This window comes from Agromyces sp. NPDC055661 (assembly GCF_053618135.1).
The window spans coordinates 938,299-995,391 of the sequence record NZ_JBSHHC010000002.1; the positions used below are offsets into that span (position 1 = coordinate 938,299).

The following is a 57,093-nucleotide window of genomic DNA, read 5'->3' on the forward strand; positions in this document are numbered from 1 at the left end:
GGCTGCGGTCTCGAAGTTGAGCACGTCGCCCGTGTAGTTCTTCACGATGTGCAGCACGCCCGCACCGCCGTCGACCGCCTTGGTGGCGGCGAGGATCGGGTCGGGGGTGGGCGAGGTGAAGACCGCACCGGGCACCGCGGCATCCAGCATGCCGAAGCCCACGTAGCCGGCGTGCAGCGGCTCGTGTCCGCTGCCGCCGCCGCTGACGATGCCGACCTTGCCGGCGATCGGGGCGTCCGCCCGCACGACATGGATCGGATCCATCTCGACGCGGACGATGTCGGCGTGGGCCAGGCCGAATCCGGCGACCGATTCGTCGACGACGCGCTTCGGATCGTTGATGATCTTCTTCACGGGCATCCCTTCACCATGGCTGCCGGACACCGCGCGACCATGCATCGGCGCCGTCGCAGCACTCCCCCATGAACCTACGCCCGAAGCGGCGCGCGAGGTAAGGGCATCGGGCAAATCGGAGGGGACTCTCCCCGAAATCCGAATCGCCCATTCCCCGCACCGAACGGCCTGAGTATGGTGGGCAGTGTTCCGCCCCTGGGCGAAGCCCTGCGGGCCAAGCGAAAAGGATGGATGGTCGACGTGGACAATCTCGGAATATTGTTCCTCTCGGAACTCGTGGGGACCGCGATGCTGGTACTCCTCGGTTGCGGTGTCGTCGCCAACGTCGCCCTTGCGAAGACGAAGGGCTTCAACGGCGGATTCCTCATGGTGACCTTCGGCTGGGGCTTCGCGGTCTTCGCCGGTGTCATCGTCGCCTATGCATCGGGCGCGCACATCAATCCCGCCGTCACGCTGGGCCTCGTCGCGAACGGTGCCACCGAGTTCGGCAACGCCGGCCTCGGCCTCACCGTGCCGGTCAACTTCGTCTCCGTGATCGCGTACATCGGCGCGCAGCTGCTGGGCGCGATCCTCGGCGCGATCATCGTCTGGCTCGCCTACAAGCAGCACTTCGACGAGGAGCCCGACCCGGCGCCGAAGCTCGGCACCTTCTCGACCGGCCCCGGCATCCGCAACTACGCCTGGAACCTCATCACCGAGATCATCGGCACCTTCGTGCTGGTGTTCGTGGTCATCGGCTTCGGGCGTCAGGGCGACGCCTCCGGCCTCGCCTCCCTCGGCGCGCTGCCCGTCGCCCTCCTCGTGGTCGGCATCGGCGTGTCGCTCGGTGGTCCCACCGGCTATGCGATCAACCCGGCCCGTGACCTCGGTCCGCGCATCGCACATGCCTTCCTCCCCATCAAGGGCAAGGGCGGCAGCGACTGGTCCTACTCGTGGGTCCCGGTCGTCGGTCCGATCATCGGCGGCGTCCTCGCCGGATGGGCCGCGCTCCTGCTCCTCCCGGTCATCACCTGACCATCCCGCGGGACCGGCCCTGAAGGGTCGGTCCCGCTTCCGTTTCCCCCGGCACGCGCCGACGCGCGTGCACCCCCGCCGACGCGGACGCCGGTGGGACATCCGCAACATTGAGAGGAAGTCATGGCTGACTACGTCCTGGCCATCGACCAGGGAACAACGAGCACACGCGCGATCGTCTTCGACAAGAAGGGCTCGATCGTGTCGACGGGGCAGCTCGAGCACGAGCAGATCTTCCCGAGGCCGGGCTGGGTCGAGCACGACCCCATGGAGATCTGGCGCAACACCGGCGAGGTGATCGGCCAGGCCCTCGGCAAGAAGCAGCTCACCCGACACGACATCGCCGCGATCGGCATCACGAACCAGCGCGAGACCGCGGTGGTGTGGGACAAGAACACGGGCCAGCCCGTCTACAACGCCATCGTCTGGCAGGACACCCGAACGCAGCCCATCGTCGACCGCCTCGCGGCCGACGGCGGCGTCGAACGGTTCAAGGAACAGGTCGGCCTCCCGCTGGCGACCTACTTCTCGGGCACGAAGATCGTCTGGATCCTCGAGAACGTCGAGGGCGCTCGCGCGAAGGCCGAGGCCGGTGACCTGCTCTTCGGCAACACCGACACGTGGGTGATCTGGAACCTGACGGGCGGCGTCGACGGCGGCGTGCACGCCACGGATGTCACCAACGCGAGCCGCACGATGTTCATGGACCTCGAGACCCTGCAGTGGGACGACGACATCCTGGCCGCGTTCGGCGTGCCGAAGTCGATGCTCCCCGAGATCAAGCCCTCGTCGGGCGTCTTCGGCATGGCCCACGGGTCGAGCCTGCTCCGCGAGGTGCCGATCGCCGGCGACCTCGGCGACCAGCAGGCCGCGACCTTCGGCCAGGCGGCCTTCGATCCCGGCGAGTCCAAGAACACCTACGGCACGGGCAACTTCCTGATCTTCAACACGGGCACGGAGATCGTGCACTCGAAGAACGGGCTGCTCACGACCCTCGGGTACAAGATCGGCGACGAGCCCGCGCACTACGCACTGGAGGGGTCGATCGCCGTGACGGGCTCGCTCATCCAGTGGCTGCGCGACAACCTCGGACTCATCTCGTCGGCCCCCGAGGTCGAGGAGCTCGCGAAGTCCGTGGACGACAACGGCGGCGCGTACTTCGTGCCGGCGTTCTCGGGCCTGTTCGCGCCGTACTGGCGGTCGGATGCACGCGGCGCGCTCGTGGGTCTCACCCGCTACGTGAACAAGGGACACATCGCGCGGGCGGCCCTCGAGGCGACGGCGTTCCAGACCCGCGAGGTGCTCGACGCGGTCAACGCCGACTCCGGCGTGGACCTGACCGAGCTGAAGGTCGACGGCGGCATGATCGCGAACAACACCCTGATGCAGTTCCAGGCCGACATCCTCGGCGTACCGGTGGTTCGCCCTGTGGTCGCGGAGACCACCGCGCTCGGCGCCGCATATGCGGCTGGACTCGCGGTCGGCTTCTGGTCGGGCCTCGACGACCTCCGCGCGAACTGGCAGGAGGACTCCCGGTGGGAGCCCAAGATGGAGGACGCGGAGCGCGACCGCCAGCTGCGCCTCTGGAAGAAGGCCGTCAGCAAGACCTTCGACTGGGTCGACGAGGACGTCTCGCACGAGTGATCCGAACGGCGAACGGCCCCGCGGCATCCGCGGGGCCGTTCGTGTGCGCGGGAGCGGATCAGGCCTTCGTGGCGGCGATCCACTCCTCGAGCTTGCGGGCGGCCGCGCCGCTGTCGATGGCCTCCTCGGCGACCGCCATCTTGTCGCGGAACCGGTCGAGGATGGCGCGCTGGAACTGGCTCGGGTCCTTCGCGAGCTCGAACGACACCAGGCCGGCGGCCGCGTTGAGCACCACGATGTCACGCACCGGGCCGCGATCGCCGGCGAGGACGCGGTGGACGATCTCGGCGTTGTGGGCGGCGTCGCCGCCGACCAGGTCGTCGATCCTCGCTCGCGGGATGCCGAGCTCGCGCGGGTCGAGGTCGTGCTCCTTGACGGTGCCGCGGGACACCTCCCAGACGTGGCTGTGACCGGTCGTCGTGAGCTCGTCGAGCCCGTCGTCGCCGCGGAACACCAGCGCCGTCGCGCCGCGCGTCTGGAACACGCCGACGATGAGGGGCACGCGGTCGAGGTGGGCGACGCCGACCGCCGACGCCTCGGGTCGGGCCGGGTTGCAGAGGGGTCCGAGGAAGTTGAAGACCGTCGGCACGCCGAGCTGCGAGCGGACGGGCCCCGCGTGCTTGAAGCCGGGGTGGAACGCACCGGCGAACGCGAACGTGATGCCCGCCTCGTCGAGCACCTGCGCCACGCGGTCGGCGGGCAGGCCGAGGTCGAGCCCCAGCGCGGCCAGCACGTCGGACGACCCCGACGACGAGCTCGCCGCCCGGTTGCCGTGCTTGATGACGGGCACGCCGGATGCCGCGGCGATCACCGAGGCCATGGTCGACACGTTCACCGTGCCGAAGCGGTCGCCCCCGGTGCCCACGATGTCGAGCGCCATCGGGTCGACGTCCAGCGGCACCGCGTGCTCGAGGACCGCGTCGCGGAAGCCCACGATCTCGTCGACGGTCTCCCCCTTCACCCGCAGCGCGATGAGGAATCCGGCCAGCTGCGCGTCGGTCGCGGTGCCCGTCATGACCTGCTCCATGCACCACGCAGCATCCGAGACGCTGAGGTCCTCACCGTCCAGGAGCGTGGAGATGACGGCGGGCCAATTCTGTCGCTCGGGCATGCACCGATCCTAGCGACGGGGATTCAGGGCGGATTCGCGGCGGACACACACCGCAACTGAGGGTCGCCTAACCCGAAAGCACCGACACGACTCCCCCGGATGACGAAAACTCAGCCCCGATTTCAGCCATAATGGGGAGCGTGACGAGCACCTCAATCACTTATCAGGCGAGCGCGCCCGTGATCAAGCGACCGAACACCGTTGCGGTGGGCACGATCGTCTGGCTCGGCAGCGAGGTCATGTTCTTCGCGGGCCTCTTCGCGATCTACTTCACGCTGCGGTCGACGTCGCCCGAGCTGTGGGAGTTCGAGGCGAATCGACTGAACTTCCCGTTCTCGCTGACGAACACCATCATCCTCGTGCTCTCGTCGTTCACCTGCCAGTTCGGCGTGTTCGCGGCCGAGCGGCTGCAGCCCTACGCCACCGGGTGGAAGCCGTCGCAGTGGGGCATGGTCGAGTGGTTCTTCCTCACCTACGCCATGGGTGCGATCTTCGTCGCGGGCCAGATCTGGGAGTACGCCACGCTCGTCTCCGAGGGCATCGCCCTCGACTCCAACGCGTACGGCTCGGCCTTCTACCTCACGACGGGCTTCCACGGCCTCCACGTCACGGGCGGCCTCATCGCGTTCCTGCTCGTCATCGGCCGCGTGTTCGCGGTGAAGAACTTCGGCCACCGCGAGGCGACCAGCGCCATCGTCGTCTCGTACTACTGGCACTTCGTCGACGTCGTCTGGATCGGCCTGTTCCTCGTCATCTACGTCCTCAAATAGTCGCCAGCTGGAGCGCCCGAACCGCATGACCGCCAACAGGAAGAAACTGATGAACCGCTCGAAGCGACGCACCGGCCGCCGGCACCCGCTCGCCACCGTCGCGCTCCTCGCGCTCGGCCTCGTCTTCACGGGCGGCGCGTACGCCGCCCTGAGCACCGGCACCGCGGCGCAGGCCGAGAGCGAGCCCACGTCGCAGGAGACCATCGAGCAGGGCAAGAAGCTCTTCCAGGCGAACTGCGCCACGTGCCACGGCCTCGAGGCCCAGGGCACCGGCACGGGTCCGAGCCTCATCGGCGTCGGCGCTGCGGCGGTCGACTTCCAGGTCGGCACGGGCCGCATGCCCATGCAGATGCAGGGTCCGCAGGCGCAGCAGAAGCCGCCGCAGTTCACCGACGAGCAGGTCAAGCAGCTGGCGTACTACGTCGCCTCCCTCGGCCCCGGCCCCGACATCCCCGCCGACCACCTCGTCAACGGCGGCGGCGACGCCGCGAACGGCGCCGAGCTGTTCCGCATCAACTGCGCCATGTGCCACAACGTGGCCGGCGCCGGCGGCGCGCTCACCGAGGGCAAGTTCGCTCCCCCGCTCACCGACGTGTCGGGCGTGCACATCTACGAGGCCATGGTCACGGGGCCGCAGAACATGCCGGTGTTCAACGACCTGAACATCTCGCCTGAAGACAAGCGCGACATCATCACGTACCTCAAGTACGTCCAGGACAACCGCTCGCCCGGCGGTTTCGAGCTCGGCTCGCTCGGGCCGGTTGCAGAGGGCCTGTTCATCTGGATCTTCGGTCTCGGCGCCATCGTCGCGATCACCGTGTGGATCACGGCGAAGTCCAACTAGCACACGCCCCCGGCACCGAAGCAGCTAAGAAGGAGAACCATGGCACAGGACGACCACAGCGGCACTGACGTCGCCGCCGTCGACTCGTCGCACGCCGAGCACGACCTCGCCGTCTCGCCGGGCACCGCGATCATCGCGACCGACACGTTCGAGAACCCCGGCTTCCCGGCGCACCGCCCCCGCGTCGTCGACGAGGAGCCGAAGCGCGCCAAGCGCGCCCAGCGCACCGTCTACACGCTCTTCTACCTCTCGATCCTCGGCAGCGTCTGGGCGATCGCCGCGTACATGCTGTTCCCGATCGAGTCCAACGACGTCGGCATGGTCCGGCTGAACAACATGTTCGTCGGGCTCGGAGCGACGCTCGCACTGCTCGGCATCGGCTTCGGCGTCGTGCACTGGGGCAAGTCGGTCATGTCCGAGGTGGAGCTCGCCGACGAGCGCCACCCGATCGGCGGCTCCCCCGAGACGCAGGCCGCCGCCGCGAAGGTGTTCTCCGATTCCGACCAGGAGTCGGGCTTCTCCCGCCGGGCGGTCATCCGCAACAGCCTCATCGGCGCGCTCCTCGTGTTCCCGCTGCCCGCCGTCGTGCTGTTCCGTGGATTCGCCCCGCAGGACCAGCTGCCCGTCGAGCTGCTCAGCCACACCATGTGGGCCAAGGGCACGCGCCTCACGCTCGACCCGTCGGGCGTGCCCATCAAGGCTGCCGACGTCACCATCGGCAGCGCGTTCCACGTCATCCCCGAGGGCCTCGCCGAGCTCGAGCACGGCCGGCTCGAGGAGAAGGCCAAGGCCGCCGTCCTCCTCATGCGCCTCGAGCCCAGCGAGCTCAACCAGGCGCCCGACCGCGAGTCGTGGTCGTACGACGGCATCGTCGCCTACTCGAAGATCTGCACCCACGTCGGATGCCCCGTGGCCCTCTACGAGCAGCACACCCACCACCTGCTCTGCCCCTGCCACCAGTCGCAGTTCGACGTGGCGAACCACTGCGAGGTCATCTTCGGCCCGGCCAAGCGCCCGCTGCCGCAGCTGCCCATCGCCGTCGACGACGAGGGCTACCTCGTGGCGCAGAGCGACTTCACCGAACCCGTCGGCCCGAGCTTCTGGGAGCGCAGTTGAGCACCGTCACTTCCCCCAACGGCACGCAGAAGCGGTCGTTCACGGCCGCCGCATCCGTCTACGTCAACGAGCGCACGAGCCTCGCAGGCTTCGTCAAGGAGCTCGGCCGCAAGGCCTTCCCCGACCACTGGTCGTTCCTGCTCGGCGAGATCGCGCTGTTCAGCTTCGTCGTCGTGCTCATCTCGGGCACGTTCCTGACGTTCTTCTTCCAGGCCTCGATGGCCGAGGTCCACTACGACGGCTCGTACGTGCCCCTCAAGGGCGTCGAGATGTCGGTGGCCATGGCCTCGACGCTCGACATCTCGTTCGACATCCGCGGCGGCCTGTTCGTGCGTCAGATGCACCACTGGGCCGCGCTGCTCTTCGTGGCGGCCATCGGCCTGCACATGCTCCGCATCTTCTTCACGGGTGCGTTCCGCAAGCCGCGCGAGTTCAACTGGATCATCGGCTTCACCCTCTTCATCCTCGCGATGGGTGAGGGCTTCACCGGCTACTCGCTCCCCGACGACCTCCTCTCGGGCAACGGCCTCCGCATCATCGACGGCCTGATCAAGGGCATCCCGATCATCGGCACCTGGACCTCGTTCCTGCTCTTCGGAGGCGAGTTCCCGGGCAGCGCGATCGTCGGCCGCCTGTACACGCTGCACATCCTGCTGCTGCCGGCGCTCGTCGTCGCGCTCATCGCGATCCACCTCGTGCTGGTGGTCGTGCACAAGCACACGCAGTACGCCGGACCCGGAAAGACCGAGCGCAACGCGGTCGGTCCGCCCATCCTGCCGATCTACGCGGCCAAGGCCGGCGGCTTCATGTTCATCATCTGGGGCGTGATCGCGCTCATCGCCTCGATGTTCACGATCAACCCGATCTGGAACTACGGACCCTACGACCCGTCCCCCGTGTCGGCGGGCACGCAGCCCGACTGGTACATCGGCTTCGCCGACGGGGCGCTGCGCCTGATCCCGCCGGGCTGGGAGTTCGTGTGGCTCGACCGCACCTGGTCGTTCAACATCCTCGTCCCGCTGATCGCGATCGGCATCTTCATCCTGCTCGTCGTCGCGTACCCGTTCATCGAGGCGTGGATCACCGGCGACAAGCGCGAGCACCACATCGCCGACCGTCCGCGCAACGCGCCCACCCGCACCGCGATCGGTGCCGCCGGCGTCACGTTCTACGCGAGCCTCTGGGCCGCGGCGAGCTCCGACATCCTGGCGACGCACTTCTCGCTGACCATGGAGGGCGTCATCCACGCGCTCCAGTTCACGACGATCGTCGGCCCGTTCATCGCCTACTTCATCGCGAAGCGCGTCTGCATCGCCCTGCAGAAGAAGGACCGCGAGATCGTGCTGCACGGCTACGAGTCGGGCCGCATCGTCAAGCTGCCCGGTGGCGAGTTCATCGAGGTCCACCAGCCGCTCGACGAGTACGACCGCTGGCGCCTCGTGAGCTTCACGACGTACGAGCCGCTGATGATCCGACCGAACTCGCGCGGCAAGATCAGCGTCGGCCAGCGCATGCGGGCCGGCCTGTCGCGCTGGTTCTTCGAGGACCGCATCGCGCCGGTCACGAAGGGCGAGCTCGAGGCGGCGCACCACTCGTCGCACCACTGAGCCGACCGCTCTCCCGTTCGGGCACCGGTTCCATGTCGATCGACACGACATGGCTCCGGTGCCCGAACTGTCTCCTCGACCTCGACGCGGTCGATGAGCGCACGCTCGGATGCCCGACCGGACACCGCTTCGACGTCTCGAAGCACGGCATCATCACGCTCCTCCCGCCGAAGGCACCGAAGACGATCGGCGACGACCGGTCGATGCTCGACGCACGGGCGGCGCTCCTCGACAGCGGGGCGTATGCACCGATCGCGACCGCGATCGCCGACGCCGTGTGCGCTGCCGGTATCGACGGCGGCTCGGATGCCGTGCGCATCGCCGACCTCGGCTGCGGCACCGGGTACTACTCGGCTTTCCTCGCTGATGCACTCCCCACGGCCGAGTTCCTGCTCGCCGACCGCTCAGTCGATGCGGTGCGGATGAGCCGACGCGCCGTTGCCCGGTCCACGGGCGTCGTGCTCGACACGTGGCGGCCGCTGCCCCTGCGCGACGCCGTCGCCGACGTCGTCCTCGACGTCTTCGCGCCGCGCAATCCTCCCGAGTTCGCGCGGATCCTCCGGCCCGGTGGGGTGATCGTCGTCGTGGTGCCGACTGCCGACCACCTGCACGAGCTGCGCGCAGAGGGCGCGATGCTCGACGTGCCCCCCGAGAAGGCCGAGCTGGTGGCCGACCGCTTCCGAGCGGACGGGCTCGCGCGTCGGGCACGCACGGAGGTGTCGTACGCACTCGAGGCGTCGGCCGCGACACAGGCGCTGCTCGGCGACATGGGCCCTGCCGCGCATCACCCCGACCGCCGACCGGCGTCACCGGATCACGACCGCACGATCACGGTCTCCGTCGACGTGCTGGTGTTCGAGCACGCCGCCGACGCCCGCTGAAGACCCCCCGGCGCCGTCGCGCGTCGTCGGCGTCATACTGGGTGCATGTCGGGATGCTGCGGGCCCGAGCAGGACGGCCGCTACTCGGAGATCTTCGACGAGCGGTTCGCCAGCAGCATCGCCCGCCGGTACCTTCGACGCGGACTGACCGCGCCCGAGCGACGCATCGTCGACGCCCTGTCGGGGCTCGGCCTCGCGGGCAGGAGCGTGCTCGAGGTCGGCGGCGGCGTCGGCGAGCTCCAGCTCGAGCTGCTCTCGCGCGGCGCGGCCGAGACCGTGAACCTCGAGCTGTCCGACGCGTACGAGGAGCAGGCGGACGAGCTCATGCGGGCGAGTGGCGTCGACGGCCACGTCACCCGGATCGTCGGCGTGGACCTCGCCGCGGCATCCGGCGCCGACGTGGCACGAGCGGACTACGTGCTGCTGCACCGCGTGATCTGCTGCTATCCCGACTTCGCGGGCCTCCTCGGCGCCGCCGCCGACCATGCGAGGACGGCGGTGGTGTTCAGCCATCCGGCGCGGAACCTCTTCACCCGGGCCGCCGTCGCGATGAGCAACGCCTGGATGGCGCTCGCCGGTCGCCGGTACCGGGGCTACGTCCACTCCCCCGAGGCCATGCTGGCCGTGCTCAGCGCCCACGGCCTCTCGCTGACCAGCTACGAGCGCTCGAAGCGCTGGCACATCGCCGTGGCAGTGCGCGAGCCGGCCGCGGTCCGTGCGCCCGCAGGCGGGCGCCCGTGACCTGCTCGGCCGCCGACGAGGCCACAGCGGCGCGCGGAATGACGAAGGGCCCGGCACCATGCGGTGCCGGGCCCTTCGAACGGGATCGCTCAGCGGGCGAAGTTGCCGCGGTAGTACTCGTACACCCAGCCGACGAGCGCGATGATGACGAGCGGGACCGCGATGAACGTGATCCAGAACCCGATCGCGAGCCCGAGGAAGCCGAGCGCGGCGCCCGACGCGAGGATGATCGGCCACCAGCTCCACGGACTGAAGAAGCCGAGCTCGGCGTCGCCGTCGTCGATGTTGGCGTCGATGCGGTCCTCGGGAAGCTCGGCGCCCTGCGCCTTGTGCACCCGACCGAGGTAGAAGGCGATGAACGCCGACAGGACGGTCGTGAGCGACAGCGCGACGGTGCCGGCCCACTCCGGGCCGGGGTGCTGCTCAACACCGCTCAGCGCGCTCCAGAAGCCGTAGAGAATCGCCGAGAATCCGAAGAAGCCCGCGAGGATCCAGAACATGTTCACATTGGCGCGCATCTACTTGACTTCCTTCGTCGCGGCGTCGAACACCGGAGCCTGCGGGGCGTCCTTCGCGGGACCGATGCCCACCGGGATGCCGGCCTCGGGGTGGTTGAGGTCGAACGCCGGCGCCTCGGAGCGGATGCGCGGGATGGACGTGAAGTTGTGGCGCGGCGGCGGGCAGCTGGTCGCCCACTCGAGCGAGCGGCCGTAGCCCCACGGGTCGTTCACGGTCACCTTCGGCGCACGACGCGCGGTGATGTAGACGTTCAGGAAGAACGGGATGAGCGAGACCGCCAGGATGCCGGCCCCGATGGTCGACAGCTGGTTCATCCAGGTGATGTTGTCCTCGGGCAGGTACGAGTAGTACCGGCGCGGCATCGCGACCACGCCCAGCCAGTGCTGGATGAGGAAGGTCGTGTGGAAGCCGATGAACAGGAGCCAGAAGTGCCACTTGCCGAGGGTCTCGTTCAGCATCTTGCCGGTCCACTTGGGCCACCAGAAGTAGAAACCCGCGAACATCGCGAACACGACCGTGCCGAAGACGACGTAGTGGAAGTGCGCGACGACGAAGTACGTGTCGGAGACGTGGAAGTCGAGCGGCGGCGACGCCAGGATCACGCCGGTGAGACCACCGAACACGAACGTGATGAGGAAGCCGAGCGACCAGATCAATGGCGTCTCGAACGTGATGGATCCGCGCCACATCGTGCCGATCCAGTTGAAGATCTTCACGCCCGTCGGAACCGCGATGAGCATCGTCATCAGGGCGAAGAACGGCAGCAGCACCGAGCCGGTGACGTACATGTGGTGCGCCCACACGGTGACCGAGAGGGCTGCGATCGCGATGGTGGCGTAGATCAGCGTCTTGTACCCGAAGATCGGCTTGCGGCTGAACACCGGGAAGATCTCGGACACGATGCCGAAGAACGGCAGCGCGATGATGTACACCTCTGGATGGCCGAAGAACCAGAACAGGTGCTGCCAGAGGATGACGCCGCCGTTGGCGGGATCGTAGATGTGGGCGCCGAAGATGCGGTCGGCACCGGCGGCGAGGATCGCGGCCGCGAGAACCGGGAACGCCATCAGGACGAGGATCGACGTGACGAGCGTGTTCCAGGTGAAGATCGGCATGCGGAACATGGTCATGCCGGGCGCGCGCATCGTGATGATCGTCGTGATGAAGTTCACCGCGCCGAGGATCGTGCCGAAGCCCGAGAGGCCGAGTCCCAGCATCCAGAGGTTGCCGCCGATGCCCGGCGAGAACGTGGTCGACGCAAGGGGCTGGTAGGCGAACCATCCGAACGACGCCGCACCCTGCGGGGTGAAGAAGCCGGCGACGGCCATGAGCGACCCGAAGTTGAAGAACCAGTACGCGAGCGCATTCAGTCGCGGGAACGCGACGTCGGGTGCGCCGATCTGCAGCGGCATGAGCACGTTCGCGAAGCCCGCGAACAGCGGCGTCGCGAACATCAGCAGCATGATCGTGCCGTGCATCGTGAACAGCTGGTTGTACTGCTCACGCGTCTGGACGATCTCGAGACCGGGCTCGAACAGCTGCGCGCGGATGATGAGGGCCATCACGCCGCCGATGCAGAAGTAGATGAACGAGGTGATCAGGTAGAGGTACCCGATGACCTTGTGGTCGGTGGAGGTGATCCACCGGACGAGGACGTTGCCCTTGCGCTCGACCCTGGGTGCGCCGAACGGCAGGCTGCTCGACTGCGGCCGAGCCGGTGCGGTCGTGGTGCTCATTCGGCTTCCTGCTCCTCTTTCAGTTCGGGCTTGCCCGCGCCGGGCTGGTTCTGGTTGCGGTCGTACTCGTTGGAGAGCTGGCCCTCCTGGCCGAGGTCGCGGAGCGACTGGATGTAGTCCTCGTACTCCGCCTCGGAGACGACCTGGACGTTGAAGAGCATCAGCGAGTGGTACTCGCCGCAGAGCTCGGCGCACTTGCCCTCGTAGGTGCCCTCACGCTCGGGGACGAACGACATGTAGTTGGTCTTGCCGGGGAACATGTCCTTCTTGTAGAGGAAGTCCACGACCCAGAACGAGTGGATCACGTCGCGCGACTCGAGCTCGATCTCGACGTTCTTGCCGACGGGCAGGTAGAGCGTGGGGAGCTCGGACTGGACGAGCGAGCCCGAGGGGCCCTCGTCGGAGAGCTGGCCCTGGATGCCGGGCGAGTAGACGTCTTCCTTGACGTAGTTGAAGTCCCAGGCCCACTGCTTGGCGATGACCTCGACCTTGACGTCGATCTCGTCCTCGGCGAAGCGGTGCTCGATGACCGCCTGGTCGCGAGCCGTGAAGGCGAAGAAGCCGAGCACGAGGATCAGCGGGACGATCGTGTAGAAGACCTCGATCGGCATGTTGTAGCGCAGCTGCACCGGGAGGCCGGTCTGGCCCTTGCGCCGGCGATACGCGATGACGGCCCAGATCGTGAGGCCCCAGGTGATCACGCCGACGACGAGCAGCACGATCCACGACGTCACCCACAGGCCGGAGACGAGCTCGGTGTGGTTGGTGACGGGAGGCTGGCCCTCCTCGAACCCCGGAAGGAATCCGTTCAGCTGTGCCTGCGTGCATCCGGCGAGGACGAGGCTGAGCGACGCTGCGATCGGGATTGCAGCCCATCGGAGACGGCGATTGTGGCGCACCGGTGACCTTTCGGGAGACTCGAAGGCGCTTCACAGCGAAGCGCGGTGATCGGTCCCTAGCCTACTCCGACTCGACCCCCGGGGTGTGCACCCCGGGGCGGTGTCGGGGGCCGATGCGCGGATTCCCGAAACCACCTGCGGAAACGCCGAAGGGAGGCCGCCCGGGCGGCCTCCCTTCGGGAGCGGAGTCGACGAACCCTCAGTGGAAGGAGTCGCCGCACGCGCAGCTGCCCTGCGCGTTGGGGTTGTCGATGGTGAAGCCCTGCTTCTGGATCGTGTCCTCGAAGTCGATCGAGGCGCCGTCGAGGTAGGGCACGCTCATCTTGTCGACCACGACCTCGACGCCCGAGAAGTCCACGACGGCGTCGCCGTCGAGCAGCCGCTCGTCGAAGTAGAGCTGGTAGATGAGCCCGGAGCATCCGCCGGGCTGCACCGCGACGCGCAGTCGCAGGTCGTCGCGCCCCTCCTGCTGGAGGAGGCTGCGCACCTTGTCGGCGGCGGGGTCGCTCAGCTTCACGCCGTGCGTCGTGTCGGTGATCGTGTCGCTCATGTCACTCCTCGGTGGTACACGTTGGGCCTGCATCAATGGTAACCGCGGATCCTGAGTATGCGTCCGGCAGGGACTCTGGGCGTCGCACGTGTCGTCAGGACGCGTCGCCGCGCGCCTGGAGCCGGGCGAGGAACAGGGCCTCGGCGAGCAGGGCGCGCTTGAACACGCCGAGGTGCAGCGACTCGTTCGGGCTGTGCGCCTTGGACTCGGGGTCCTCCACGCCCGTCACGAGGATCTGGGCGCCCGGGAACTCCTCGACGAGCTCGGCGATGAACGGGATGGAGCCCCCGACGCCGATCTCGACGGGCTCGCGTCCCCACGCCTCGGCCATGGCCGCGCGCGTCTCGGCGACCGCCCAGCCGCTCGTGTCGACGAGGAACGGCTGGCCCGTGTCGACGTCCTCGAAGGCGAGGCGTGCGCCGAACGGCGCGTTGGCCTCGAGGTGGGCCCGGATCGCGGCGAACGCCTCCTTGGCGTCCTGTCCGGGGGCGATGCGGGCGCTCACGCGCACGCGGATGCCGGGCAGGAGCGTGTTGGAGGCGTTCGCGACATCCGGTGCGTCGATGCCGGTGACCGTGATCGCGGGCTGCGACCAGATGCGCGACAGGATGGTGCCGTTCCCGATCGGCGCGACGCCCTCGAGGAGGCCGGCCTCGGTGCGCAGCTGCGCCTCGTCGTACGCGGGCGTCTCGAGTCCCGCGTCGCGCAGGCCCTCGACCGCCACCGAGCCGTCGGCGTCCCAGAGGGTGTCGAGCAGGCGGATGCCGGCGAGCATCGCGTCGGGCACTGCGCCGCCGTACATGCCCGAGTGCGAGGCGTGCGCGAGCGTGTCGATCCGGAGGTTGAACGCGACGGCGCCGCGGAGCGCGACGGTGATGGCCGGCGTCTCGACGTCCCAGTTGCCGGAGTCGGCGACGATGATCGCGTCGGCGGCGAGGAGGTCGCGGTTCTCGCTGAGGAAGTTCGCGAACGAGCGCGAGGCCCACTCCTCCTCCCCCTCGATGAAGACGGCGATGCCGAGGTCGAAGTCGCCCGCCGCCTCGGCGAACGCGCGGATGGCGCCGACGTGGGCCATGACGCCCGCCTTGTCGTCGGCGGCGCCGCGGCCGTGCAGGCGGTCGCCGCGCTGCGTGGGCTCGAACGGCGGCGTGTCCCAGTCCTCGTCCTTCCCGGGCGGCTGCACGTCGTGGTGTGCGTAGAGGAGGACCGTCGGGCGTCCGTTGCGCGCTGGGCGGCTCGCGACGACCGCGGGCTGGCCGAGCTCCGAGCCGTCCTCGACGGCCGCGCGTCGCACCTCGACGAGCTCGAACACCCCGGTCCCGCGGAGCAGCTCGGCGACGGCCTCGGCGCTCTCGGCGACGTGGGCCGGGTCGAACGCGGGCCACGAGACGGACGGGATCCGCACGAGGCGGGCGAGGTCGGCGACGGTCGCGGGGAAGCCGGCGTCCACGGCGCTGCGGATCGCCTCGGCGGTCTCGGTGGGCGCGATCGTGGATCCGGTGGGAGGGGGCTGGGTCATGCCGGTAATCTTAAGGGAACCGATCCGAGGACTCCCGTGGCCAAGAACTCCACCAATTCCCCCGCGCCCGAAGCCGGCGCCGACAACGCGGCATCCGAGTCGACCCCCAAGGTCGGCAAGGGAACGCCCACTCCGAGCCGTGCGGCCCAGGAGGCCGCGCGCAAGCGCCCGCTCGTGCCCGACGACCGCAAGGAGGCGGCGAAGCAGGCGCGCGCGAAGCAGACCGAGGCCCGTGAGCGGGCCCGTGTCGGCATGGCGATGGGCGACGACAAGTACCTGCCCGCACGCGACCGCGGTCCGCAGAAGAAGTTCGTGCGCGACTACGTCGACGCGCGGTTCAGCATCGGCGAGATCCTGATCCCGGTGATGTTCCTCGTCATCGTGCTCACGCTGATCCCGAGCTACGAGGTGCAGACCATCGGCATCTTCGCGCTGTGGGGCTTCTTCCTCGTGTCCGTGATCGACGTGATCATCCTGGGCACGATCCTGACCCGCAAGATCAACGCCAAGTTCGGCGCCGGCAAGGCCGAGAAGGTCCGCTGGTACGCCGCGATGCGCGCGCTGCAGCTGCGTCCGCTGCGCTTGCCGAAGCCGCAGGTCAAGCGGGGCCAGTACCCGTCCTGACCCCCGTCCGGCGGTCCTGATCCGGGTTCGGCTCGCGATCGGGTCGATCGGCGACGGATGCCGCGGAGGCGCGTCCGGGCGCCCTGACGCGCCGCACTGCCGCTACTTGCGGGCGTACGCCCCCGCCCGGATGAGCGGGACCCGGGTCTCCTCGTCGGTGAGCGAGCCGTGCTGCCCGACCATGAGCTCGGCCTGCCGGTTCGGCTCGCGCCGGTCGTAGTAGGCGATCCCCGATCGCGCCGCGATGAGCACGTCGCCGATCCGGCTCCGCACCTCGTCGGCGACCGTCGGGCCGTAGAGCCCCGACTCGATCGCCTCGTCGCGACCGAGCACCCAGGCGCGGTGGCCCTCGGCGGACCGCCAGCCCTCGACGAGCTGCGCGCGCGCCGCGTCGTCGAGCCCCGGCTCGGCATAGAGCGAGAGGAATCGCGGCTCCCCGCCGACGTGGCGGATGCCGTCGAGGAGGTCGGGCCGGGCGTCGACGAACACGTGCCGGTGGGCGGGCACGTCGACCACGCCGTGGTCGGCGGTGACGAGCAGGCCCGTGCGACGCGGCATCCGTCGCTCGAACGCGGCGACCTCGGCGTCGAGCTGCTCGAGGAGGCCGAGCCAGCGGTCGGACTCCCACCCGTGGGCGTGCGCGGCCTGGTCGAGCTCGGGCACGTAGAGGTAGACGAGGGCGCCCGGGTGCTGCTCGAGCACCGACTGCGCCATCGCGAAGCGATCGGGCACGGATGCCGCGGCGCGGAACTCGGCCCCGCGCAGCACCGCCCGCGTGTAGCCGGAGTCCGCGTAGCGCGCGGCGCCGATCGCGAACGTCGGCACGCCGTCGGCTGTCGCGGACTCGAAGAGCGTCTCGGAGCGCTGCCACGTCTCGGGCATCATGCCGGCGTCCCAGCCGTTGAGCTGGTTCACGAGGCGGTCGTGCGACGCGTCGAGCACCTTGTAGCCGACGAGGCCGTGCTCCCCCGGCATCCGCCCGGTCGTGAAGCTCGCGAGGGCGGCGGCCGTCGTCGAGGGCAGCACCGTGCGGATCACGTCGCGCCGCGACATCCGCGTGCTGAGGAACCGGGCGTGACCGGCGCGCGCCTGCAGGTTGCTTGCGCCGAGGCCGTCGACGAGCACGATGACCGCACCGGATGCCGCGGGCAGCTTGAACCCGTTCTGCACGCCCTGCAGGCTCGCCAGCGAACTCGCGAGGACCCCGGCAAGCCGCGGAACGGTGACGGCGGGCACCGGTAGCATGGCAGGCATCGCGCCCAGTCTGGCACAGGCCGGGCGCGCCCCCGTTCCCCCGCGTGCACCGCACGCCAGCACCAGAGACCACGGATGACCCGAGCCAAGAACCCGCCCGCCGACGAGCCGATCGTCGAACGCATCGAAGACGTCGACGTCGCCACCGAGATGCAGGGCTCCTTCCTCGAGTACGCCTACTCGGTCATCTACTCGCGGGCCCTCCCCGACGCGCGCGACGGCCTGAAGCCCGTGCAGCGTCGCATCCTGTACCAGATGGTCGAGATGGGCCTGCGCCCCGATCGCGGCCACGTGAAGTCGGCGCGCGTCGTCGGCGAGGTCATGGGCAAGCTGCACCCGCACGGCGACACCGCCATCTACGACGCACTCGTGCGCATGGCGCAGTCGTTCACGCTCCGCGTGCCACTCGTCGACGGCCACGGCAACTTCGGCTCGCTCGACGACGGCCCGGCCGCGCCGCGGTACACCGAGGCCCGCCTCGCCTCCCCCGCCCTCGCGATGACCGAGGGGCTCGACGAGGACGTCGTCGACTTCGTGCCGAACTACGACAACCAGCTGACCCAGCCCGAGGTGCTGCCCGCGGCCTACCCGAACCTGCTCGTCAACGGCGCGAGCGGCATCGCGGTCGGCATGGCCACGAACATGGCGCCGCACAACCTCATCGAGGTGGTCGCGGCCGCACGGCACCTCATCGCCCACCCGAACGCGACGCTCGACGAGCTGATGGAGTACGTGCCCGGGCCCGACCTGCCCACCGGCGGCACGATCGTGGGCCTCGCCGGCATCAAGGACGCGTACGCGACGGGCCGCGGCAGCTTCAAGACCCGCGCGAAGGTCAGCGTCGAGAGCATCACCGCGCGCAAGACCGGGCTCGTGGTCACCGAGCTGCCCTACCTCGTCGGCCCCGAGAAGGTCATCGAGAAGATCAAGGACGGCGTCAACGCCAAGAAGATCAGCGGCATCTCCGACGTCACCGACCTCACCGACCGCACGAACGGCCTGCGCCTGGTCATCGGCATCAAGACGGGCTTCAGCCCCGAGGCCGTGCTCGAGCAGCTCTACCGCCTGACGCCGCTCGAGGACTCGTTCAACATCAACAACGTCGCGCTCGTCGACGGCGGCCCGCAGACGCTCGGCCTGCGCGAGCTCCTGCAGGTGTACGTCGCGCATCGCATCGAGGTGGTCACGCGGCGGTCGCAGTTCCGCCTGGCCCGCCGCAGGGAGCGCCTGCACCTCGTCGAGGGCCTGCTCATCGCGATCCTCGACATCGACGAGGTCATCCAGGTCATCCGCACGAGCGACGAGGCCGACCAGGCCCGCACCCGCCTGATGGACGTGTTCGACCTCAGCCAGGTGCAGGCCGAGTACATCCTCGAACTGCGCCTGCGCCGGCTCACGAAGTTCTCGCGACTCGAGCTCGAGGCCGAGCGCGACAAGCTGCGTGCCGAGATCGAGGAGCTCGAGGCCCTGCTCGCGAGCCGGCACCGCATCGAGGCGCTCGTGTCCGACGAGCTCGCCGAGATCGCCGAGCGCTACGGCACTCCTCGGCGCACGCTGCTCACCGACGCGCGACCCAGCATCGCCGGCACGCGCGCGAAGCACGCCGCCGCCGACCTCGAGGTGGCGGATGTCGCGTGCCGCGTGTTCCTCAGCGCGACGGGTCGCATCGCCCGCGTCGACCTGCCCGAGGGGCCCGACGGCCGGCCCACGATCACGCAGCCCGCGCGCCGCAGCAAGCACGACGCGATCCGCTCGACGCTCGACACCACGAGCCGCGCCGAGATCGGCGCGGTCACGAGCCTCGGCCGGCTCATCCGGTTCACCCCCGTCGACCTACCGATGCTGCCGCCGACCTCGGTGCAGCTCGGCGCCGGCGTGCGGGTGGGCGACTACCTCGCGCTGCCGAACCGCGACGAGAAGGTGCTCGCGCTCGTGGCGCTCGACGGCGACCGCTCGATCGCGCTCGGCACGAAGCAGGGCGTCGTGAAGCGCGTCGCGACCAACGCGTATCCCAACAAGCCCGACTTCGAGGTCATCGGCCTCAAGGCCGGCGACGAGGTCGTGGGCGCCGTGCAGGGCGACGAGACCGACGAGCTCGTGTTCGTGGCCTCCGACGCCCAGCTGCTGCGGTTCCCCGCGGCATCCGTGCGCCCGCAGGGCTGCCCGGCCGGCGGCATGGCCGGCATCAACCTGACCTCGGGTGCGCACGTCGTGCACTTCACGAGCGTGCCGGCGGATGCCGCGGCCGGCGCGGTGGTCGTCACGATCGCCGCGAGCAACGAGACGCTGCTCGGCACGGACCCCGGCAGCGCGAAGGTGAGCCCGTTCACGGAGTTCCCGGCCAAGGGTCGCGCCACCGGCGGCGTGCGGGCGCAGCGGTTCCTGAAGGGCGAGGACGCCCTGCACCTCGCGTGGGTCGGCTCCTCCCCCGCGCTCGCGGTCGCCGCCGACGGGTCCGCCCGGCAACTGCCCGACGGCGGCGCGAAGCGCGACGGGTCGGGCCAGGCCCTCGAGGCCGTGGTGGCCGCGGTGGGTCGACGCATCGGCTGAGCGGTACCCCGACCGGGCGACTCGCCCTTGACGCCGTGGACCGCGACCGGCATATTCGGCGGTGGCCGGCGCGGTGCGGGATCGCCCGCGGCATCCGGTCGAGGACGGCTGGGGGCGGCGATGACGCGTGCGGTGCTGGAGCAGACGGTCGGCGGGCAGGTGCTCGCACCGGGCGACGACGGGTACGACGAGGCGCGGACGGTGTGGAACGCCATGGTCGACCGGCATCCGAGGTTCGTCGTGCGGTGCTCCGACGCCGCTGACGTCGCCGCAGCCCTGCGGTACGCGCGCGACCACGACCTCGAGGTCGGGATCCGCTGCGGCGGTCACGGCATCGTCGGCCACGCCGTGCCCGACGGCGGCCTGATGCTCGACCTCCGCCCGATGGGCGGAGTGGTGGTCGACCCCATGACGCGTCGCGCGCGCGTGCAGGGCGGAGCCCTCCTCGGCGCGCTGGACGTGGCGGCGCAGGAGCACGGGCTCGCGACGACGGCCGGCAACGTGTCGCACACCGGGGTCGGCGGACTCACGCTCGGCGGCGGCATGGGGTGGCTGGCGCGACGGCACGGCCTGTCGTGCGACAACGTCGTCTCGTTCGAGGTCGTGACGGCCGACGGCTCGATCATCCGCGCGAGCGCCGACGAGCATCCCGAGCTGTACTGGGCGCTGCGCGGCGGGGGCGGGAACTTCGGCGTCGTGACCGAGTTCGAGTTCGCGCTCCACCCGGAACCGGGCCGGGCGATCTCGGCGGAGTTCCACTACCCGGCCGATCAGGCGGGCGCGCCGATGCGGCGCTGGCGCGACCTCAGCGCCACCGCGCCGCGGGAGGCGACGTTCTCCGCGACGATCGGCGGCCAGGATGTCGCGCTCGGGCTCGTCTGGGTCGGCGATCCCGAGACGGGAGCCGCCGTGATCGCGGAGCTCGACGCCCAGCTCACGGCGGTGGCGGAACCCACGAGCCGAGTGGTGGAGCCGATGTCCTACCTCGAGCTCCAGACCCGCGAGGACGACGTCAAGGGCTACACCTGGCGGCGGTACTGGAAGGGCCACTACTTCGCCGTGCTCGGCGACGAGGTCATCGACGCGGTGCTCGCACGCGACGCGGCCGACCTGCCGAACGTGAGCCTGCAAGCCTACGGCGGCGCGATCGCGGACGTGCCCGACGAGGCGACCGCGTTCTCACGACGGGATGCGGCGTTCGAGTTCGTCGCCGCGTCGCTCTGGAAGGACGCCGCGGAGGACGAGGCGCGCATGGCGGCCGCACGTCGGTACGCGGGGACCATGGACCGGTTCGCGAGCGGCGCGTACGTCAACGTGCTCGGCGACGACGGGGTCGCGGGCCTCCGGCGCGCCTACTCCGACGAGAAGCTCGCCCGGCTCACCGCGGTGAAGGACGAGTTCGACCCCGACAACGTGTTCCACCTCAACCAGAACATCCGGCCGTCGGCCGGCTGAGCCTCAGGCGCCGTCGGTCGGCTGAGCGTCAGGCGTCGATGCGGTCGCGCTCGAGCGCGTCGGAGCTGTCGATGATGAACTCCTTGCGCGGCGCCACGTCGTTGCCCATGAGCAGTTCGAACACGCGCCCGGCGTTCTCGGCGTCGCCGAGGCCGACGCGGCGGAGCGTGCGGTGCCGCTTGTCCATGGTCGTCGTCGCGAGCTGGTCGGCGTCCATCTCGCCGAGGCCCTTGTAGCGCTGGATCGGGTCCTGGTAGCGGCGCCCCTGCTTCTTCAGTTGCGCGAGCACGCCCTGGAGCTCGGCCTCGGAGTACGTGTAGATCGTCTCGTTCGGCTTCGTGCCCGGGTTCATCACCACCACGCGGTGCAGCGGCGGGACCGCCGCGAACACGCGGCCCTCCTCGATCATCGGCCGCATGTACCGGAAGAAGAGCGTGAGCAGCAGCGTGCGGATGTGCGCGCCGTCGACGTCGGCGTCGCTCATGATGATGACCTTGCCGTAGCGGGCCGACGCGAGGTCGAAGCTGCGACCCGACCCGGCGCCGATGACCTGGATGATCGACGCGCACTCGGCATTGCCGAGCATGTCGGACACGCTCGCCTTCTGCACGTTGAGGATCTTGCCGCGGATCGGCAGCAGCGCCTGGTGCTCGCTGTCGCGCGCGAGCTTGGCGGTGCCGAGCGCCGAGTCGCCCTCGACGATGAACAGCTCGCTGTGTGCGACGTCGCTGGAGCGGCAGTCGACGAGCTTCGCCGGCAGCGACGAGCTCTCGAGCGCGTTCTTGCGCCGCTGGGTCTCCTTGTGCGCACGAGCGGAGATGCGCGACTTCATCTCGGCGACGACCTTGTCGAGCAGCAGCGCGGACTGCGCCTTGTCGTCGCGCTTCGTCGAGGCGAACCGCGTGCCGAGCTCCTTCGTCAGCACGTTGGCCACGATGGCGCGCACGGCCGGCGTGCCGAGCACCTCCTTCGTCTGCCCCTCGAACTGCGGCTCGGGCAGGCGCACGGTGATGACCGCGGTGAGGCCGGCGAGCACGTCGTCCTTCTCGAGCTTGTCGTTCCCGGCCTTGAGGCGCCGGGCGTTCTGCTCGACCTGCTGGCGCAGGAACCGGAGGAGCCCCTGGTCGAACCCGGTCTGGTGGGTGCCGCCCTTCGGCGTGGCGATGATGTTGACGAAGGACTTCACGATGGTCTCGTAGCCGGTGCCCCACCGCAGGGCGATGTCGACCTGGCACTCGCGCTGGAGCTCGGTCGGCGCCATCGCACCGCCGTCGGTGAGCACGGGCACGGTCTCGGTGAACCCGCCCGACCCCGTGATGCGCCAGATGTCGGTGAGCGGGGCATCCGTCGCCAGGTGCTCGGCGAACTCGGAGATGCCGCCCTCGAACTGGAATGACGTGGTGTGCGGCTCGGCGCCGCGCTCGTCGGTGACGTCGATCGCGAGGCCCGGCACGAGGAAGGCGGTCTGGCGGGCGCGCCCGAGCAGCTCGTCGGTCTGGAACTCGGCGCCCTTCGTGAAGATCTGCCGGTCGGCCCAGTAGCGGATGCGCGTGCCGGTGATGCCCTTGGCGACCTTGCCGACGATCCGCAGCTCGCTGCGCTCCTCGAACGGCGTGAACGCGGCGTCGGGACTCGGCGCCCCTCGGTCGGCGAACACGCCCGGCTCGCCGCGGTGGAACGACATGGCCCACGTCTTGCCGTCGCGGTCGACCTCGACGTCGAGGCGCTCGGACAGGGCGTTCACGACCGACGCGCCGACGCCGTGCAGGCCGCCCGAGGCTGCGTACGAGCCTGAGCCGAACTTGCCGCCGGCGTGGAGTTTGGTGAACACGACCTCGACGCCCGTCAGGCCCGTCTTCGGCTCGATGTCGACGGGGATGCCGCGGGCGCGGTCGCGCACCTCGACGCTGCCGTCGGGGTGCAGCAGCACGCCGATCTCGCTGCCGTGCCCGGCGAGGGCCTCGTCGACCGAGTTGTCGATGATCTCCCAGAGGCAGTGCATGAGTCCGCGCGAGTCGGTCGACCCGATGTACATGCCGGGTCGCTTGCGCACCGCCTCGAGGCCCTCGAGGACGGAGAGGTGGCGGGCGGAATAGTCGGAGCTCACGTCGGATCACTCTACTGTCGCCCGCGGACACCGCCGCGCAGGCGCTACGCGCACAGCGAAATGCGGCGACCAACGGAAGGAACCGGGTCCGGCCCGTGTTTTCATTGATGGACGGAACATCGATCGTGAGCCAGGAGGAGGAGCCATGACGCAGTACACCGACAGCCCCGGTGCGGTCGACGAACTCGACACCCCCTACGAGCTCACCGCGCTCGACCGCTGCGACGCCTGCGGTGCGCAGGCCTACATCCGTGTCGTCGTCGCAAGCGGCGAGCTCCTGTTCTGCGCCCACCACGGCCGCAAGCACCAGGAGAAGCTCTCGCAGATCGCGCACAGCTGGCACGACGAGTCGAGCCGACTCCTCGTCGACGACCGCGACTGACGACCGAAACGACGTGAACGCCCCGGCTCCGGCCGGGGCGTTCGTCGTCTGCGGGTCCTGCCCGCCGAGCGGGTGGCTCGCTCAGGCGTCGGCGACGGATGCCGCGACCCGTGCCGCGGCGAGCTGCGCTTCGCGGGCGCCGGTCGCGTAGGCGTCGACGACGGCGGTCTGCTCGCCCGGGGCGTAGGTGACGCCGGCGCGCTCGGCCATGATCCGCAGGAGGTGGTCCGCGAAGGCGGGGTTCTTGGCGAGCACGGGTCCGTGGAGGTGCGTGCCGATCACGGCGCCCATGACGACGCCCTCCTGGCCGGAGTCGCGCCCGTTGCCGGCGCCGGCGCGCACGCGCCCGAGCGGCGATCCCTCGGCGCCCACGTAGTCGCGCGCGTGGTTCTCGAACCCGACGAGGAGGCCGAACCGCGGCGATGCGATCACGAGGTCGTCGGTCACGCGCCCGTTGCGCGGGACCGCGCGGCCCGGGAGGATGCCGAGGCCCTCGAGGCTCGACCCGTCGGCATGCTCGATGCCCCAGCTCAGCAGCTCCCACCCGGTGCCGATCGCGAGGATCGGGACGCCCTCGGTGCCCCAGGTGCGCAGCTCGTCGTGGAACGCGAGCAGGGCCGTGCGGCTCGCCTCGAGCGACGAGTCGCTGCCGGACCCGAGCACCACTGCGTCGAGCCGGTCGGGGAGGTCGTCGCGCGACTCGACCGCGACCACGCGCGCGTCGAGTCCGGCCCAGCCCGCGCGACGGGCGAGCACGTGCGCGTTCTCGGCGTCGCCGTTCGTGTTCTGCAGCCCGGGCAGGAGCGCCACGATCGTGAGGGTGGTCATTCCGCTCCCGAGAGTCCGAGGTGGGCGCGCGTACGGCGCATCGAGTCGGCGGAGAACACGATCGTCTTCACGCCGGTCGCAGGCGCCGGCGCCGCGAGGAAGTCGTCGAGGGCGCGACCGAGGTCGGGCTCGACGCGGTCGATCTCCACGCCGTCATAGGCGAGCATGAGCGCGGCCTCGTGGGCCTTGGAGCCGCTCACGATCGCCACACGGCCGAGCGACGAGGCATCCGTGGGCCAGAAGTAGGAAGGGTCTCGCACGTCGGAACCGATCGCGAAGAGGATCTGCTCGGTGCCCGGCTCGATGCTGTCGACGTTGAGCTGGTAACTCGAGGGGTTCTGCACGAGCACGAACTCCACGTCCTGGTCGCGCACACGCACGCGCTCGCCGCGACCGAAGACGGCCGGGATGGCGCTCAGCGCGTCGGCCGCGGTCGTCGGCGAGAACCGCTCCCCCAGCACGGCCTTCGCCGTGGCGTAGGCGGCGGCCGCGTCGACGGCGTAGTGCGTGCCGCGGGCGGGCAGCGAGAGGTCGATGGATGCCGCGCCGTCGCGCAGCACCGCGGACGCGCCGCTCACCGACTCGACGACCACGCCGGCGCCGGGCGCGAGGCGCTCGGGCGTCGTCCGGGTGTAGCCGAGACCGCGCGGCGAGCGTTCGAGGACCTCGGCCGCAACGCCGTAGCGGTGCACGGCGACCCCGGGGTCGGTGGCCGCGGCGAGGCGCTCGAGGTAGGCGTCGTCGGCGTTCACGACGACGGCCTCGTGGGCGCGGGCCGCGATGCGACCCAGCATGCCGGCGACCATCTCGGAGTCGTGGAAGCGGTCGATCTGGTCGACCATGACGTTCGTGAGCGCGACGACGCGCGCGTCGACGCCCTGCATGACGACCGCGCCGTGACCCTCGTCCATCTCGAGCACCGCGACGTCGCCGGGCACGCGGCCCTGCCAGTCGGCGCGCTCGAGCAGCGCAGAGGTCAAGCCCTGGCTGATGTTCGCGGTCGACGGGTTCGTGAACACGTCGACGCCGTGCGCGCGCAGGATCGCCACGAGCATCTTCGTGGTGGTCGACTTGCCGCTCGAGCCCGAGACGACCACGAGGCCCTGCGGGAAGCCCGAGAGCGTGCGCTTCAGGTATCCGGGGGCGATGCGGTTGACGACGAGGCCGGGAACAGCCGATCCGCCGCCGGGCTTGCGCAGCCGGGCGGCGAATCGGGTGAGCCTGCCGACGAGGATCGCCGGCGCGTAGCGCACCGCCGGCCTACTCGAGGTAGTCGCGCAGCGACTGCGAGCGGGACGGGTGGCGCAGCTTCGCCATCGTCTTCGACTCGATCTGGCGGATGCGCTCGCGCGTCACGCCGAACGTGTCGCCGATCTGGTCGAGGGTCTTCGGCATGCCGTCGCCGAGGCCGAAGCGCATGCGGATGACGCCCGCCTCGCGCTCGCTCAGCGAGTCGAGCAGCGACTCCAGCTGCTTCTGCAGCATCGTGAAGCCGACCGCGTCGGCCGGCACGACCGCCTCCGTGTCCTCGATGAGGTCGCCGAACTCGCTGTCGCCGTCTTCGCCGAGCGGAGTGTGCAGCGAGATCGGCTCGCGGCCGTACTTCTGCACCTCGATGACCTTCTCGGGGGTCATGTCGAGTTCCTTCGAGAGCTCCTCGGGCGTGGGCTCGCGGCCCAGGTCCTGCAGCATCTGGCGCTGGACTCGGGCGAGCTTGTTGATGACCTCGACCATGTGCACCGGGATGCGGATGGTGCGGGCCTGGTCGGCCATGGCGCGGGTGATCGCCTGGCGGATCCACCACGTCGCGTAGGTCGAGAACTTGAAGCCCTTGGTGTAGTCGAACTTCTCGACCGCACGGATGAGGCCGAGGTTGCCCTCCTGGATCAGGTCGAGGAACTGCATGCCGCGACCCGTGTAGCGCTTCGCGAGCGAGACCACGAGGCGCAGGTTCGCACCGAGCAGGTGGCTCTTCGCACGCTGCCCGTCCTTCGCGACCCACTGCAGCTCGCGGCCGAGCTGCGAGCGCTTCTCGGCGTCGCTCATGTGCGACAGCTTCTCCTCGGCGAACAGGCCGGCCTCGATGCGCATCGCGAGCTCGACCTCTTCGGCCGCGTTCAGGAGCGCGACCTTGCCGATCTGCTTCAGGTAGTCCTTGACCGGGTCGGCCGTCGCGCCGGTGATCGCGCTCGAGTAGACGGGGACCTCGTCCTCGTCGTCGACCGCGCGCAGCACGAGCGCACCGGTGGGGTGCGGCTCGACGGCGACCGCGGGCTTCGCGTCCTCCTCGTCGGCGTCGCCGGCGCCCTCGGCATCGGCCTCGCCCTCGGATGCCGCGTCCGCGGTCCCCTCGGCGGCCTCGGCCTCGACGTCGACCTCCTCGAGGTCCTCGGGGTCGATCTCGTCCTCGTCGTCACCCGCGGCGCCGGCCTTCGCCCCGCCCTTGGGCTTCGCGGCGGCCTTGGCCGTGCTGGTGCGCGGCTTCTTGGTCGCCGGGGTCGCCGCGCTCTTGGACGCGGCCGCCTTCGTGGTGCCGGTCTTCGCGGCGGATGCCTTCGTCTTCGCCGCTGACGTCGCGGCGGTGGCCTTCGTGGCCGTCTTGGCGGCGGTCGACTTCGCGGCCGTCGTGCGCGTTGCAGCGGGCTTCTCCGCCTCGCTCTTCGCCGACGTCGCAGCCTTCGTCGTTGCCATTCGTTTGAACCTCTCCTACCGTCGCGCGGCGCGTGCCCTCTCGGACGTTCGGCTCGTGCTGTCGGTCCGGTCGATTTCGGACACTATGAGGACCCATGTCAAGTCCGCGTAACCGGTGCGACGACGTCGCACCCGCGGACCAGAACGGGTCCTGCCTCCATTATACAGCCAGACGGCCCGTCCGACTCGCGGACGCCCGCGCTCTTCTCCCCGCTGAGTGCAACGCCCGGCACGCGCGGCGCATTCCCCCGCGGCCCGGGATTCCGCGGAACTCCCGCCCTCGACCGGCGGCGGCGTCGCGCGCTCGGCGCGCTCGGGGCCTCAGCCCCCGAGCGGCGTGTCGTCGTCGCGCGTGCGGCGATAGGCGAGGAACTTCTCGAGCTCGGCCGCGATCTCGTCGGCGGACGGCAGCTCGCCGTCTTCGTCGGTGAGGGGCGAGCGCAGGGTCGTGCCCTCCATGTAGGAGTCGTGGCGCTCCTCGAGCGTGCCGACGAGCTTCGCGAGCTCGGCGTTCTCGGCGACCTGCTCGTCGATGCGCGCGACGAACTCCCGGCCCTGCTCGCGCAGCGCGTCGGTCGGGAAGATCCGGCCCGTGGACGCGCTGATGGCCTCGAGCGCCGCGATCGCCGCCGTCGGGTACTCCGCGTCGGAGAGATAGTGCGGCACGAGGAGCACGAAGCCCGTCGTGGGGTGCTCCTCCTGCTGCAGGCGGTACTCCACGAGGTGCAGTGCGTTCGAGGGCACCTCGGTGGTCGGCCGCCAGATCGACATCGCCTCGATGAGGTCGGCGCGGTTGCCGCTCACCGTCATGCCGATCGGGCGGGTGTGCGGCACCGGCATGGGGATCGAGTTGATCCACGTCGTCGACGACACCTGGAGCTCGTCGATGAGCCCGAGCACGGCGGCGCCGAACCGCTCCCACTGGAAGTCGGGCTCGTAGCCCGTGAGCATGAGGAACTGCTGGCCGATCTCGTCGCGCGCGAGGTCGAGGCTCAGCCGCGGCGGACGGTAGTCGGCGAGGTGGTCGCCCTCGAACAGGATGATGGGGCGCCGCGCGCGGTAGTCGAGCAGCTCGTCGGCGTCGAAGGTCGCGATCACGGTGGTGTCGAGGGTCGTGAGCAGGTACTCCGTCGTCTGCGCGACCGCGGAGCCGGCGTCGGCGAACCCGGTCAGCCCCGCGATGAGCGGGAGCCCGGGCGGCACCTGGACGTCGGGATTGCGCTCGTAGAGGGAGCGTGGATCGCGCATGACTCCAGCCTAACGACGCCCCCGAAGGCGCCCGCCGGTCGCCGCGCGCGTCGGATGATGCCGAGAGCGAACACGTACGATCGGCTGCATGACCGTCCCCGTGCTCTCCGTCTCCCCCGTCCCCGCCGCCGAGTCCGGCGCCGATGCCGTGCTGCTCGCCGCGACGAGCGGGGCCGACGGCGCCGAGCTGCTCTCGGTCGAGGGGTTCGAGTGGCTCCCCGCCGCGCTGACCGCGCTGGGGGCGAAGGGCACCGCCGAGGAGGTCGTCAAGGTCCCCGGTCCCGAGGGCGGCCCGCGCCTGGTCGTCGTGGTCGGCACGGGTGAGGCAGCGGATGCCGCGGCGCTCCGCCTCGCCGCCGGCAGTGCCGTGCGACAGCTCACGGGCGGGGCGACGCTCGCCGTGGCCATCCCGACCGACGACCCCGAGGTCGCGTCGGCGATCCTGGAGGGCGCGGCGCTCGGCGCCTACGCCTACACCGCGTACAAGGCCAAGCCGAGGACGCCGGTCGAGGACATCACGCTGCATACCGCGCTCGACGGCGACGCCGTCGGACTCGACCGGGTGCGCGCCGTGGCCGCCGCGGTCGCACGCACCAAGGACCTCGTCAACACCTCACCCGCCGAGCTCTTCCCCGCTCGCCTCGCCGAGCTCGCCGTCGAGGCCGCGAGCGGCGCCGGCGTGGCCGCGAAGGTCTGGGACGAGGCGGCGCTCGCCGCCGACGGCTTCGGCGGGATCCTCGCCGTCGGGCAGGGCTCGAGCCGCGGGCCGCGGCTGGTGCGCCTCGAGTACGCGCCGGCCGGGGCATCCGTGCACCTCGCGCTCGTGGGCAAGGGCATCACGTTCGACTCGGGCGGGCTGTCGATCAAGCCGATGGCCTCGATGGTGGGCATGAAGACCGACATGGCCGGCGCGGCCGCCGTGCTCTCGGCGATCGTGGCGCTCGCCGAGCTGCAGGTGCCCGTGCGCGTGACCGGATGGCTCTGCCTCGCGGAGAACCTGCCGTCGGGCACGGCCGTGCGCCCGAACGACGTGCTGCGGATCCACGGCGGCACGACGGTCGAGGTGCTGAACACGGACGCCGAGGGGCGCCTGGTGCTGGCCGACGGACTCGTCGCCGCGAGCGAGGAGCAGCCCGACGCGATCGTCGACGTCGCGACGCTGACGGGCGCGCAGGTCGTGGCGCTCGGTCACCGCATCGCGGGCCTCATGGGCGACGACGAGCTCGTCGGCACGGTGCGCGCCGCCTCGGACGCCGTCGGCGAGCCCACCTGGCCCATGCCGCTCCCCGCCGACCTGCTCGGACTCCTCAAGTCCGACGTCGCCGACCTCGCCAACACCAAGCTCGGGCAGACCGTGCCGGGGATGCTCCTGGCGGGCGTCTTCCTGCGCGAGTTCGTGGGCACGCGGGAGGGCTCGGAGGACCGGATCCCGTGGGCGCACCTCGACATCGCGGGCCCCTCGAACAACGCCGGAGGGCCCTGGGGATTCACCGGCAGCGGGGCCACCGGAGCCGCCGTGCGCACGCTCGTCAAGCTGGGCGAGCAGCTCGCCGAAGGGTAGTAGGGTGCTATGGGCGAGATCGTCGCCCAGCACCCTGCCCCCGATCACCTACCGGGGTCAGTCCGTGTCGCAGATCGAATGCGCAAGGGAGATTGCGGTTGTCCGAGCAGAACTTCGACATTGTCATCCTCGGAGGCGGCAGCGGAGGGTACGCAGCGGCGCTGCGGGCCGTCGAGCTGGGCTTCACCGTCGGCCTGATCGAGAAGGACAAGCTCGGAGGCACGTGTCTCCACCGCGGTTGCATCCCGACGAAGGCGCTGCTGCACGCCGCCGAGATCGCCGACCACTCGCGTGAGTCGGCCCGCTTCGGCGTCCGCTCCACGTTCGAGGGCATCGACGTCCCCGCCGTGACGCAGTACCGCCAGAGCATCGTCGCCAGCAAGTTCAAGGGCCTCCAGGGCCTCGTCAAGGCCCGCGGCATCACCGTGATCGAGGGCGAGGGCCGCCTCGTCGCTGCCAACGCCGTGCAGGTCGGCGACGACCGCATCGTCGGCAAGAACGTCATCCTCGCGACCGGCTCCTACTCGCGGTCGCTGCCCGGCCTCGAGATCGGCGGCCGCGTGATCACGAGCGAGCAGGCGCTCGAGCTCGACTTCGTGCCGAACAAGGTCGCCGTGCTCGGCGGCGGCGTCATCGGCGTCGAGTTCGCGAGCGTCTGGAAGTCGTTCGGCGCCGAGGTCACGATCATCGAGGCACTCCCCCACCTCGTGCCCAACGAGGAGGAGTCGGTCTCGAAGCAGCTCGAGCGCGCGTTCCGCAAGCGCGGCATCGAGTACAAGCTCGGCGTGCGCTTCCAGGGCGTCACGCAGAACGACCAGGGCGTCGTCGTGACGCTCGAGAACGGCGAGACCGTCGAGGCCGAGCTGCTGCTGGTCGCCGTCGGCCGCGGCCCCGCGACGCAGGGCCTCGGCTACGAAGAGGTCGGCGTGACCATGGACCGCGGCTTCGTCATCACGAACGAGCGCCTCGCCACCAACCTCCCGGGCGTCTACGCGGTCGGCGACATCGTCCCGGGCCTGCAGCTCGCGCACCGCGGCTTCCAGCAGGGCATCTTCGTCGCCGAGGAGATCGCCGGGCTCAACCCGATCGTCGTCGAGGACGTCAACATCCCCAAGGTCACGTACTGCGACCCCGAGGTCGCCTCGATCGGCTACACCGAGGCCCGCGCCGCCGAGAAGTTCGGCGCCGACCAGGTCTCGTCGTACGAGTACAACCTCGCCGGCAACGGCAAGAGCCACATCCTCGAGACGAGCGGCTCGATCAAGGTCGTGCGCGTGAACGACGGCCCCGTCGTCGGCGTGCACATGATCGGCGCCCGTGTCGGCGAGCTGATCGGGGAGGCCCAGCTGGCCGTGAACTGGGAGGCGTACCCCGAGGACATCGCCCCGTTCATCCACGCCCACCCCACCCAGAACGAGGCGCTGGGCGAGGCGTTCCTCAAGCTCGCCGGCAAGCCGCTGCACGCGCTCTGAGCCCGCGCCCGCGAACAACGACTGCAATAAGCTAGAAAGCGTCACACGCTGTGAAGGAGACAAGCGCATGAGCGAATCCGTCAGCCTCCCGGCACTCGGTGAGAGTGTCACAGAGGGCACGGTCACCCGATGGCTGAAGAACGTCGGCGACCGTGTGGAGGTCGACGAGCCGCTGCTCGAGGTGTCGACCGACAAGGTCGACACGGAGATCCCGTCGCCGGTGGCCGGCGTGATCGAGGCGATCCTCGTCCAGGAGGACGAGACCGTCGAGGTCGGCACGGCGCTCGTCACGATCGGCGACGGATCCGGCGCTGCGGCGCCTGCTGAGGCGGCGCCCGCCGCCGAGGCGGCCCCCGCGCCCGCCGAGGCGGCTCCGGCCGCACCGGCTCCGGCGCCCGCGCCCGCTGAGGCGGCTCCGGCCGCTCCGGCTCCGGCGCCCGAGGCCGCACCGGCACCGGCGCCCGTCCCCGCTGCTGAGCCCGCTCCGGCACCGGCTGCCGCTCCGGCAGCCGAGGCCGCGCCCGCGGGCGCCCACGCCGGCCCCAGCGGCTACGTGACCCCGATCGTGCGCAAGCTCGCCAACGAGCAGGGCGTCGACCTCGCCAGCGTGACCGGCACCGGCGTCGGCGGCCGCATCCGCAAGCAGGACGTCCTGACCGCCGGCCAGGCGCCGGCCGCCGAGGCTCCCGCCGCGGTACCGGCCCGCACGCCGCTCGAGACGTCGCCGCTGCGCGGCACCACGGTGCCGATGACCCGCCTGCGCAAGGTGGTCGCCGAGCGCGCCGTCGTCTCGATGACGTCGACCGCGCAGCTGACGACCGTCGTCGAGGTCGACGTGACCCGCGTGGCCCGCCTCCGCGACCGCGCCAAGGGCGAGTTCCTGGAGAAGACGGGCAACAAGCTCTCCTTCCTGCCGTTCTTCGCCATGGCCGCGGCCGAGGCCCTCAAGGCGTACCCGATCGTCAACTCGACGGTCGACGGCGAGAGCATCGTCTACCCGGCGACCGAGAACATGAGCATCGCGGTCGACACCGAGCGCGGCCTGCTGACCCCGGTCATCCGGGACGCGGGCGAGCTCGACATCGCGCAGCTCGCCGCGCAGATCGCCGACCTCGCCGACCGCACCCGCAACAACCAGCTGAAGCCCGACGAGCTCTCGGGCGGCACGTTCACGCTGACCAACACCGGTTCGCGCGGTGCGCTGTTCGACACGCCGGTCGTCTTCCTGCCGCAGTCGGCCATCCTCGGCACCGGCATCGTGGTGAAGCGCCCCGTCGTCGTGAAGCAGGACGGCGAGGACGCGATCGCGATCCGCTCGATGGTCTACCTGGCGCTCTCGTACGACCACCGCATCATCGACGGTGCCGACGCCGCCCGCTTCCTGACCGCGGTCAAGGAGCGCCTCGAGGAGGGCGACTTCCAGTCGTCGCTCGGCATCTAGTCGAACACCTCTCGCAAGCGCCAGCCGGCCTCGCCCCTCACCATGAGGAGCGAGGCCGGTTCGCGTTCGGGGGCGACCCGAGCTCGCACCAGCACCGCGCCGCCCATCTCGGCGACGACCTCGACCGTGACCGGATCGAACACCGTCGGCGCTTCCGCCTCGCCCTCGCGCGCTGCCGCCAGCGCGGCTCGATCCGACGCCTCGATCGCAGATCCCGGTTGCACGACCGTCTCCAGGCAGCGCAGGTCGAGCGCCGCGAAGCACGCCGCGCGCCGATCGAGCAGGTCGCGTGCCGCGGCCACTGGATCGTCAGCGGTCGGCGTTCCGCCCACCTCGCCGGACCCCGACGCATCGGAGGCCGACTCCGGAACCCCTGATGCCGACTCCGGCGGAGGCGCTTCCTCGGCCTGCGCCTCGGCAGCCGGACCCTCCTCCACGGCGCGCTCCCCGGCCGACGCACCCGACGTCTTCGACGCGCCATCTCCCTCCGCGCTCGCCGGCGGCACGAGGGTGAGCATCAGGACGAGTGCGGCTCCCCCGACGAGCGCCCCGACCGTGATGGCGCGGCCGCGGCTTCGCACCAGCGCCGCAATCCGACCCCGGCCATCCGCGACCCGATCGACGTCGGCTGCGGCGGCGAGCTGCTCGACGACGCCCTCTGGCGCCTGGACGAGCGCGAGCCATCGCCGCAGTCCACCGCCGACGGCGACGCCGTCCTTCGACGGCGCCGCGTCGGCATCCGGGTCCTCTTCCGTTGACGGGAGGATCGGGGACATGACCCGAGCGGGCACCCGACGCGGCATCGCGGCGGCGGCGACCTCCCGCACGGGCTCCGGGGTCGCCAGCCCGAACAGGTGCCGCTCGAGCTCGGCCTCGCACGACGTGAACGGACGGACCACGAGCCGCGAACGGATCAGGTCGACGGCGCTGCCGAGCGCGCCCGGCGGCATCACCGCGGCGGCGACATCCTCGACGAGATCGGCGAGGCGCTCGTGGGCCACGCGACGCAGCGCCGTGCGCTCGGCACCGCGATCGGGCAGGCGCTGCAGCGCGCCGAGTCCCACGAGACGCGGACGACCGCCGTCGTCGAAGACGATGTCGCTCACCGCGAGTCGCGTGTGCACGAATCCGCGCCGGGCGAGGTCGTCCACGGCGACGACCACGGGCGCGAGGATCGTCACGGCCTCCCCCGTGGTGATCGTGCGGCTCGAGAGGGTCCGGGCGAGCGAACCGCCGCCCAGCCGCTCGACGACCACGCAGCAGCGGCCGTCGGACAGGGTGGCGACGTCGTGGAGCCGTGGGAGGGCGCCCGCGGCATCCGTCGACATCGCCTCGAGCTCGCGCGTGATCGCGTCGTCGTCGGCCTCGGCGCCGTAGACGCGGAGCACCACGAGCGACGGGATGCCGTGCGCCGCGACCCGGGTCGAGTCGGCCATGTCGGCTCCGACGGCCCCATCGGCATCGGATGCCTCGGATCGCCCGAGGGCCGCGAGGTAGACGTCGGCCCGGTCCCCCAACGCGATCCGCCGGATCAGCCGATAGCCCACGAGCCGGCCGTCGAGCGGTGCCGCCCCGAGGCCGCGTTCGTCCGCCTCGGGGTGACGCTCGGTCGGGTGCTCGCGGAGCGGACGGCGGCTCATGGACGCAAGGATTCCGCGCCGCCGGAGGCCGACCGCCGCCGAGCGACGGCACCGGCGCCGGCCGGCCCGGCAGCCCTCCGTGGGGAGGACGAGTCGCGGCATCCGCCCGCCTAGACTGGACGGCATGCTCGACTTCGTCGTCGCGGGGCTAAGCGCCAACTCCGTGCCGTACATCGAGGGTCTCGACCTTCAGCGCGCCGTCCATCGCGCGGTCGTCGGGGGCGAACGCCCCGACACCGTCATCCTCCTGGAACACCCCTCCGTCTACACCGCCGGCAAGCGCACCGCGCCCGACGAGCGGCCGACCGACGGAACCCCCGTCATCGACGTCGACCGCGGCGGCAAGATCACGTGGCACGGACCGGGCCAGCTCGTCGGCTACCCGATCCTCCGGCTCGCCGAGCCGGTCGACGTGGTCGGCTACGTGCGTCGCATCGAGGGCATCCTCATCGACGTGCTCGCCGAGCTCGGCGTCGACGGACGCCGAGTCGACGGCCGCTCAGGCGTCTGGGTCGGCGAACCGGGCCGCGAGAACAAGATCGCGGCCATCGGCATCCGGGTCGCCGACGGCGTCACGATGCACGGGTTCGCGCTGAACTGCTCGAACTCGCTCGAGCCCTACGAGAAGATCGTGGCCTGCGGCATCCGCGACGCCGGCGTGACGACCATCTCGCGCGAGCTCGGTCGCGAGGTCACGCCCGAAGACCTGGTCGACCCGATCACCCGGCGATTCAGGGCCGAGGCCGAGGCGGCGGTCGCCGCATGAGCACCGCACCCGAGGGGCGCCGGATGCTGCGCCTCGAGGTCCGCAACGCCCAGACGCCGATCGAGCGCAAGCCCGAGTGGATCAAGACGCGGGCGAAGATGGGACCCGAATACCGCCAGCTGCAGCAGCTCGTGAAGGGCGAGGAGCTGCACACGGTCTGCCAGGAGGCGGGCTGCCCGAACATCTACGAGTGCTGGGAGGACCGCGAGGCCACGTTCCTCATCGGCGGCTCCCAGTGCACGCGCCGGTGCGACTTCTGCCAGATCGACACCGGCAAGCCCGCCGACTACGACATCGACGAGCCGCGCCGCGTCGCGGAGTCGGTGGTGCGGATGCAGCTGCGCTACTCCACGGTCACCGGCGTCGCCCGCGACGACCTGCCCGACGAGGGCGCCTGGCTCTACGCGGAGACGATCCGCGAGATCCACCGCCAGTCGCCCGGCACGGGCGTCGAGATCCTCGTCCCCGACTTCTCGGGCAACCCCGAGCACCTCGGCGAGGTGTTCTCGGCGCGTCCCGAGGTGTTCGCCCACAACGTCGAGACGGTGCCGCGCATCTTCAAGCGCATCCGCCCGGCGTTCCGCTACGAGCGGTCGCTCGACGTGATCACGCAGGGTCGCGACGCGGGCCTGATCACGAAGTCGAACCTGATCCTCGGCATGGGCGAGGAGCGTGCCGAGGTGACGCAGGCCCTGCAGGACCTGCACGACGCCGGCACCGACATCATCACGATCACCCAGTACCTGCGCCCGAGCCCGCGTCACCTTCCGGTCGACCGCTGGGTGCGGCCCGAGGAGTTCGTCGAGCTCAAGCAGGAGGCCGAGGAGATCGGCTTCCTCGGCGTGCTCGCCGGCCCGCTCGTGCGCTCGTCGTACCGCGCGGGCCGCCTCTGGGCGCAGTCGATGCACGCGAAGGGCCGCGAGCTGCCCGCGGAGCTCTCCCACCTCGCGGACGCGTCGCTCGGCTTCGCGCAGGCGGTCGGCTGAGGCGTCCGGATGCCGCCTCCGCCGTCGGTGAACGCGGTCGGAGGCGGCGTCCGCCGCCGCTATCCTTGAGACCATGGCACGCACGAAGGACACGCCGTCCGCTCCGAAGGAGCCCGGCCGCATGAAGCAGATGTGGCAGGTCTTCCAGATGACCCGCCGCTACGACTCGAGCGCGCAGTGGCTCATGCTCCTCGGCTTCCTCGCGCCCGTGCTCGTCGGCCTCGCGCTCGCGCTGTGGCTCGGCGAGGGCAACGGCTTCACGATCGCGCTCTGGATCGTCGCCGGCGTGCTCGCGGGCTTCCTGCTCGCCCTGGTCATCCTCGGGCGCCGTGCCGAGCGCGCCGCCTACTCGCAGATCGACGGGCAGCCCGGCGCGGTCGGCGCCGTCCTCCGCAGCGGCCTGCGCCGCGGCTGGGTCGGCAACGAGATGCCGGTCGCCGTGAACGGCAAGACGCAGGACGCCGTGTACCGCGCGGTCGGCCGCGGCGGCGTCGTGCTCATCAGCGAGGGCCCGGTCAGCCGCACGCAGCGCATGCTCGACGAGGAGAAGCGCAAGGTCACCCGCATCCTCCCCAACGTCCCCGTGACGCTCATCGCCGTCGGCCACGAGGAGGGCTCCGTGGAGCTCCACCGCCTCGCTGCCACGATGCGCAAGACCAAGCGCACGCTCACCAAGCCCGAGGTGCTCGCGGTGTCGAACCGCCTGAACTCGCTCCAGACCGCGCTGCCGATCCCGAAGGGCATCGACCCGATGAAGGTCCGGCCCCAGCGCGGCAAGATGCGCTGACCTGAATCACCAGCGAGCGGCATCCGTCATCGGCGGATGCCGCTTCTGCCTGACCTGGGCTAGGCCCGGATCAGCACCGTGCCGGCGACCTTGTCGTGGAACCCGCGCTGGTCGGAGTCCCACACGATCGCCGGGATCACGATGATGAGCAGCAGCGTGCGCACGACGGGCCGCCAGAATCCGACCCATCCGCCGGAGATCGGCACGATGCGCATGCCGAGGAGGCGGTGGCCGACGCTGCCGCCGATCGTCGGGATGAAGAGCACCTGCATGAGCGCGAAGATCGCGAGCGTCAACCACGAGTGCAGCACCGAGCTGTAGGGCGCGAACAGGAGCGCGATCAGCGTCGCCGATGCCCAGTCGATCGCGATCGCCGCGATGCGGCGACCGACGCGGCCGACGGATCCTGGGCCGGAATCGGGGAGCCCGAGCCGCTCCCCCGGCCACCGGCTGGGTTCGAGGTCGCCGAAGGTTCGGGGTTTCGCGTCAGGCACCCGACGAGTCTATCGAGCCCTCCTGCGCGTAACATGGCGGAAACATTCGCGTCACGGTCGGGAAACGGCGACTCGCTAGCGTCAGGTACGGCTGTCGACGTCCGTCCGGTCCCACTCGCCCCCTCTTGGAGATTCCGACACATGTTCAGTGATTCGTCCGAAGTGCTCAAGTTCATCAAGGAGACGGATGTCAAGTTCCTCGACATCCGCTTCACCGACCTCCCGGGCGTGCAGCAGCACTTCAACATCCCGGCGTCGACCGTCGACGAGGAGTTCTTCACCGTCGGCCAGCTCTTCGACGGATCGTCGATCCGCGGCTTCGCCTCCATCCACGAGTCGGACATGCAGCTCATCCCCGACGTCTCCACCGCGTACGTCGACCCGTTCCGCGCCGAGCGCACGCTGATCATGATCTTCGACATCTACAACCCGCGCAACGGCGAGATCTACGCGAAGGACCCGCGCCAGGTCGCGAAGAAGGCGGAGAAGTACCTCGCGTCGACCGGCATCGCCGACACCGCGTACTTCGCGCCCGAGGCGGAGTTCTACATCTTCGACGACGTGCGCTACGAGGTGAAGCAGAACGCGAGCTTCTACTCGGTGGACTCCCACGAGGGCGCCTGGAACTCGGGCCGCACCGAGGAGGGCGGCAACCTCGGCAACAAGACGCCCTACAAGGGCGGCTACTTCCCCGTCTCCCCGGTCGACAAGCAGGCCGACCTCCGCGACGACATCTCACTGAAGCTCATCGAGGCGGGGCTCATCCTCGAGCGCGCCCACCACGAGGTCGGCACCGGCGGCCAGGCCGAGATCAACTACCGCTTCGACACGATGGTGCACGCGGCCGACGACATCCTGAAGTTCAAGTACATCGTCAAGAACACCGCCGACGAGTGGGGCAAGACGGCCACCTTCATGCCGAAGCCCCTCTTCGGCGACAACGGCTCGGGCATGCACACGCACCAGTCGCTGTGGAACGAGGGCAAGCCCCTGTTCTACGACGAGGCGGGCTACGGCGGCCTCTCCGACATCGCGCGCTGGTACATCGGCGGCATCCTGCGTCACGCCCCGGCGCTGCTCGCCTTCACCAACCCGACGGTGAACTCCTACCACCGCCTCGTGCCGGGCTTCGAGGCCCCCGTCAACCTCGTCTACTCGGCGGGCAACCGTTCCGCGGCCATCCGCATCCCGATCACGGGCACCAACCCGAAGGCCAAGCGCATCGAGTTCCGTGCGCCGGATGCCTCGGGCAACCCCTACCTCGCGTTCGCCGCGCAGCTCATGGCCGGCCTCGACGGCATCAAGAACCGCATCGAGCCGCACGAGCCCGTCGACAAGGACCTCTACGAGCTTCCGCCCGAGGAGGCCAAGTCGATTCCCCAGGTGCCGGGTTCGCTCGACGCCGTGCTCGACGCGCTCGAGGCCGACCACGACTTCCTCCTCGAGGGCGGCGTGTTTACCAAGGAGCTCATCGAGACCTGGATCGACTACAAGCGCGAGAAGGAGCTGAAGCCGCTGGCCCAGCGCCCGCACCCGTTCGAGTTCGAGCTCTACTACGGCGTCTAGTCCGCAATCACACCCTGATCGGCGGTTCCGGTCCCCCTCCCCAGGATCTGGAGCCACCTGAGACCCGAACACGAAGCCCCTCCCGGTCCGCCGGGAGGGGCTTCGTCATGACCGGGCGCTTCCACGCGCGCCCTCACTCGGTGCGAGGAATCCTCGGTTTCCGACGCTCAGCCCGTGGTCGGCTCGCGACGTGGCTCGACGCCGTAGAACCCGCGCTCGAAGACGGTGCGCGCGCGGCGCGTGAGCGCGAGGTAGTCGCTCTCGAGGCTCGACGCCGAGCCGGGCGGGTAGCCCATGATGCGGGCGACGCCCTCGAGCTGCGAGCGCTCGACGGGCAGCACGTCGGTCGTGCGGTCGAGCCAGAGCGTGAGCGCCGAGCGCGCCCGCGAGGCGAACATCCACGCGGCGCGCAGCGTCTCCGCGTCGCGCGCCGGGATGTGGCGATGCTCGACGGCCGCCGCCAGCGCGTCCAGGGTCGACGGCGTGCGGAGGGACGGCTCCTCCGCCCCGTGCTGGAGCTGCACGAGCTGCACGAACCACTCGACGTCCGACAGCGAGCCCCGACCCAGCTTGAGGTGACGCGTGGGATCGGCGCCCTGGGGCAGGCGCTCGTTCTCGACGCGCGCCTTGATGCGCTTGACCTCGCGGACGTCGCGATCCGAGATCCCCGCGGGATAGCGCACCGAGTCGGCGAGCTCCATGAAGTCGCGGATGAGCGCCTCGTCGCCGGCGACGCCCCGGGCGCGGAGCAGCGCCTGCGCCTCCCACGTGAGCGACCAGCGCGCGTAGTAGGCGCGGTAGGCGTCGAGCGACCGCGCGACGACGCCGTTCCGTCCCTCGGGGCGCAGGTCGGCGTCGAGCTCGAACGGCAGCCGTGCGTCCTCGGTGAGCCGGACGAGGTCGGCCACGATGCGCAGCGCTCGGGCCTGCGCCGCCTCGGGCTCGGCGCCCGCCGGCCGGAACACGTAGACGATGTCGGCGTCCGATCCGATGCCGAGCTCGCGCCCGCCGAACCGGCCCATGCCGATGACGGCGAACTCGACGCCGTCGGGCTCCTCGCCGCGGATCGCCTCGACGATCGCGGCGATGTGGCTCTGCGTGACGTCGGAGAGGCCGTGTCCGAGCTCCTCGACCGTGCAGACGTCGAGGATCGCCGACAGCGCGAGGCGCAGCACCTCGCGGCGGCGGATGGCGCGGAACACCTTCACCGCGGCATCCGCGTCGCCGTGACGGCCGAGCACCGCCCGCTTCTCGTCGTCGAGCGCGGCGAGCGAGCGGGGGCGGAGCTCGTCGACGTCCTCGAGCCAGGCCACGGCCTCGGGGATGCGCTCGAGGAGCTCGCCCGCGAAGCGCGATCCCGAGAGCACGCGCGTGAGGCGCAGCGCGGCATCGGACGAGTCGCGCAGCAGTCGCAGGTACCAGTGCGTGGTGCCGAGCGTGTCGCTCACGCGGCGGAACGCGAGCAGTCCGTAGTCGGGGTCGGCTCCGTCGGCGAACCAGGAGATGAGCACCGGCATGAGGTGCCGCTGGATGGTCGCGCGGCGCGAGACGCCCGCGGTGAGCGCGCCGATGTGCGCGAGCGCGCCGCGCGGGTCGCGGAAGCCGATGGCACGCAGGCGCGCTTCGGCCTGCTCGCTCGTGAGCCCGAGGCCCTCGGCCGGCAGCGCGGCCACCGCCGAGAGCAGCGGGCGATAGAAGAGGCGCTCGTGCAGGCCGCGGACGCGCTGCCGGGTCGCCTGCCACCTGGCCGTGAGGTCGTCGGCGCTGCGCCCGAGGCCCGAAGACCGCGCGAGGGCGCGCAACTCGGCGGCACCGCGGGGCATCAGGTGCGTGCGGCGCAGTCGGGCGAGCTGCAGCCGGTGCTCGAGCACGCGCAGGATGCGGTAGTCGCGGGAGAACTCCGCCGCCTCCTCGCGACCGACGTAGCCGTGCTCGGCGAGGGCCGACAGCGCGGGCAGCGTGCCGGGCTGGCGGATCGCGGCATCCGTCGCCCCGTGCACGAGCTGCAGCAGCTGCACGGTGAACTCGATGTCGCGCAGGCCGCCCGGACCGAGCTTCAGCTGCACGTCGACTTCGTCGGCCGGGATGTGCTGGGTGACCCGCTCACGCATGCGCTGCACCGACTCGACGAAGCCCTCGCGGCTGGAGCTCGCCCACACCTTGGGCGCGACGCCGGCGGCGTACCGCTCCCCCAGCTCCCGATCGCCGGCGAGCGGACGGGCCTTCAGGAGCGCCTGGAACTCCCAGCTCTTCGCCCAGCGGTCGTAGTACTGCAGGTGCGACTCGAGCGTGCGCACGAGCGCGCCGTCCTTGCCCTCGGGGCGGAGGTTGGGATCGACCTCCCAGAGCGGGGGCTCGATGCCGGGCTCCGAGATGACCCGCATGGCCACCATGGCGAGACGCGTGGCGATGTCGAGGGCGCGTGGCGTCGCGACGACGTCCTCGTCGGCGGACTCCGCCACGAAGATCACGTCGACGTCGCTCACGTAGTTGAGCTCGCGCGCTCCGGCCTTGCCCATGCCGATGATCGCGAGGCGGGTCGCCTCCACCTCGGCGGCGGGGTACCTCCCCGGAGCGGCGGCCTCGCCCTCCGCCCGCGCGGTCGCCCGGCGCGCGGCGACGACGGCGACATCGAGCGCCGCGCCGGCGAGGTCGGCGAGGCCCGACGCGACCGTGTCGACTGCCTCGATCGCGTCGGCGCGGGTCAGATCGTAGACGGCGATCGCCGCGAGCAGCCGCCGGTAGCGCACCCGGATCGCGGCCGCGGCCGCCTCGAGGTACCGCCCGGCCGGCACGTCGACCTCGTCGAGGGCCTGCAGCAGCACCGCCCGCGCCTCGTCGGTGCCGAGTGGCGCCATCGGCACCTGCTGCAGCACGGCGAGCTCGCGCGGATGCCGCGCCAGTACGTCGGCGAAGCCACGTGACGCGCCGAGCAGCCGCGCCATGCGCTCCGCGGACGCGTCGTGCGCGAGCACGGCCGCCACCTCGTCGGGCGCTCGTTCCTGCAGTCGCAGGGTGGCGTTCAGCGCCTCGTCGGGGTCGCCTGCGTGCGCGAACGCCTCGAGCAGCGCCTCGTCGTCGAGGCCCGTCGCCGAGGCGAGCGCCTCGAGGCCGGCCGCGGCGGGGTCGAGGTCGTCGAAGCCCGCGCGTGCGAGCCGGCCGAGGGTCGGGGCCTGGCGTGACATCCGGTGCGTGTCAGAGGATCTCGAGGTTGCGCTGCAGCTCGAACGTCGTCACCTGCGAACGGTAGTCGCGCCATTCGGCGCGCTTGTTCGCCAGCACGTAGTTGAAGACCTGCTCGCCGAGCGTCTCGGCGACGAGCTCCGACTCCTCCATGTACTCGATCGCGTGGTCGAGGCTCGCGGGCAGCGGGTGGTAGCCCAGCGCGCGACGCTCGCTGTCGGTGAGCGCCCACACGTCGTCCTCGGCCTCCGGCGGCAGTTCGTAGCCCTCCTCGATGCCCTTCATGCCCGCGGCCAGGAGCAGCGAGAACGCGAGGTACGGGTTGGCGGCAGAGTCGATCGCGCGGTACTCGACGCGCGCGCTCTGGCCCTTGCTGGGCTTGTAGAGCGGCACGCGCACGAGCGCCGACCGGTTGTTGTGGCCCCAGCAGATGAAGCTCGGCGCCTCGTCGCCGCCCCACAGGCGCTTGTACGAGTTGACGAACTGGTTGGTCACCGCCGAGATCTCGTTCGCGTGCCGCAGCAGGCCCGCGATGAACTGCCGGCCGATCTTCGACAGCTGGTACTGCGAACCGGCCTCGTAGAACGCGTTCGCATCGCCCTCGAAGAGGGAGAGGTGCGTGTGCATGCCGCTGCCGGGATACTGCGAGAACGGCTTCGGCATGAACGTGGCGTAGACGCCCTGCTCGATCGCCACCTCCTTGATCACCGTGCGGAACGTCATGATGTTGTCGGCCGTGGTGAGCGCGTCGGCGTACCGCAGGTCGATCTCGTTCTGGCCGGGCCCGGCCTCGTGGTGGCTGAACTCCACCGAGATGCCCAGGTCTTCGAGCATCCGCACGCTGCGACGGCGGAAGTCGTGCGCGGTGCCGCCGGGCACGTTGTCGAAGTAGCCGGCGGAGTCGACGGGCACGGGGCCCTCCTCGCCGTACTTCGACGAGCGCAGCAGGTAGAACTCGATCTCGGGGTGCGTGTAGAACGTGAACCCGCGGTCGGCGGCGCGTGCGAGCGTGCGCTTGAGGACATTGCGCGGGTCGGCGACGGCGGGCTCGCCGTCGGGCGTCGTGATGTCGCAGAACATGCGCGCGGTGGGATCGATGTCACCGCGCCACGGGAGCGTCTGGAAGGTCGTCGGGTCGGGGAAGGCCAGCAGGTCGGACTCGAAGGTGCGGCTGAGGCCCTCGATCGCGGACCCGTCGAACCCGATGCCCTCGGTGAACGCCCCCTCGACCTCCGCGGGTGCGATCGCCACCGATTTCAGGGTGCCGACCACGTCGGTGAACCAGAGCCGTACGAACTTGACTCCTCGTTCCTCGATGGTCCGGAGAACGAAGTCGCGCTGCTTATCCATCCACACCCTCTCTCGCACCTCTCAGGGTAGCGGCTCGGGGCCGGGCGAGAAGCCGGGCACGGATGCCGCGTGTGCCAGACTGGCGGCATGTCAGAGCAGCCCGTTGACGACGCAGCATCCGCGACTCACCCCGCGGCGGAGACGAACCCGTACGGGGGCGCCGCGACATCCGGAGGACCGAAGCGCGTGCGCACTCGGCACTTCCAGAACGCGAAGCGCGAGGGCATCAAGATCACCGGCCTCACGAGCTACGACATGCTCACCGCGCGCATCTTCGACGAGGCGGGCATCGACTTCCTGCTGGTCGGCGACTCGGCCGGCAACAACGTGCTCGGCTACGACACGACGCTGCGCGTCACGGTCGACGACCTCATCCCGCTGACGCGGGCGGTCGCGGGCGCCGTGAAGCGTGCGTTCGTCGTGGCCGACATGCCGTTCGGCTCCTACGAGAACGGCCCCGAGGACGCGCTGCACACCGCGGTGCGGTTCATGAAGGAGACGGGCGCCCACGCCGTGAAGCTCGAGGGCGGGGAACGCAGCCACAAGCAGATCCGCCGCATCGTGCAGGCGGGCATCCCGGTCATGGCCCATATCGGCTACACGCCGCAGAGCGAGCACGGCCTGGGCGGACACGTCATCCAGGGGCGTGGCGATGGCGTGCAGCAGCTGCTCGCCGACGCGAAGTCGGTGCAGGACGCCGGCGCGTTCGCCGTCGTGCTCGAGATGGTGCCGGCCGACGCCGCGCGCCAGGTGACGGAGCTCCTCGAGATCCCCACCATCAGCGTCGGCGCCGGCCCGCACACCGACGGGCAGCTCCTCGTCTGGACCGACTGGGCCGGCCTCACGGTCGGGCGCGTGCCGAAGTTCGTCAAGCAGTACGCCGACCTGTCGGGCACCCTCGCCCAGGCCGCACGCGAGTGGCGCGCCGACGTCGAGGCGGGCAGTTACCCGAACGCCGAGCACAGCTACGAGTGACCGTCGGGGCGGTGTGACGGTCGCGATGGACGTGGGTGCCGCGGCCGCCTAGTCCTCGGCGGCCTCCTCCTCGGCCCACTTCGCGCTGTTCGCACGCAGGATCTCCAGCGCGCGCTCGGCCTCGGCGCGGGTCTCGAAGGGCCCGACACGGTCGGGGGCGGGCGACTGGAAGCCCTGCTCCACCTCGCCGGTCTTCATGTTGTACCAGTACTGGTGCTCCACATCCTGCGCCATAGGGTGATCCTATGCCCAAGGATGCCGCCGGCCACCTCATCCCCGGACGCCTGTCGCCGCCGCGCCGGGTCCCCGCCGGCATCCCCCGACCCGAGTACGTGGGGCGCCCCGCCCCCGCGCCGAACACGGCCGGCGACCGCTACTCGCCAGACGAGGTGGAGCGCATCCGCGCCGCCGGACGGATCGCCGCGCAGGCGATCGAGGCGGCGGCATCCGCCATCGCGCCCGGCGTCACGACCGACGAGCTCGACCGCATCGCGCACGACCACGTCGTCGCCCAGGGCGCCTACCCCTCGACGCTCGGCTACCGCGGCTACCCGAAGTCCTCGTGCACGTCGGTGAACGAGGTGATCTGCCACGGCATCCCCGACGACACCGTGCTCGAGGACGGCGACCTCGTGAACCTCGACGTCACCGCCTACCTCGACGGCCACCACGGCGACCTCAACCGCACGTTCCTCGTCGGCGAGGCGAGCGAAGAGGCGTCACTGCTCGTGGAGCGGACCGAGCAGGCGCTCGCCCGCGGCATCCGCGCGGTGGCCCCCGGTCGTCAGGTGAACGTCATCGGCCGTGCGATCGAGGCGTACGCGAGGCGGTTCGGGTACGGAGTCGTGCGCGACTACACGGGCCACGGGGTGGGTCGCGCGTTCCACACGGGCCTCGTGATCCCGCACTACGACGCGCCCGAGTTCGACACCGTCATGGAGCCCGGGATGGTGTTCACCATCGAGCCGATGCTGACGCTCGGCACCATCGAATGGGACGTCTGGGACGACGACTGGACGGTCGTCACGCGCGATCGCGCGCTCACCGCGCAGTTCGAGCACACCCTCGTCGTGACCGAGCGCGGCGCGGAGATCCTGACGCTCCCCTGAAGCACCGCCGGGGCCGCGCCGGTATCCGGCGATGGTCGCGCGATAGTGTGGCGCCATGGCGACTGACCACGCGATCGGCATCGACATCGGCGGCACGGGCATCAAGGGGGCGGTCGTCGACCTCGGCACCGGCGAACTCGTCAGCGAGCGGCTCAAGGTGAAGACCCCCGAGGGCGGACGCCCGAAGGACATGCTCAAGGCCACCGAGGAGCTCGTCGACCAGATCGACGCGCAGCTGTCGGGCAGCGAGAAGCTCCCGCTCGGCGTCTGCTTCCCCGCGATCGTGAAGCGCGGCTACACGCTGTCGGCCGCGAACATCTCCGACGAGTGGATCGGCCTGCAGGCCGAGGACCTCTTCGAGCAGGCGCTCGGCCGCGAGATCCACTTCATCAACGACGCGGATGCCGCGGGCTTCGCCGAGGTCCGCTACGGCGCGGCCGCCGGGGTCGACGGGCTCGTGATCCTCACCACGCTCGGCACCGGCATCGGGTCGGCGCTCATCTACGACGGCGTGCTGGTGCCGAACACCGAGCTCGGGCACCTCGAGATCGACGGGCACGACGCCGAGAAGAAGGCGGCGTACGCCGCGATGGAGCGCGAGTCGCTGAGCTGGGAGAAGTGGGCGAAGCGGCTGCAGCGGTACTACTCGTTCGTCGAGTTCCTGTTCACGCCCGACCTGTTCATCGTCGGCGGCGGCGTGTCGAAGCACAGCGAGGAGTTCCTGCCGCTGCTCGACCTGAAGACGAAGATCGTGCCCGCCGTGCACCGGAACAACGCCGGCATCCTGGGCGCCGCGGCCCTCGCCACTCGCTGACGGGCGTCACGCCGGCCGAGTGGTGCGAGCGGGCCGGCTGATACGCCGGGTTCTGTTCACCGGGCGCTTGCGCGACACCGGCTGGACGGCCATCTCTCTCGGAGCTGCGTCGCCGCAGCCCTCCAGCGGCCTACCCGGGAACGGGACGGGCAGCCCCATCGTTCCCTGTCTGGCCTTGCTCCGGACGAGGTTTACCGAGCCGACCGCGTCACCGCGGCCGCTGGTGGGCTCTTACCCCACCGTTTCACCCTTACCCCGGACTCGCGTCCGAGGCGGTCTGCTTTCTGTGGCACTGTCTCGCGGGTTGCCCCGGGTGGGTGTTACCCACCGTCCTGCCCTGCGGAGCCCGGACGTTCCTCGGCATCCGATCGCTCGGATGACGCGACCGTCTTGCCGACCCGCTCGCCCTCCAAGGCTACAGGGCGGAGCTGTGCCCGGGCTCGACGCTCCGGCTCGACCGCCGCGGGCCGAGTCGTCCGGCGCGGCTCAGAGCCCCGACTCGTCGGTGCGCACGAGGATGCGGTCGCACTCGGGGCACTGCAGCACGTCGTCGGGCGCAGCACGCCGCACCTGCTCGAGGTCGGAGCCGGTGAGCGTGATCGTGCAGCCGCTGCAGGTGCGCTGGCGCAGCAGGGCGGCACCGACTCCCCCGCCGCGGAGGCGACGCTGCTCGTAGAAGGTGAGGAGCTCGGCCGGCACGCCGCCCGCGACGACGGCCCGGTCGCGCTCGGCGGCGTCGCGCTCGGTGCCGAGCCCGGATGCCGCCTCGTCGCGCTCGGCTTCGAGGGCCGCGGCCTCCGAGGCGATGGTCGCGCGCTCGGCGTCGATGCCGGCGACGGCCGCCTCGGCGGTCTCGACCTTCTCCATGACGGCGAGCTCCTGGTCCTCGAGGTCGGAGAGCCGTCGGGCGAGCGACGCGAGCTCCGCCTCGAGCGCGGCGACGTCCTTCGTCGACGAGGTGTGCTGCAGGCGGTCGCCGTCGCGCGCGATGCGCGCCTCGACCACGGCCACGTCGGACTCCAGCCGCGTCAGCTCGGCGCGCGCGTCCTCGAGTCCGCCCACGGCCTCGGCGCGGGTGCCGCGCACGGCGGTGTCGCGCTTGGCGAGCTCGGCGAGCGGGGCGGCCTGCGGCAGGGCGCCGAGTCGGTGCGCGAGCTGCTGCAGTCGGGTGTCGAGGGACTGCAGCCTGAGCAGTTCCTGCTGGTCGGCGGGGCTGGCCTTCACGTGGTGCTCCTCGTGGGGGACGGTGCGGGAGTGGTCATCATTGCACGACCTGGAAGTCCCAGGGGTCGGTGCGGAGCTCGCTCACGCGGACGTCGAGCTCGGGGTGGGCGTCGCGGAGCTCCGCGGCGGCGGCATCGAGCCAGAGCCACTCGCTCGCCCAGTGGGACACGTCGATGAGGGCCGGTCCCCCGCCCAGGAGCGCCTGCTCGCGCGCCTCGGAGGCCGGGTGGTGCCGGAGGTCGGCCGTGATGTAGACGTCGGCGCCGCGAACGAGCGGGTCGCCGAGCAGCGAGTCGCCGGCGCCGCCGCAGAGCGCGACGACCTCGACCGGGTCGTCGAAACCGCCCGCGGCACGAACGCCCGTGGCGGTCGGCGGCAGGATCTCCGCGAGGACGCGCGCCAGCCGGCCGAGGCTCATCGGCTCGGGCAGCCGGCCGATACGGCCGAGCCCGAGCGCGGCGTCTGCGCCGGGCACGATCGGCCGCACGTCGACGAGCCCGAGCCGGGACGCGAGCACGGCCGAGGTGCCCTGGTCGACCACGTCGGCGTTCGTGTGGGCGGCGACGAGCGCGCAGCCGGCGCGGATGAGTCGGGCCAGGAGGGCGCCCTTGTAGCGGTCCTCGGCGATCGACGTGACGCCGCGCAGCAGCAGCGGGTGGTGCGCGATGAGCAGGTCCGCGCCGAGCTCCACCGCCTCGTCGACCGTGCCCGCGACGGCGTCGACGGTGAAGAGCACCCGCTCGATCGCGGCGGCGGGATCGCCCGTGACGAGGCCCGGGGCATCCCACGGCTCGGCGCCCTCGAGCGGCCAGAGCCGATCGATCGTGGTCAAGACCTCGGCGAGAACGACTGGCACGCGCCCCAGCCTAGCGGCGCGGCTCGGCGGCACGGCCGGTGCAGCGGCCCGCGGCATCCGACGGTGGGCCCTGCCGGGCTCGAACCGACGACATCCACGGTGTAAACGTGGCGCTCTACCAACTGAGCTAAAGGCCCCCTGCCGACGCGACGGGCTCGCGCCCACGCCGCGCGGCGCACGCCCATGCTATCGGAGCGTCCATAGACTCACGCCCATGGAGGTCGTGGCGCAGCATCCGAGTCGCACGGCCCAGCCCGAGTACCGGTGGCCGGCCGTCGTCGCGCTGGTGTCGGCGCTGGCGCTCTACGCGTTCCTGCCGAACGAGATCTTCGGAAGCCAGCGATTCGTCCTCGTGGCGGCCGGCCTCGCCTTCCTCGTGACGCTGAGCTTCCTCAACCCGCACCGGCTGCGCAAGCAGACGCGGTGGTACCGCATGGTGTCGGTCGCCTTCGTCGCGCTGCTCGTGCTCATCAACCAGGTCGCGCTCGTGATCCTCGTGTACAAGCTCGTCGAGGGCCACCACAACGCACCCGGGCTGCTGCTCGCCGCGCTGCAGGTGTGGGTCGCGAACGTGATCGGGTTCGCGCTGCTCTACTGGGAGCTCGACCGCGGCGGTCCCGTGGTGCGCACCGCGTGGGCCCGCATCGAGATCCCGCCGGCCGACTTCCGCTTCTCGCAGGACGAGGACGAGACGACCATCGAAGAGGTGGCCAAGGGCTCGGCGGCGCGCATCGACTGGACGCCGCGCTTCATCGACTACCTCTACACCTCGCTCTCGAACAGCATGGCGTTCAGCGCCAGCGACGCGATGCCGCTGCGACAGCGCACGAAGCTCCTCATGGGGCTGCAGGCGTTCGGCGGGTTCGTGATCCTCGCGCTCGTGATCGCGCGGTCGGTCGGCATCCTCGACTGAGGGCGGGCGGATGCCGCGGCATCCGTCAGCCCGCGAGGGCCGCCCGGTACTGCTCGAGCGTGCGCGCCTCGCCGGGCGCGGTCGCGAAGCTCGAGCGGATGACGCCGTCGACGTCGATCACGAACGTGGCCCGGTTGGCGTAGCCGCGCTCGTCGAGGAACGCGCCGTACGCGCGCGCCACCTCGCCGTGCGGCCAGAAGTCCGCGAGCAGCTGGAAGCCGTAGCCCTGCTCCTCCGCCCACGCCCGCAGCGCGTGCTTCGAGTCCACCGAGACGCCCAGCAGCTCGGTGCCCGAGTCCTCGAACAGCTCGAGGTGGTCGCGGAGCTCGCAGAGCTCGCCCTGGCAGGTGCGCGAGAACGCGAGTGGGAAGAACACGAGCGTCACCGGCTTCACGCCGCGGAAGTCCGCGAGCGAGACCGGCTGGCCGAACTGGTTGGCGAGCGTGAAATCGGGGGCGATCGCGCCGGGGCCGAGGATCATCGGGCCGTTCCTCCCAGTGGAGACGGGGGCTGGACGGCGCCCAGCCTAGCCCCGACGCACCGGGCATAGAATCACTAGGATGGCGTGGTGCCACCCGACCGCGAACCGGTCGCTTCGTCGTGCGCACGCCCCCAGCCGCAGGCAAGACCTGCTGAAGAGAGAGGTCGAGTGTGACTGTCAACGACCAGGACCCCTACTCGGTCGAGGCGATGGACTCCGATCCCGAGGAGACGTCGGAATGGGCCGAATCGCTCGACGCGCTCGTCGCCGAGAAGGGGCACCAGCGCGGGCGCGAGATCATGCTCAGCCTGTTGAAGCGCTCGAAGGAGCTGCACCTCGGCGTGCCGATGGTGCCCACCACCGACTACCTCAACACCATCGCCCCTGAGAACGAGCCCGAGTTCCCCGGCGACGAGGAGGTCGAGCGCCGTTACCGCGCCTGGATCCGCTGGAACGCCGCGATGCTCGTGCACCGGGCGCAGCGTCCCGGCATCGCCGTCGGCGGCCACATCTCGACGTACGCCTCGAGCGCCGCGCTCTACGAGGTCGGCTTCAACCACTTCTTCCGCGGCCCCGACCACGCCGGCGGCGGCGACCAGGTGTTCTTCCAGGGCCACGCCTCCCCCGGCATGTACGCCCGTGCGTTCCTCGAGGGCCGGCTCAGCTCCGACCAGCTCGACGGCTTCCGCCAGGAGAAGTCGCACGCGCCGAACGGCCTGTCGTCGTACCCGCACCCGCGGCTCATGCCCGACTTCTGGCAGTTCCCGACCGTGTCGATGGGCCTCGGCCCGATCAACGCGATCTACCAGGCGCAGCTCAACAAGTACCTCACCAACCGCGGCATCAAGGACGCGTCCGACCAGCACGTCTGGGCGTTCCTCGGCGACGGCGAGATGGACGAGGTCGAGAGTCGCGGCCAGCTGCAGGTCGCCGCGAACGAGGGACTCGACAACCTCACGTTCGTCATCAACTGCAACCTCCAGCGCCTCGACGGACCGGTGCGCGGCAACGGCAAGATCATCCAGGAGCTCGAGAGCTTCTTCCGCGGCGCCGGCTGGAACGTCATCAAGGTCGTCTGGGGCCGCGAGTGGGACGACCTGCTCGCCCGCGACCACGACGGCGCCCTGCGCAACCTGATGAACGTCACGCCCGACGGCGACTACCAGACCTACAAGGCGGAGTCCGGCGCGTACGTGCGCGAGAACTTCTTCGGCCGCGACCCGCGTGCGCTCGAGCTCGTCAAGGACCTCTCCGACGAGCAGATCTGGAACCTCAAGCGCGGCGGTCACGACTACCGCAAGGTCTACGCGGCGTTCAAGGCGGCGACCGAGCACAAGGGCCAGCCGACGGTCATCCTCGCGAAGACGATCAAGGGCTACGGCCTGGGTCCGTCCTTCGAGGGTCGCAACGCGACCCACCAGATGAAGAAGATGACCCTCGACAACCTCAAGACCTTCCGCGACGCGATGCGCATCCCCATCAGCGACGCGCAGCTCGAGGAGAACCCGTACCTGCCCCCGTACTACCACCCGGGCAACGACGACGAGTCGATCCGCTACCTGCACGAGCGCCGGCGCGAGCTCGGCGGCTACCTGCCCGAGCGCCGCACGAGCCACACCGCCATCACGCTGCCCGACGACTCGGCCTACGCGATCGCGAAGAAGGGCTCGGGCACGCAGGAGATCGCCACGACGATGGCGTTCGTGCGACTCCTGAAGGACCTCATGCGGGCGAAGGACTTCGGCAACCGCATCGTGCCGATCATCCCCGACGAGGCGCGCACGTTCGGCATGGACGCGTTCTTCCCGAACGCGAAGATCTACAACCCGAACGGCCAGCACTACACGTCGGTCGACCGCGAGCTGCTCCTCGCCTACAAGGAGAGCCCGCAGGGACAGATCGTGCACGTCGGCATCAACGAGGCGGGCGCGCTCGCCGCGTTCACCGCGGTCGGCACGTCGTACGCCACCGAGGGCGAGCCGCTCATCCCGATCTACGTGTTCTACTCGATGTTCGGGTTCCAGCGCACGGGCGACGCGATCTGGGCGGCGGGCGACCAGATGGCGCGCGGCTTCATGATCGGCGCCACTGCCGGCCGCACCACGCTGACCGGCGAGGGCCTGCAGCACGCCGACGGACACTCGCCGCTGCTCGCATCGACGAACCCGGCGGTCGTCTCGTACGACCCCGCCTACGGCTACGAGATCGGGCACATCGTGCGCTCGGGCCTCGACCGCATGTACGGCGGCAACCACCCCGATCCCAACGTCATGTACTACCTCACGGTGTACAACGAGCCGCTCGTGCAGCCCGCCGAGCCCGAGGGCGTCGACGTCGAGGGCATCGTGCGCGGCATCCACCGCCTCTCGGAGTCGAGCGTGCAGGGGCCGAAGGCCCAGCTGCTCGCCTCGGGCGTCGCCGTGCCGTGGATCATCGAGGCCCAGGAACTGCTCGCGAACGACTGGGGCGTGTCGGCGGATGTCTGGTCGGTCACGAGCTGGGCCGAGCTCCGTCGCGACGGCGTGGCCGCCGACGAGCACAACTTCCTCAACCCCGACGCCGAGCGCCGCAGCGCCTACGTGACGCAGAAGCTCTCGGGCTCCGGCGGACCGTTCGTCGCCGTGTCGGACTACATGCACGCCGTCCCCGACCAGATCCGCGCCTACGTGCCCGGCGACTTCGCGACGCTCGGCGCCGACGACTTCGGGTTCTCGGACACGCGTCCGGCGGCGCGTCGCTTCTTCAAGATCGACGGACCGTCGGTCGTGGTGCGCACGCTCCAGCTCCTCGCCGACCGCGGCGAGGTCGACCGGTCGCTCCCGGCGCAGGCCATCGAGAAGTACCGGCTCCACGACGTGAACGCCGGCACCACCGGAACGGCCGGCGGCGAGAGCTAGCAGGCGACCCAGGTGGCGACGAAGCCCAGGACGAAGGCGGAGACGCTCGCATGGTTGCGCACCATCGCGGGCGAGCTGTCGACCCAGACGCTGAAGCGCCTGGAGGACACGCTCCCGTGGTACGGCGACATGCCGCCGAGCCGCCGTTCGGCCGTGGGCCTCGTCGCCCAGGCGGGCATCTCGTCGTTCATCGCCTGGTACGACGATCCGCGGTCGACGCCGTGGATCGCGGCCGACGTCTTCGGTGCGGCGCCACGTGAGCTCCTCCGCTCGGTGAGCCTGCAGCAGACGCTGCAGCTCATCCGGGTGGTCGTGGAGGTCGTCGAGGAGCGGGTCAAGAACGGCGGCGGCGAGGAGCTGCGCGAGGCGATCCTGCTGTACTCCCGGGAGATCGCGTTCGCCGCGGCCGACGTGTACGCGCGCGCCGCGGAGGCGCGCGGGCTCTGGGACGCCCGGCTCGAGGCGCTCGTCGTCGACTCGATCCTCTCGGGCGAGTACGACGACGAGCTCCCGAGCCGCATCGCCGCGCTCGGCTGGCACGGGCACGGCGAGGTCGCCGTGCTCGTGGGCACGGCGCCGAAGCAGCTCGACGTCGACCACGTGCGCCGGGCCGCACGGCACATGCACGCCGACGTGCTCATCGGCGTGCAGGGCAACCGGCTCGTGCTCGTGATCGGCCGGTCCGACCCCCTCGGCCGCGAGCCCGAGGAGACCATCGGCACCTCCCCCGCGCTCACCTTCATGGAGATCGCCACGCAGCTCGAGCCGCACTTCGGCCCTGGGCACCTGGTGCTCGGCCACGAGGTGCCGAACCTCGTCGACGCGTCGAAGAGCGCCAAGGCGGCACTCGCGGGCTTCGCCGTGGCCCGGTCGTGGCGGCACGCGCCGCGACCGGTGCATGCCGACGACCTGCTGCCCGAGCGGGCGCTGGCCGGCGACCCGCTGGCCCGCGCCACGCTCGTGCACCGCATCTACCGGCCGCTGCAGGCGCACTCGACCGAGCTCCTCACGACCCTGTGGAGCTACCTCGACAACGGGCGCTCCCTCGAGGCCACCGCCCGCGAGCTGTTCGTGCACCCCAACACCGTGCGCTACCGGCTGAAGCGCGTCTCCGACGTCATCGGGTGGGATGCCACGGGCGCCCGCGAGGCGCTCATCCTGCAATCCGCGCTCATCATCGGATCGATGAGCGACCACGAGCACCAGCCGCGCCGACGCCAGGGCTGAGGCCGATCCGGCCGGTTCGGCGGCAGCCGTCACGCCCTGCCTGTCGGGCACGCACAAGGGTTCTCGCGAGAGCTTGTCGCAATGACACACACCCGAGGTGGCGGTCATTGGCAGGATAGGGAGGGTGATCGTCGTCGTCTGCCCTGGACAGGGCTCGCAGACCCCCGGATTCCTCGCACCGTGGCTCGCCGACCCCGCCGCGGCGGAGCAGCTCGCCGCCTACTCCGAGGCCGCCGGCGTCGACCTCGCGACGCACGGCACCGAGAGCGACGCCGACACGATCCGCGACACCGCGATCGCCCAGCCCCTCATCGTGGCCGCCGGCCTGCTCGCCCTCGCGCCGCTCCTCGCCGACGGCCGTCGCGACCGCATCGGCGGCATCGCGGGCCACTCGGTCGGCGAGATCACCGCCGCGGCCGGCGCCGGCGTGCTCGCCGAGGCCGACGCGCTGCGCTTCGTCGCCGAGCGCGGTCGTTCGATGGCGGATGCCGCGGCACTCGAGGCGACCGGCATGAGCGCCGTCATCGGCGCCGACGAGGCGGAGCTCACCACCCGCCTCGACGAGCTCGGACTCGAGCCCGCGAACTTCAACGGCGGCGGCCAGATCGTCGTCGCCGGCGCCCTCGACGCGCTCGAGCGCCTCCGGGCCGAGCCGCCGGCCGGCGCACGGGTCATCCCGCTGCAGGTCGCGGGCGCCTTCCACACGCGCTACATGCGCCCCGCCGTCGACCGCCTCGCGCTCGTCGCGGCGGATCTCGACGTGTCGGACCCCGGCATCACCCTCTGGACCAACCGCGACGGCACCGTCGTCAGCTCGGGCCGGGAGTTCGTCGACCTCCTGGTCGGGCAGGTGTCGTCGCCCGTGCGCTGGGACAAGGACATGGCGTCGTTCGCGGCCGCCGGCATCACGGGCCTCATCGAGGTGGCCCCGGCCGGCGCGCTCGTCGGCCTCGCGAAGCGTGCCCTCAAGGGCGTGCCCACCGTGGCCGTGAAGACCCCCGACGACCTGCCCGCGGCCATCGAGCTCATCGAGCAGGCCGCCTGACCGGGCACGACGATCCTCCAACGGGCGCACAGAGAAAGCCGAGCATGACGAAACCCACTCTCCAGCAGTCGCACGGACCCGCCTACACGCGCATCTACGCGATCGGGGCCGCCCGCGGCGAGAACGCGGTGCCGAACGACGACCTCGTGGGCCCGATCAACTCCTCCGACGAGTGGATCCAGCAGCGCACGGGCATCGTGACCCGCGCCCGCGCCGGCGCCGACGTGTCCGCGCTCGACCTGGCGACGGATGCCGCGAAGGAGGCGATCGCGAAGTCCGGCGTCGCGCCCGAGCTCATCGACCTCGTCATCGTCGCCACGATCTCCAACGTGCAGCAGACCCCGTCGATGGCGGCCGTCGTCGCCGACCGGGTGGGTTCGAACCCCGCGGCCGCGTACGACGCCAACGCCGCCTGCGCCGGCTACGCCTACGCCGTGGCGCAGGCCGACGCCCTCATCCGCACGGGGGTCGCTCATTACGCCCTCGTGATCGGCGCCGAGAAGCTCTCCGACGTCGTCGACCCGACGGATCGCTCGATCTCGTTCCTGCTCGGCGACGGTGCGGGCGCGGTCGTCATCGGACCGAGCGACTTCCCCGGCATCGCCCGCACCATCTGGGGCTCCGACGGCTCGAAGGCCGACGCGGTCGGCATGAACCACACGCTCACGGAGTTCCGCGACGGGGCGGCCGAGTGGCCCACGCTCCGCCAGGAGGGGCAGACCGTCTTCCGCTGGGCCGTGTGGGACATGGCCAAGGTCGCGAAGCAGGCGCTGGATGCCGCGGGCGTGACGAGCGCCGACCTGTCGGCGTTCATCCCGCATCAGGCCAACATGCGCATCATCGACGAGTTCGCGAAGCAGCTGAAGCTGCCCGAGACCGTCGTCATCGCGCGCGACATCGCGACCACCGGCAACACGTCGGCGGCGTCGATCCCGCTCGCGACCCACCGGCTGCTCGAGGAGCACCCGGAACTCTCGGGAGGGCTCGCCCTCCAGATCGGCTTCGGCGCCGGCCTCGTGTTCGGCGCCCAAGTGGTGGTTCTTCCCTGAACCGCCGTTCATCGTCCATCTAGACTGAGTCTCGGTCAAACGAGACACCCCTCAAGGAGAAGAACCATGGCATTGTCCACCGAAGAAGTGCTTGCCGGCCTGGCCGAGCTCATCAACGACGAGACCGGCATCGCGACCGACACGGTTGAGCTGGACAAGTCGTTCACGGATGACCTCGACATCGATTCCATCTCGATGATGACGATCGTCGTCAACGCCGAGGAGAAGTTCGACGTCAAGATCCCCGACGAAGAGGTCAAGAACCTCAAGACCGTCGGCGACGCCGTCGACTTCATCGTCAAGGCCCAGGCCTAGTCGCTGACTCGAGCGGGCCGGCCACGCGGTTCGGCCCGCTCGATCGGCGTCCCGTCTCCCCTCCTGGAGTGTTTTTCGTATGACCAAGAAGATCGTCATCACGGGCATCGGCGCGACCTCGCCGCTCGGGGGCACCGCCCGCGACAGCTGGGCGAACCTGCTCGCCGGCGTGTCCGGCGCGCGAACCATCGAGCAGGACTGGGTCGAGCAGTACGACCTGCCCGTCACCTTCGCCGCGAACGCGATGGTCTCACCCGCCGAGGTGCTCGAGCGGCACGAGCTCAAGCGACTCGACCCGTCGAGCCAGTTCGCGCTCATCGCCGGCCGCGAGGCCTGGGCGGATGCCGGTGCGCCCGACGTCCCGTCCGACCGCCTCGCGATCGACTGGGCCACCGGCATCGGCGGCGTCTGGACGCTGCTCGACGCGTGGGACACGCTGCGCGAGCGCGGGCCCCGACGCGTCCTGCCGATGACCGTGCCGATGCTCATGCCGAACGG

The 57,093-nt window shown here is 70.7% G+C and carries 49 protein-coding genes, 1 tRNA gene, 1 other RNA gene and 1 pseudogene (2 of these 52 cut by a window edge); 29 read left to right on the forward strand and 23 right to left on the reverse strand.

The genetic code is table 11. The features are described from left to right. On the reverse strand, window positions 1-354 hold the 5' end (the start) of the coding sequence (dhaK, locus tag ACWGO8_RS17950) for a dihydroxyacetone kinase subunit DhaK (RefSeq protein ID WP_452044585.1). Its footprint begins 648 nt before the window's first position; only the first 354 of its 1,002 coding nucleotides appear in the window; the start codon lies at window positions 352-354; its stop codon lies beyond the left edge, outside the window. 231 nt (window positions 355-585) lie between these two features. On the opposite strand from dhaK, the gene ACWGO8_RS17955 reads away from it, so the two are divergent. Beyond that, window positions 586-1,368, forward strand: a complete 783-nt coding sequence (locus ACWGO8_RS17955) for an MIP/aquaporin family protein (RefSeq protein ID WP_452044320.1) — start codon at window positions 586-588, stop codon at window positions 1,366-1,368. Window positions 1,369-1,491: 123 nt separating this feature from the next. Continuing rightward, complete coding sequence (gene glpK / locus ACWGO8_RS17960) at window positions 1,492-3,012, forward strand: glycerol kinase GlpK (protein WP_452044321.1); 1,521 nt, start codon at window positions 1,492-1,494, stop codon at window positions 3,010-3,012. Window positions 3,013-3,070: 58 nt separating this feature from the next. Here glpK and trpD read toward each other — a convergent pair whose 3' ends face one another. Then, window positions 3,071-4,123: an anthranilate phosphoribosyltransferase gene (gene trpD, locus ACWGO8_RS17965; protein ID WP_452044322.1), complete on the reverse strand. Its 1,053-nt coding sequence runs from the start codon at window positions 4,121-4,123 to the stop codon at window positions 3,071-3,073. A 131-nt stretch (window positions 4,124-4,254) separates the two neighbouring features. Here trpD and ctaE point away from each other — a divergent pair, with 131 nt between their 5' ends. From ctaE to ACWGO8_RS17995, 6 genes are read left to right on the forward strand one after another with little or no spacing between them, the layout of a single operon-like run. Continuing rightward, window positions 4,255-4,893 (forward strand): aa3-type cytochrome oxidase subunit III, encoded by a 639-nt coding sequence (gene ctaE, locus ACWGO8_RS17970; protein ID WP_376954669.1) that lies wholly within the window; start codon window positions 4,255-4,257, stop codon window positions 4,891-4,893. Between the two features lie 49 nt (window positions 4,894-4,942). After that, window positions 4,943-5,737, forward strand: a complete 795-nt coding sequence (qcrC, locus tag ACWGO8_RS17975; protein WP_376954668.1) for a cytochrome bc1 complex diheme cytochrome c subunit — start codon at window positions 4,943-4,945, stop codon at window positions 5,735-5,737. A 39-nt stretch (window positions 5,738-5,776) separates the two neighbouring features. Next, window positions 5,777-6,853 carry a cytochrome bc1 complex Rieske iron-sulfur subunit gene (gene qcrA, locus ACWGO8_RS17980; RefSeq protein ID WP_376954667.1) on the forward strand — a complete coding sequence of 359 codons (1,077 nt, stop codon included), beginning with the start codon at window positions 5,777-5,779 and terminating at the stop codon, window positions 6,851-6,853. Then, on the forward strand, window positions 6,850-8,460 hold the full coding sequence (qcrB, locus tag ACWGO8_RS17985; RefSeq protein WP_452044323.1) for a cytochrome bc1 complex cytochrome b subunit: 1,611 nt from the start codon (window positions 6,850-6,852) through the stop codon (window positions 8,458-8,460). Before qcrA ends, qcrB begins: the two co-directional genes overlap by 4 nt. Window positions 8,461-8,492: 32 nt before the next feature. Continuing rightward, complete coding sequence (locus ACWGO8_RS17990; protein WP_452044324.1) at window positions 8,493-9,341, forward strand: methyltransferase domain-containing protein; 849 nt, start codon at window positions 8,493-8,495, stop codon at window positions 9,339-9,341. Window positions 9,342-9,386: 45 nt separating this feature from the next. Next, window positions 9,387-10,082: a methyltransferase domain-containing protein gene (locus ACWGO8_RS17995; RefSeq protein WP_452044325.1), complete on the forward strand. Its 696-nt coding sequence runs from the start codon at window positions 9,387-9,389 to the stop codon at window positions 10,080-10,082. A gap of 89 nt (window positions 10,083-10,171) precedes the next feature. On the opposite strand, the gene ACWGO8_RS18000 is transcribed toward ACWGO8_RS17995, so the two are convergent. From ACWGO8_RS18000 to ACWGO8_RS18020, 5 genes are all read right to left on the reverse strand, one after another. After that, a complete protein-coding gene (locus ACWGO8_RS18000) occupies window positions 10,172-10,600 on the reverse strand; it encodes a cytochrome c oxidase subunit 4 (RefSeq protein WP_452044326.1) in 429 nt (142 codons plus the stop codon). After that, window positions 10,601-12,337: an aa3-type cytochrome oxidase subunit I gene (gene ctaD / locus ACWGO8_RS18005; protein ID WP_452044327.1), complete on the reverse strand. Its 1,737-nt coding sequence runs from the start codon at window positions 12,335-12,337 to the stop codon at window positions 10,601-10,603. Next, window positions 12,334-13,236, reverse strand: coding sequence for an aa3-type cytochrome oxidase subunit II (ctaC, locus tag ACWGO8_RS18010; RefSeq protein ID WP_452044328.1), 903 nt, complete (start codon window positions 13,234-13,236; stop codon window positions 12,334-12,336). The genes ctaD and ctaC overlap by 4 nt, the downstream gene beginning before the upstream one ends. A gap of 199 nt (window positions 13,237-13,435) precedes the next feature. Beyond that, entirely contained in the window at window positions 13,436-13,786 is a 351-nt protein-coding gene (erpA, locus tag ACWGO8_RS18015; RefSeq protein WP_452044329.1) for an iron-sulfur cluster insertion protein ErpA, read from the reverse strand. A 94-nt stretch (window positions 13,787-13,880) separates the two neighbouring features. Next, window positions 13,881-15,305 (reverse strand): M20/M25/M40 family metallo-hydrolase, encoded by a 1,425-nt coding sequence (locus ACWGO8_RS18020; RefSeq protein ID WP_452044330.1) that lies wholly within the window; start codon window positions 15,303-15,305, stop codon window positions 13,881-13,883. A 36-nt stretch (window positions 15,306-15,341) separates the two neighbouring features. Between ACWGO8_RS18020 and ACWGO8_RS18025 the strand changes: the two genes are divergently transcribed. Further along, window positions 15,342-15,929: a DUF3043 domain-containing protein gene (locus ACWGO8_RS18025; RefSeq protein ID WP_376954657.1), complete on the forward strand. Its 588-nt coding sequence runs from the start codon at window positions 15,342-15,344 to the stop codon at window positions 15,927-15,929. A gap of 102 nt (window positions 15,930-16,031) precedes the next feature. Here the strand turns inward: ACWGO8_RS18025 and ACWGO8_RS18030 are convergent, their stop codons facing one another. Next, window positions 16,032-17,183, reverse strand: coding sequence for an alkaline phosphatase family protein (locus ACWGO8_RS18030; protein ID WP_452044331.1), 1,152 nt, complete (start codon window positions 17,181-17,183; stop codon window positions 16,032-16,034). 75 nt (window positions 17,184-17,258) lie between these two features. Here ACWGO8_RS18030 and ACWGO8_RS18035 point away from each other — a divergent pair, with 75 nt between their 5' ends. Both ACWGO8_RS18035 and ACWGO8_RS18040 read left to right on the forward strand, forming a co-directional pair. Next, window positions 17,259-19,733 (forward strand): DNA gyrase/topoisomerase IV subunit A, encoded by a 2,475-nt coding sequence (locus tag ACWGO8_RS18035; RefSeq protein ID WP_452044332.1) that lies wholly within the window; start codon window positions 17,259-17,261, stop codon window positions 19,731-19,733. Between the two features lie 120 nt (window positions 19,734-19,853). Further along, entirely contained in the window at window positions 19,854-21,188 is a 1,335-nt protein-coding gene (locus tag ACWGO8_RS18040; protein ID WP_452044333.1) for an FAD-binding oxidoreductase, read from the forward strand. A gap of 28 nt (window positions 21,189-21,216) precedes the next feature. On the opposite strand, the gene ACWGO8_RS18045 is transcribed toward ACWGO8_RS18040, so the two are convergent. Further along, a complete protein-coding gene (locus tag ACWGO8_RS18045) occupies window positions 21,217-23,295 on the reverse strand; it encodes a DNA gyrase/topoisomerase IV subunit B (RefSeq protein WP_452044334.1) in 2,079 nt (692 codons plus the stop codon). 145 nt (window positions 23,296-23,440) lie between these two features. Here ACWGO8_RS18045 and ACWGO8_RS18050 point away from each other — a divergent pair, with 145 nt between their 5' ends. Then, a complete protein-coding gene (locus ACWGO8_RS18050) occupies window positions 23,441-23,677 on the forward strand; it encodes a DUF7455 domain-containing protein (protein WP_148735044.1) in 237 nt (78 codons plus the stop codon). A gap of 81 nt (window positions 23,678-23,758) precedes the next feature. Here ACWGO8_RS18050 and ACWGO8_RS18055 read toward each other — a convergent pair whose 3' ends face one another. From ACWGO8_RS18055 to ACWGO8_RS18070, 4 genes are all read right to left on the reverse strand, one after another. Next, window positions 23,759-24,505, reverse strand: coding sequence for a type 1 glutamine amidotransferase (locus ACWGO8_RS18055; protein WP_452044335.1), 747 nt, complete (start codon window positions 24,503-24,505; stop codon window positions 23,759-23,761). After that, entirely contained in the window at window positions 24,502-25,758 is a 1,257-nt protein-coding gene (locus tag ACWGO8_RS18060; RefSeq protein WP_452044336.1) for a Mur ligase family protein, read from the reverse strand. Before ACWGO8_RS18060 ends, ACWGO8_RS18055 begins: the two co-directional genes overlap by 4 nt. Before the next feature lie 7 nt (window positions 25,759-25,765). Further along, window positions 25,766-27,196, reverse strand: a complete 1,431-nt coding sequence (locus tag ACWGO8_RS18065) for an RNA polymerase sigma factor (RefSeq protein ID WP_452044337.1) — start codon at window positions 27,194-27,196, stop codon at window positions 25,766-25,768. 321 nt (window positions 27,197-27,517) lie between these two features. Beyond that, window positions 27,518-28,444 (reverse strand): proteasome assembly chaperone family protein, encoded by a 927-nt coding sequence (locus ACWGO8_RS18070; protein ID WP_452044338.1) that lies wholly within the window; start codon window positions 28,442-28,444, stop codon window positions 27,518-27,520. Window positions 28,445-28,532: 88 nt separating this feature from the next. On the opposite strand from ACWGO8_RS18070, the gene ACWGO8_RS18075 reads away from it, so the two are divergent. From ACWGO8_RS18075 to sucB, 3 genes and pseudogenes are all read left to right on the forward strand, one after another. Continuing rightward, on the forward strand, window positions 28,533-30,005 hold the full coding sequence (locus tag ACWGO8_RS18075; protein ID WP_452044339.1) for a leucyl aminopeptidase: 1,473 nt from the start codon (window positions 28,533-28,535) through the stop codon (window positions 30,003-30,005). A gap of 98 nt (window positions 30,006-30,103) precedes the next feature. Continuing rightward, window positions 30,104-31,477 (forward strand): dihydrolipoyl dehydrogenase, encoded by a 1,374-nt coding sequence (gene lpdA / locus ACWGO8_RS18080; protein ID WP_452044340.1) that lies wholly within the window; start codon window positions 30,104-30,106, stop codon window positions 31,475-31,477. Between the two features lie 28 nt (window positions 31,478-31,505). Beyond that, window positions 31,506-32,918: pseudogene (gene sucB / locus ACWGO8_RS18085) on the forward strand (2-oxoglutarate dehydrogenase, E2 component, dihydrolipoamide succinyltransferase); the annotation flags it as partial. Here sucB and ACWGO8_RS18090 read toward each other — a convergent pair. After that, window positions 32,915-34,558 carry a hypothetical protein gene (locus ACWGO8_RS18090; RefSeq protein ID WP_452044341.1) on the reverse strand — a complete coding sequence of 548 codons (1,644 nt, stop codon included), beginning with the start codon at window positions 34,556-34,558 and terminating at the stop codon, window positions 32,915-32,917. The pseudogene sucB and the gene ACWGO8_RS18090 sit on opposite strands and share 4 nt — an antisense overlap. A 124-nt stretch (window positions 34,559-34,682) precedes the next feature. On the opposite strand from ACWGO8_RS18090, the gene lipB reads away from it, so the two are divergent. From lipB to ACWGO8_RS18105, 3 genes are all read left to right on the forward strand, one after another. After that, window positions 34,683-35,324: a lipoyl(octanoyl) transferase LipB gene (gene lipB, locus ACWGO8_RS18095; protein ID WP_452044342.1), complete on the forward strand. Its 642-nt coding sequence runs from the start codon at window positions 34,683-34,685 to the stop codon at window positions 35,322-35,324. Continuing rightward, window positions 35,321-36,310 (forward strand): lipoyl synthase, encoded by a 990-nt coding sequence (lipA, locus tag ACWGO8_RS18100; RefSeq protein WP_452044343.1) that lies wholly within the window; start codon window positions 35,321-35,323, stop codon window positions 36,308-36,310. Before lipB ends, lipA begins: the two co-directional genes overlap by 4 nt. A 73-nt stretch (window positions 36,311-36,383) precedes the next feature. Next, complete coding sequence (locus ACWGO8_RS18105; protein WP_452044344.1) at window positions 36,384-37,097, forward strand: DUF4191 domain-containing protein; 714 nt, start codon at window positions 36,384-36,386, stop codon at window positions 37,095-37,097. Between the two features lie 59 nt (window positions 37,098-37,156). Here ACWGO8_RS18105 and ACWGO8_RS18110 read toward each other — a convergent pair whose 3' ends face one another. Further along, complete coding sequence (locus ACWGO8_RS18110) at window positions 37,157-37,591, reverse strand: RDD family protein (RefSeq protein WP_452044345.1); 435 nt, start codon at window positions 37,589-37,591, stop codon at window positions 37,157-37,159. Window positions 37,592-37,732: 141 nt separating this feature from the next. Here ACWGO8_RS18110 and glnA point away from each other — a divergent pair, with 141 nt between their 5' ends. After that, a complete protein-coding gene (gene glnA / locus ACWGO8_RS18115; protein ID WP_452044346.1) occupies window positions 37,733-39,157 on the forward strand; it encodes a type I glutamate--ammonia ligase in 1,425 nt (474 codons plus the stop codon). Window positions 39,158-39,324: 167 nt separating this feature from the next. On the opposite strand, the gene ACWGO8_RS18120 is transcribed toward glnA, so the two are convergent. Both ACWGO8_RS18120 and ACWGO8_RS18125 read right to left on the reverse strand, forming a co-directional pair. After that, on the reverse strand, window positions 39,325-42,342 hold the full coding sequence (locus ACWGO8_RS18120) for a bifunctional [glutamine synthetase] adenylyltransferase/[glutamine synthetase]-adenylyl-L-tyrosine phosphorylase (RefSeq protein ID WP_452044347.1): 3,018 nt from the start codon (window positions 42,340-42,342) through the stop codon (window positions 39,325-39,327). Between the two features lie 10 nt (window positions 42,343-42,352). Then, complete coding sequence (locus ACWGO8_RS18125) at window positions 42,353-43,690, reverse strand: glutamine synthetase family protein (protein WP_452044348.1); 1,338 nt, start codon at window positions 43,688-43,690, stop codon at window positions 42,353-42,355. An 87-nt stretch (window positions 43,691-43,777) separates the two neighbouring features. Between ACWGO8_RS18125 and panB the strand changes: the two genes are divergently transcribed. Beyond that, the gene (gene panB / locus ACWGO8_RS18130) at window positions 43,778-44,665 is read left to right on the forward strand and encodes a 3-methyl-2-oxobutanoate hydroxymethyltransferase (RefSeq protein ID WP_452044349.1); all 888 of its coding nucleotides are present in this window, start codon (window positions 43,778-43,780) and stop codon (window positions 44,663-44,665) included. A 48-nt stretch (window positions 44,666-44,713) separates the two neighbouring features. Here panB and ACWGO8_RS18135 read toward each other — a convergent pair whose 3' ends face one another. Further along, window positions 44,714-44,899: an SPOR domain-containing protein gene (locus tag ACWGO8_RS18135; RefSeq protein WP_376954633.1), complete on the reverse strand. Its 186-nt coding sequence runs from the start codon at window positions 44,897-44,899 to the stop codon at window positions 44,714-44,716. 11 nt (window positions 44,900-44,910) lie between these two features. On the opposite strand from ACWGO8_RS18135, the gene map reads away from it, so the two are divergent. Together map and ppgK are read left to right on the forward strand one after the other, a co-directional pair. Continuing rightward, window positions 44,911-45,774, forward strand: coding sequence for a type I methionyl aminopeptidase (gene map / locus ACWGO8_RS18140; protein WP_452044350.1), 864 nt, complete (start codon window positions 44,911-44,913; stop codon window positions 45,772-45,774). 55 nt (window positions 45,775-45,829) lie between these two features. Further along, window positions 45,830-46,588: a polyphosphate--glucose phosphotransferase gene (gene ppgK, locus ACWGO8_RS18145; protein WP_452044351.1), complete on the forward strand. Its 759-nt coding sequence runs from the start codon at window positions 45,830-45,832 to the stop codon at window positions 46,586-46,588. Between the two features lie 25 nt (window positions 46,589-46,613). Here the strand turns inward: ppgK and rnpB are convergent. From rnpB to ACWGO8_RS18165, 4 genes are all read right to left on the reverse strand, one after another. Beyond that, window positions 46,614-46,989: RNase P RNA component class A (gene rnpB, locus ACWGO8_RS18150), an RNA gene on the reverse strand. A gap of 85 nt (window positions 46,990-47,074) precedes the next feature. After that, window positions 47,075-47,812, reverse strand: coding sequence for a zinc ribbon domain-containing protein (locus tag ACWGO8_RS18155; RefSeq protein ID WP_452044352.1), 738 nt, complete (start codon window positions 47,810-47,812; stop codon window positions 47,075-47,077). A gap of 37 nt (window positions 47,813-47,849) precedes the next feature. Continuing rightward, window positions 47,850-48,668: a Nif3-like dinuclear metal center hexameric protein gene (locus ACWGO8_RS18160; RefSeq protein WP_452044353.1), complete on the reverse strand. Its 819-nt coding sequence runs from the start codon at window positions 48,666-48,668 to the stop codon at window positions 47,850-47,852. A gap of 64 nt (window positions 48,669-48,732) precedes the next feature. Beyond that, window positions 48,733-48,805, reverse strand: a tRNA-Val gene (locus ACWGO8_RS18165). Window positions 48,806-48,882: 77 nt separating this feature from the next. Between ACWGO8_RS18165 and ACWGO8_RS18170 the strand changes: the two genes are divergently transcribed. Continuing rightward, window positions 48,883-49,581 carry a hypothetical protein gene (locus ACWGO8_RS18170; RefSeq protein ID WP_452044354.1) on the forward strand — a complete coding sequence of 233 codons (699 nt, stop codon included), beginning with the start codon at window positions 48,883-48,885 and terminating at the stop codon, window positions 49,579-49,581. Window positions 49,582-49,606: 25 nt separating this feature from the next. Here the strand turns inward: ACWGO8_RS18170 and ACWGO8_RS18175 are convergent, their stop codons facing one another. Next, the gene (locus tag ACWGO8_RS18175; RefSeq protein ID WP_452044355.1) at window positions 49,607-50,062 is read right to left on the reverse strand and encodes a peroxiredoxin; all 456 of its coding nucleotides are present in this window, start codon (window positions 50,060-50,062) and stop codon (window positions 49,607-49,609) included. Window positions 50,063-50,232: 170 nt separating this feature from the next. Here ACWGO8_RS18175 and aceE point away from each other — a divergent pair, with 170 nt between their 5' ends. The 6 genes from aceE to ACWGO8_RS18205 form a co-directional block, all read left to right on the forward strand. Beyond that, window positions 50,233-52,959, forward strand: coding sequence for a pyruvate dehydrogenase (acetyl-transferring), homodimeric type (gene aceE / locus ACWGO8_RS18180; protein WP_452044356.1), 2,727 nt, complete (start codon window positions 50,233-50,235; stop codon window positions 52,957-52,959). A 12-nt stretch (window positions 52,960-52,971) separates the two neighbouring features. Further along, window positions 52,972-54,186: a PucR family transcriptional regulator gene (locus tag ACWGO8_RS18185; RefSeq protein ID WP_376954622.1), complete on the forward strand. Its 1,215-nt coding sequence runs from the start codon at window positions 52,972-52,974 to the stop codon at window positions 54,184-54,186. 124 nt (window positions 54,187-54,310) lie between these two features. Further along, window positions 54,311-55,231 carry an ACP S-malonyltransferase gene (locus ACWGO8_RS18190; protein ID WP_452044357.1) on the forward strand — a complete coding sequence of 307 codons (921 nt, stop codon included), beginning with the start codon at window positions 54,311-54,313 and terminating at the stop codon, window positions 55,229-55,231. 44 nt (window positions 55,232-55,275) lie between these two features. After that, complete coding sequence (locus ACWGO8_RS18195; protein ID WP_452044358.1) at window positions 55,276-56,280, forward strand: beta-ketoacyl-ACP synthase III; 1,005 nt, start codon at window positions 55,276-55,278, stop codon at window positions 56,278-56,280. A gap of 66 nt (window positions 56,281-56,346) precedes the next feature. After that, window positions 56,347-56,595: an acyl carrier protein gene (locus tag ACWGO8_RS18200; protein WP_056731598.1), complete on the forward strand. Its 249-nt coding sequence runs from the start codon at window positions 56,347-56,349 to the stop codon at window positions 56,593-56,595. 79 nt (window positions 56,596-56,674) lie between these two features. Then, window positions 56,675-57,093 carry the beginning of a beta-ketoacyl-[acyl-carrier-protein] synthase family protein gene (locus ACWGO8_RS18205; RefSeq protein WP_452044359.1) on the forward strand. The gene runs 817 nt beyond the window's last position, so the window shows 419 of its 1,236 coding nt (coding positions 1-419); it begins with the start codon at window positions 56,675-56,677; its stop codon lies beyond the right edge, outside the window.

Bases quoted from the DNA above. Each gene is read 5' to 3' on its own strand.
- lipB (WP_452044342.1), top strand. From the start codon at position 34,683: ATGCTCGACTTCGTCGTCGCGGGGCTAAGCGCCAACTCCGTGCCGTAC.
- ppgK (WP_452044351.1), top strand. From the start codon at position 45,830: ATGGCGACTGACCACGCGATCGGCATCGACATCGGCGGCACGGGCATC.
- ACWGO8_RS18105 (WP_452044344.1), top strand. From the start codon at position 36,384: ATGGCACGCACGAAGGACACGCCGTCCGCTCCGAAGGAGCCCGGCCGC.
- ACWGO8_RS18040 (WP_452044333.1), top strand. From the start codon at position 19,854: ATGACGCGTGCGGTGCTGGAGCAGACGGTCGGCGGGCAGGTGCTCGCA.
- ACWGO8_RS18120 (WP_452044347.1), bottom strand. From the start codon at position 42,342: ATGTCACGCCAGGCCCCGACCCTCGGCCGGCTCGCACGCGCGGGCTTC.
- ACWGO8_RS18030 (WP_452044331.1), bottom strand. From the start codon at position 17,183: ATGCCTGCCATGCTACCGGTGCCCGCCGTCACCGTTCCGCGGCTTGCC.
- ACWGO8_RS18125 (WP_452044348.1), bottom strand. From the start codon at position 43,690: ATGGATAAGCAGCGCGACTTCGTTCTCCGGACCATCGAGGAACGAGGA.
- ACWGO8_RS18200 (WP_056731598.1), top strand. From the start codon at position 56,347: ATGGCATTGTCCACCGAAGAAGTGCTTGCCGGCCTGGCCGAGCTCATC.
- ACWGO8_RS18065 (WP_452044337.1), bottom strand. From the start codon at position 27,196: ATGGCAACGACGAAGGCTGCGACGTCGGCGAAGAGCGAGGCGGAGAAG.
- ACWGO8_RS18020 (WP_452044330.1), bottom strand. From the start codon at position 15,305: ATGACCCAGCCCCCTCCCACCGGATCCACGATCGCGCCCACCGAGACC.
- ACWGO8_RS18195 (WP_452044358.1), top strand. From the start codon at position 55,276: ATGACGAAACCCACTCTCCAGCAGTCGCACGGACCCGCCTACACGCGC.
- lipA (WP_452044343.1), top strand. From the start codon at position 35,321: ATGAGCACCGCACCCGAGGGGCGCCGGATGCTGCGCCTCGAGGTCCGC.
- ACWGO8_RS18050 (WP_148735044.1), top strand. From the start codon at position 23,441: ATGACGCAGTACACCGACAGCCCCGGTGCGGTCGACGAACTCGACACC.
- ACWGO8_RS18075 (WP_452044339.1), top strand. From the start codon at position 28,533: ATGACCGTCCCCGTGCTCTCCGTCTCCCCCGTCCCCGCCGCCGAGTCC.
- ACWGO8_RS18170 (WP_452044354.1), top strand. From the start codon at position 48,883: ATGGAGGTCGTGGCGCAGCATCCGAGTCGCACGGCCCAGCCCGAGTAC.
- ACWGO8_RS18090 (WP_452044341.1), bottom strand. From the start codon at position 34,558: ATGAGCCGCCGTCCGCTCCGCGAGCACCCGACCGAGCGTCACCCCGAG.
- ACWGO8_RS18035 (WP_452044332.1), top strand. From the start codon at position 17,259: ATGACCCGAGCCAAGAACCCGCCCGCCGACGAGCCGATCGTCGAACGC.
- ACWGO8_RS18070 (WP_452044338.1), bottom strand. From the start codon at position 28,444: ATGCGCGATCCACGCTCCCTCTACGAGCGCAATCCCGACGTCCAGGTG.
- panB (WP_452044349.1), top strand. From the start codon at position 43,778: ATGTCAGAGCAGCCCGTTGACGACGCAGCATCCGCGACTCACCCCGCG.
- ACWGO8_RS18055 (WP_452044335.1), bottom strand. From the start codon at position 24,505: ATGACCACCCTCACGATCGTGGCGCTCCTGCCCGGGCTGCAGAACACG.
- ACWGO8_RS17955 (WP_452044320.1), top strand. From the start codon at position 586: ATGGTCGACGTGGACAATCTCGGAATATTGTTCCTCTCGGAACTCGTG.
- ACWGO8_RS17995 (WP_452044325.1), top strand. From the start codon at position 9,387: ATGTCGGGATGCTGCGGGCCCGAGCAGGACGGCCGCTACTCGGAGATC.
- trpD (WP_452044322.1), bottom strand. From the start codon at position 4,123: ATGCCCGAGCGACAGAATTGGCCCGCCGTCATCTCCACGCTCCTGGAC.
- glnA (WP_452044346.1), top strand. From the start codon at position 37,733: ATGTTCAGTGATTCGTCCGAAGTGCTCAAGTTCATCAAGGAGACGGAT.
- qcrA (WP_376954667.1), top strand. From the start codon at position 5,777: ATGGCACAGGACGACCACAGCGGCACTGACGTCGCCGCCGTCGACTCG.
- qcrC (WP_376954668.1), top strand. From the start codon at position 4,943: ATGAACCGCTCGAAGCGACGCACCGGCCGCCGGCACCCGCTCGCCACC.
- map (WP_452044350.1), top strand. From the start codon at position 44,911: ATGCCCAAGGATGCCGCCGGCCACCTCATCCCCGGACGCCTGTCGCCG.
- ctaE (WP_376954669.1), top strand. From the start codon at position 4,255: ATGGGGAGCGTGACGAGCACCTCAATCACTTATCAGGCGAGCGCGCCC.
- glpK (WP_452044321.1), top strand. From the start codon at position 1,492: ATGGCTGACTACGTCCTGGCCATCGACCAGGGAACAACGAGCACACGC.
- ACWGO8_RS18175 (WP_452044355.1), bottom strand. From the start codon at position 50,062: ATGATCCTCGGCCCCGGCGCGATCGCCCCCGATTTCACGCTCGCCAAC.
- ACWGO8_RS17990 (WP_452044324.1), top strand. From the start codon at position 8,493: ATGTCGATCGACACGACATGGCTCCGGTGCCCGAACTGTCTCCTCGAC.
- ACWGO8_RS18135 (WP_376954633.1), bottom strand. From the start codon at position 44,899: ATGGCGCAGGATGTGGAGCACCAGTACTGGTACAACATGAAGACCGGC.
- ACWGO8_RS18000 (WP_452044326.1), bottom strand. From the start codon at position 10,600: ATGCGCGCCAATGTGAACATGTTCTGGATCCTCGCGGGCTTCTTCGGA.
- ctaD (WP_452044327.1), bottom strand. From the start codon at position 12,337: ATGAGCACCACGACCGCACCGGCTCGGCCGCAGTCGAGCAGCCTGCCG.
- erpA (WP_452044329.1), bottom strand. From the start codon at position 13,786: ATGAGCGACACGATCACCGACACGACGCACGGCGTGAAGCTGAGCGAC.